Raw genomic sequence first — 56991 nt, 5'->3', positions numbered from 1 at the left:
AAGGGATTGCCCCCGGTCTTCTCGAGCACCTCGGCCGAGAGGGGCGCGACGATGTCCTCCTCCGCTCCCGGCAGCGCGTCGGCCACGAGCTGCTGGAGCTGCCCGCGGCTCAACGGCTCGAGCCGGAGCTCCGTGACGGGCGCACCCGTCTTGCGCAGCTCGCCCAGCATCAGCATCAGCGGATGGGACGGGCTGACCTCGTTGTCGCGGTAGGCCCCCACCCACAGCACGGGCGGCACCTCCGGGCCCGTCACCTCAGGACCCGTCACCTCCGGGCCCGTGAGCAGGTGCTGGATGAGCCTCAGGCTCGCCAGGTCCGCCCACTGCAGGTCATCCAGGAACACGACGAGCGGGTGTCCCGCGCTGGAGAAGGCACCGAGGAACCGCTGGAAGACCCGGTTGAAGCGGTGCTGTGCCTCGGCGGGCGGCAGCTCCGCGACAGCCGGCTGCTTGCCCACGACGAGCTCCAGCTGCGGCACCAGGTCCACCAGCACCTGGCCCTGGCCTTCCCACGCCGCGAGCAGCCGCTCGCGCCACTCCGCCAGCTCCGCGTCGGTCCCCGCCAGCAACTGCTGCACCAGCCCACGGACGGTCTGCGCCAGCATGGCGTAGGGGATGTCCCGCTGGAATTGATCGAACTTGCCCCGCAGGAAGAAGCCGCGCCGCTCCACCACCGGCCGGTGCAGCTCATGGACGACCGCCGACTTGCCAATGCCCGAGTAGCCGCTGACGAGCACCAGCTCCGGCCGCCCTCCCCGCGCCGTCCGGGCGAAGCGCTCGAAAAGGGTGGCCACGGCGGCCTCGCGCCCGTAGAGCCGCTGGGGCATCTGGAAGTGGTGCGGGAAGTCGTGCTCGCCCAGCGGGAAGGCGTCCCGCTCGCCGCGCAGCAGCCGCTCCCGGCAGCGCTCCAGGTCCGCCTTCAACCCATCGGCGCCCTGGTAGCGCTCCTCGGCCACCTTCGCCAGCAGCTTCATCACGATGGCCGACAACGACGGCGGCACGGACTCCAGCAGCTCGTGCGGCGGCCTCGCACGCAGGGCCAGGTGCGCATGGCACCACCCGAGCGCGTCCTGTGCCTGGAAGGGCAGCGCGCCGGTGAGCAATTCGTAGAAGGTGACGCCCAGCGAGTAGAAGTCCGTGCGGTAGTCCACCGCCCGGTTCATCCGCCCCGTCTGCTCCGGGGACATGTACGCCAGCGTCCCCTCGATGGCGTGGGGCAGCCCCGAGTCCACGTGCTCCACCCGCTGCAACGTGGCCGAGCCGAAATCGATGATGCGCCCCTCTCCCTCCGGCGTGAGGATGAGGTTGGAGGGCTTCAGATCCTTGTGGATGACGCCCCGCCGGTGGATTTCCCCCAGCGTCGACGCCAGGGAGATGGCCAGCGACAGGAAGCGGGTGATCTCCAGCCGTTGGCCCACGCGCCTGGACAGGGGCTCGCCCTCCACCTCCTCCAGCAGCAGCAGGGGGCGATCCTGGACGAACTCGCACGTATGGACACGGGGTACACCTCCCACGTCCCGGAGCCGCTGGAGGATGCCGTGCTCACGGCGGTAGCGCTCCCACTCGCGCGGGCCGGGCAAGGGCTGCAGGGGCGTCTTGATGATGACGCGCCGCTCGTCCGTCCCACAGACGGCGTGGAAGAGGAGGTTGGCGCTCGTCGCCCGCAGTGGCTCGAGCAACGTATGGCCCGGGATGTTCATCATGGTATGGCCTCAAACCGACTCGGTTTTTTCGGCCACGATCGGCATCTCCCCCCTATCCACTGCTCCCCGCATCCCTGGCAGGGAGCAACGCCCGTTCGATGAGCGCCTTCGTGGCATGCTTCGCTATGACAACCAGCACTGATGGCATGAACCACGAGTGTTCCGCAACGAACACCTCATCGGGAGGGCTGAGATACGCTCGAGGCCTTGGTGAGGAGGGCCATGAAGCACGACGAGCACATCCGGGAACACGCGCGTATCACCCAGAGCCTGGACGCTGAGCGGGAGAGCCTGTTCGAACAGGTGCCGTTCGCCCGGGAGTTGGAGCGCGGCGCGGTGGACCTGAAGCGCATCTCCCGGCCGGTGGTGGCCGTGGCCGGCACCGCGCGGGTGGGCAAGAGCACGCTGCGCGGGGCCTTGGGCCCGGACGTGCCCTGGAAGTGGTTGGAGGTGGAGTCCGGCGGCTCGGAAGGCGGAGGCCTGAGCGTGGGCGAACTGGCCGAGCACTGCCTGATGGTGCTCGCGCCGGGAGCGGCTCCGTCCCCGGAGGTACTGGCCTGGCTCCAACAGCTCACCGAGGCGTTCCCCGAGGGCTCGCTCCAGGCCGTGCTCACGCGCTGCGATGAACTGCCCGAGGGGGTGTCGGCCGGCACCGCGCGCGAACGGCTCGAGCAGGTGCTGCGGGAGGCGGTGCCCCAGCGGAGGGTGCCTGTCTTCACCGTCTCCGGCACCACGGGCGAGGGGCTGGAGGCCCTGCGCGAGGAGCTGGCGGAGGGGCTGGCGCAGCGGCAGCGGGTGCTGCTCGAGGAGGCGCTGAAGGACTGGAGCGGCGTGCTCGCGGACGTGCACGCGCTGCTCGGAATGAAGGACCTGGCCGGGCTGCGGCCGGAGACGCTCGCGCGCCTGCGGCTGTGCCTGGACGAGTTGCTGCGGGAGGAGAGCCAACGGCTGGAGGGCGAGCTGCCCCGGCTCGTGGAGGAGAGCGTGCGCGAGTTGGAGTCGCGGCTGCCCGAGGCCCAGCGCTCGCTGACGCGGGCCTTCCGGGAGAAGCTGAGCGCGCGGGTGGAGCCACGGTCGCACGCGCTGCGCCAGCGGCTCGACGAGGTGCTGGAGCGCGAGCTGGCGCGGGAGGTGGAGGGCGAGGCCCGGCTGGAGTTGGAGGACCGCTTCGGCCGGCTGGTGGAGCCGCGCTCGCTCTTCTTCGACTGGGGCTTCGCGCGGACGGGCGGAATGGCGGGCGTGGGCGCGGCGATGATGACGGGCGTGGCGCGCAGGCATGGAGGGTGGGCGGTGCTGGGGGCGGCGCTCGTCGGAGGCGTGCTCGCGGGCCTGCTGGGCAGGGGAACGAAGGTGAACACCGCCGAGGAGCTGAAGCGCGTGGTGGCCGAGCCCCTGCTGGAGGACTCGCTGCGGCGGCTGAAGGAGGCCACCGAGAGCTCGCGTGCGGATGTGGCGCGGATGTGCGGGCTGCTGCGAAAGGTGGCGGAGATCTTCTCGCCCGAGCAGGCACGGGCCTACGACGTCGGACAACTGGGACGGGCCGTCACCGAGGCGGAGGGCCGGCGGGAGCAACTCGGCCGGGAGCTGACGGAGCTGCAGTGGAAGGACGCGCGCGCGTAGGGCCTCGAGCGGAGGGTCTCGAAAGGAGATGGCTCCCGCGAGGAGAGCGGCATGATGAAATCCTCCCTCATGGCTCTCCACCGTCCACCCAAGTCCGAGTCCACCGAGCGAAACGCCCCGTCCGTCGAGGCGGCCTTCCAGGCGTCACCGGAGGAGATGGTGGCGCAGATTCTGGACGGAGAGCTGCACCTCAGCCCTCACCCGGCCCGCCCGCATGTCAACGTGGCGTCGAACCTCCTTGGCCTTATCGGAGGTCCCTTCGTGTTTGGCAGGGAGGGACCAGGCGGGTGGAGCATCCTCTTCAAACCAGAGATCCATCTCGGCCCGGGCCCGGACAAGCTCGTACCAGACCTTGCGGGGTGGAGACGCGAGCGCCTGAGGCGCGCCGAGGGAGGAGTCGAGCTCCCGGCGCACTACGACCTCGCACCGGACTGGGCGTGCGACATCCTCTCCGAGCGCACGCGGCGCAGGGACAAGGGCCAGAAGATGCGCATCTACGCCCGGGAAGGCGTGCGGCACGTGTGGCACGTGGATCCGCTGGCCCAGACGCTCGATGTGTTCCGGCTCATCGAGAGGGAATGGCTGCTCGTCCATTCCTTCGCCGGAGACGAGCGGGTGCGCGCCGAGCCCTTCGAGGCCATCGAGCTCAATCTGGCGCTCGTCTGGTCCGAATAGCTTGCGCCCGGAGGCTCCGCCTACTCCGGCTGACCTTCCACGCTCATGCCGGGAGTATGTCGCGGGGAAGCAGGACGCGGAAGGACGTACCCGCCTCCACCGTGGAGCGCACCTCGAGCTCACTTCCCGGGAGGAAACTCCGTCCCAGGACAGAGACTGGAATCAAAGGCCACACGGGCGGCAGGACAGGAGCCCTTCTTTCCGTGAGGCACACACACCTGGACGCTTCCCGTGCAGTGGCCCCCGGTGTCCGTCCGGGCGGTGAACCGGAGCTGGTACAGACGGCCGGGACCCGAGCCGCTTCGCTCGGCGCGCAGCTCCACCGTCGAGCCACCGAGTCCTCGGACATCCGGGCACGCGCCCTCTCCCGGTGCCTCGCTCTGGAGCACCCGGTCGATGGTGATGCGCACCGGACTTCCATCGGAGCTCGCCACCCCCTCCACGCCCACCGGGACGAAGCCATGATTCGGTGGCCACAAGGTCGCGACACCGGGCCGGGCTCCACCACAGTCCACCGTGACCTCCGGGCCCGGCACGCTCGTCACCACCGCGAAGTTGCGCGCCCCCGCCGGAGCGGTGCCCTCCACCATCGCGAGCAGCGTGTCGCTCGTGCCCGGAGCCACGTCCTCTGGCACCTCGAGTTGGACGGTGAGGGCCCGGCGCTCTCCACTGCCGAGCGTGAAGGAGCCTGGAGAAACACCGGTGACGAAACCCCGGTCATCCCGCGCGGTGAAACGGAAGGTCGCCGGAGCGCCGGAGTTCTCCACCTGGAAGGTATAGGAGGTCCTCCCCGGAACGAGCCTCTGGGATGACGGTGCGAAGAGACGCACGGTCTGGGATTGGAACCGCCGGCTCAGCACCCGCTGCCAGGGTTCTCCGCCAGGCAGGGTGCCGAGGGCGTAGACGGTGAACGGACGCGAGGGAAGCGCCACCGTCCCCGTGAGCTCCAACGGAGGGCCACCCGGCTCGGGCGTCAGCTCCAGCGGCTGGAGGAGCGCTCCCGCGGTGTCTCTCAGCTCGAAGCGCGCGGAGGCGATGCCGCCGGAGAGCCCTGCCACCACCGTGGAAGGACTGGCGAGCACCGGAAGGCCCTCCAGCGCGAAGTATCCCTGGTGCCCCGGACGTCCGGCGGTCTCGACGAGCGCGAAGCGATCGAAGCCCACCGGACTCTCGCCGAGCACGTGGAGGGAGTATCCACCCGCCGGGTCGAGGGTCGCGGTCCACACGCCGGGCGCCGGATCGAGCACCGTCACCAACACGCCCGTGGAGAGCTGGAGACGCCGCACTCCCGGCTCCACGCCCAGCACCGGTGAGCCATCGGGCCGGGTGAGGCGCAGGGACGGGCTTCCGCTCAGGGAGAAGGTCACTCGCGACAGCGTGGAGTCGACGGGCACGGGGAAGACGGCCCGGGTCCCCCCGCGCTCGTCCGCCACGGAGAGGAGCTCCACGGTGTTGGCCCGGACGGTGGCATCGATGAGGTGGGTGAGGGGCGCGGCCTCGAGCGGCTGGAGCAGGAAGACCTGTCCGCCCGTCTCCGACGCGAGCCGCTGGTACTCGGGGGAAGCATCGGCGAGGCCTCCACACGCGCCGGACAGGAAGGCATGGATCCGCGTCCCCTGGTGCCAGGCGAGGCTGCTGACCTGGGACGCCAGGTGGCCATCCCGGGAGGCCGCCCGCGGGGTGAAGAGGAAGAGCTCCCCGCCCCCGCCCGAAGCACCGAGCGCCTGGAGCGCCGCCGCCATGGACGGTCCGGAGCAGCCACCCCCCGCCGTGGCCACCAGCGTGCCAAGGAGGCGTTTGAGCTCGAGCGGATCATGGGTAACGGTGAGCGGACCGGTGGACGCCTCCGTGAAGGACACCAGGACGTAGCGCAAGGGCTCCTGGTCGGTGCCGATCCGGGAGTCGACGAGCTGGGAGAGCTGGGCCTGGAACAGCGCGAGAAGGGGACCGAGCCTCCCCGTGGGGCCGATGGCCAGGGTCAAGGTGGGGCCCACGCCGAACAGGAGCTCGAGCTCGCTCCGGGTCAGCCGGGCCTGGAGATCCTGGATGAATTGCCTGCTCGCCTCCACGGCCGAGTCCGCCGCCTCCGTGTGCAGACGGAAATGCGGTGACAGGAGTTGATGGAAGGTGTCCTTGTTGATGCCACCGGAGGGTCCGGGTCCGGTATCGAAGGGCCCACCATGGCGGCACTTGGAAGCGGTGGCGGGGACCTCGTTCTCACCGCCGTAGTAGCCACTGGTCAGCAGGGGCGTGAGGAGATTGCCGCCGCAGTCGAGGAAGAGGCTCCCGTCCGAGAGGAGGACGGGCTCGCAATCCTCACACGTGGGAGTCTCCGCCCCGGCGGAAGCGGGCAGCGGCTCGCCGGAGCGCCACAGACTGGGAAGCGCGCCCGCGTGACCCGCTTCGAGCCAGTTCGAATGGGAATGGAAATCCTGGAGCGTGTGGAGGGCCTGGCCGAGCTGGCTCCGGGCGCCCCGAGCATCCCCGGCCCGAAGGGAGAGGACCACCCCGTCGAAGAGCGCGACGAGCCGCTGCTTGCCCGGAACGAAGCTCTCGCCGTCGAAGTGCTTGAAGCCATTCGTCTGGTCCTGGTCGACCTCGGCGTTGGCCTGGACGATCTCCCCGATGGCGCTCCGCATCGCGCGGGTCTGGTGCGATGTCCCGAAGAACTCGGCACCGAGCTCCGTCATCACCCGCTTCGTCATGTCCTCGTGGGTGACTCCGGTTCCGCCAAGGCCACACTTGAGCCCATTGGTGGGACAGAAGGCTCGGGCGGAGGAACCGGGGAGCACGAGCAGGACAACGACGAGGAGGGGCCAGGAGGGCGGGAGAATGGCGCGGACCACATGTCGGGATGTCATTTCCCGGCATGGGTAGACCCTCTCACCGGCCCGTGCAGGAAGTGCCTCGAATGACACACCGGGATGCGTTCATGGCCAGACGCCGGCACGCCCCTCGCGTCGGCTGGTACACGAGGCTGGAGGAACGTCACGTCCCGCTGGCTTCGCCCCGGAGCCTCCGGGCAGCGAGCTTGATGGCCGCGCGGATCCGCACATACGTCCCGCACCGGCACACGTTGTCACTCATGGCCGCGTCGATGTCCGCGTCGGAGGGGTCCAGGTTGTGCCGCAGCAACGCCACCGCGGCCATGATCTGCCCGGGCTGGCAGAAGCCGCACTGCGCGACGTCCTCGTCGATCCACGCCTGCTGCACGGGGTGGAGCCCCTCGCCTCCGAGTCCCTCGATGGTGGTCACCTGGCGGCCCGCCACGCCGCCCACGGGCTGGATGCAGGGACGGAAGGCATTGCCCTCGAGGTGGCTGGTGCACGCGCCGCACACCCCCACCCCGCAGCCGTACTTGAGCCCCGTCACTCCGAGTGCATCCCTCAACACCCAGAGCAGGGGCGTGTCTTCCGGCGCCTCCACCGAGACCGTGTCGCCATTGAGCGTGAAGTGGTGGACCGGCATGTTCAGGCTCCTGCCTCGAGGATGGGAAAGCGCGTGGGCAACGTGCCCGTCCCCCGGGCGAGCGCATTGCCCAGGGCGGCGGCCGCAGTGGGGTAACCGAGCTCGCCCACCCCGCCGACCCGGTCATCCGAGCGGACGAGGTGCACGTCGATGGTGGCGGGCGTGTGCTTCATCCGCAGCCAGCGGTAGTCGGCGAAACTGCCCTCGCGCACGGCACCCGCGTCGATGTGGAGGCCCGCGCTCAAGGTCGTCGACAGGGCGTCGATGGTGGCGCCCTGCAACTGGGCCTCGATGCCGCGAGGGTTGATGGGCAGGCCCACATCCGCGGCGATGACGACCCGCAGCACCTTGGGCTCCGCACCGCTCACGTCCACCTCGACGAGGTGGGCGATGGCACTGTCCCACTCCTCGTGGACGGCCACGCCCTGCGCGACCCCGGACGGGAGCGCCCTGCCCCACTGCCCCTCGCGCACCACGGTGTCCAGCACGGCCTCGAGCCGCTTCGACGAGAGGTGCGCGCGCCTCAGCTCGACCGCGTCACGGCCCAGCTCCCGGGCCACCTGGTCCACGAAGAGCTCGTTGGCCACCGTCACCTGGCTGCTGTACACGGAGCGGAACGAGGCGGTGGGGATGGGAATCGGCACCTCGCGCAGCTGCTGCGTCACCAGCCCGAAGCGGTACGGGACCTTCTGGGACAGCGCGAAGAACGTCTGGCTCGTCACCCCGGGCAGGACCGTGCCCACCAGCGAGGTGAGGAGATCTCCGAACCCGTGGGGGAACTCCACGGTGGGGATGACGGAGCGGTGGTGCCAGCCGAGGATGGAGCCGCCCGAGCCCAGATAGGCGAGGAGCCGGTGATGACTGGCCGGGCGGTAGCGGCCCTGACGCATGTCGTCGTTGCGGGTCCACATCAACTTCACGGGCCTCCCGAGCGCCCGGGACACGAGCGCGGCCTCCACGGCGGGCTCGTTGAAGAACCTCCGGCCGAAGCCACCGCCCGCGCGCGTGGTGTGCACCGTGACGCGCTGTGGGGTGAGTGCCCAACCGAGCGCCTCGGCGACCTCGCGCTGGGCGAACTTCGGATCCTGCGCGCCCAGCCAGAGCTCGGCGTGGTCCGAGGTGACGCGGGCGACGCAGCTCTGCGTCTCCATGGGGGCGTGGGCGAGATAGGGAAAGTCGAAGCGGGCCTCGAGGGTGCGCGCGGTGAACAGGGGCGGGAGGGGACGAGAGCCCATCCCATCGCGCAGGCGGGCCTCGATGTCCGCGTCGGAGAGGTGGCTGGCGGGACCGGGAGCCCAGGTGATGCGCAGGGCATCACGGGCCGCGAGCGCCTGGGCGAAGCTCTGGGCGGAGACGGCCACGCCCGTGAGCAGGGAAACCACGCCCACCACACCGGGCATGGCGAGCGCCGCCGACGCGTCATGACTGACCACGGAGCCGCGCAGCGTGGGAGGCCTGGCCACCACGGTGGGCAGCGCACCGGGAATGGACAGGTCGAGGGCGTAACGCGCCTTGCCGGTGACGATGTCCCGGGCATCAATGCGTCCGGTGGGCTGACCGACGAGCGTGTACGAGGCCACGTCCTTGGGCAGCGGGGAGACCTCGGGCAGCAGCACGCTCGCCGCGTCCCGGGCCAGCTCGCCGTAGCTGGCGCGGCGGCCATCGGGAGCAAGGACTTCACCCCTGGAGGTAGTGAGGCGGGAGGCGAGGAGTTGCCAGCGGTGCGCGGCGGCGGTGACGAGGCGGGCGCGGGCACTCGCGGCGGCGGCGCGCACGGGGCCGGCGAGGTAGCGCATGGTCGAGGACAGACCGGTGAGTTGGATGAGCCAGCGAGGATCCGCGTCGGCGGTGCGCACCTCCACGGAGTCGAGGAGGGTGTCGAGTTCCTCGGCGACGAGCATGGCCACGGCGGTGGTGATGCCCTGGCCGATCTCGGTGCGAGGCAGGGTCGCCACGACGCGCCCATCGGCCTGGATGGAGATGTAGAGGTTGAACGAGGCCGGTTCCGTCTCTGCGGGGCCAGTCTGCGCGAAGCTGGAGTCCAACCGCACCGCGACCATCAACGCGGGCGAGGCCACCACCCAGGTCAGGAACCGGCGGCGATCGATCACCACCGGGACTGCCGTGTCAGGCTTTAGCGGGTCCGCCATGCGAGGAGTGTGACACACCCCTCGCGTACGTCTCAACGACCTGCCTCCAGCTCGACCCACGAGCATCGCACGGGATCAACCTGGGAGTCGTGGCACCCTCACCCCGTCCCTCTCCCGGAGGGCGAGGGGATATTGGGCGATGATTGGTAGGAATTGGGCCTCCTTTTTGGTAAAGACTTTCAGAGGTCTCCCCTCGGGGTCGTCGCCTCGCACAGGTGCTCGATGAAGTCCGGCAGCAGTTGCGCCGAGAGAATCCAGATACGCCCCTCTCCCAGGTCCACCAGCTTCGCCTTCTCCGTGTACCCCGTGTGCTCCGTCTCCACGTAGTGCACGAACACGCTCAGCCCTCTCGCCCGGTACCACTCCGCAGCTCCCGCCAACAACGCCAGCAACGCCTCCTGACCCTCCGCTGATGCCTCATCCACCAGCGAAATGACCCGCAGCCCGTCCAGCACGTGGAACAGGTTCAACCCCGCGTGCGCCGTCTCCAGGATGCCCACCGCCAGCGCGCGCCCGTCCTTCCGCGCCACCAGCACGTCCCGCTCACGCTTCAGTCCGGCCTCGGCCCACTTGCGCTTCAGCCCTTCCAGACCGAACCGCTCCGGCACCAGGTCCAGCGCCTCCCGGTACGCCTCCGGCCTCGTCTCCTTCAGCCGCTCGAAGAGCGCCGCCTTCTCCTCCTCCGTCGGCGCCCCCAGGCTGAAGCCCTCCGGCATCTCCCACTCCCGCTTCGCGTCCGCCTCCATGAAGCGGAACGGCACCACGCACGCCTGCCCCGTGTGCTGGTACCACTCCGCGAAGTCGAGCGCCGTGAAGCGCACCCACCTCACGTTCGCCTCGCAGTACGCCAGGAACCACTTCACCTCCGGGTCCGTCTGCGCCGGCTCGAAGCCTCTCAAATACACGTCCCGCAACGCCTCGCGCGCCGTGCTCCTCAGCTTCTCGTTGCGCGGCTGGTGTCTCGCCAACTGGTGCGCCAGCCAGCTCCCCGAGTATGGCTTCAGCCACGACAGGCTCGCCTCCACCGTCTCCCCGCTCGGCATCGGCCTCACCACCCGGTACCCCAGCCTCCGGTTCCCCTCCAGCTTCTCGTGCGCCTCCCGGTACTCCGCCTGCATCCGCTCGAAGTCCCCCGGACTCTTCCCCGACAGCCGGAAGTACCCCGAGCGCTCGAACAAATCCCACGTCCCCCGGTTCCAATCCCCCGACACCCGCGTGTTCGGATGGCTCTGCTCCTCCACCAGCCGCTGCCAGCGCGCCAGCTCCCGCTCCCCCAGCGGCTCCACCTTCATCCCGCACCGCCTCCCCAGCGCCGTGCCCGTGATGTTGCGCACCTCCGCACGCATCCTCACCGGCTCCTCCCCCGGCTGCCCCACCTCCAGCTCCGGCAGCACCAGCCCCGGGTACAGCAGGTCCTCCCCCGGCTGCGTCGCGAATGACAAACCCTCGTAGGAGATATCCGTCAGCTCCCGCTCCACCCGCACCTGCGGCCACAGCGGATGCCCGAAACGCGCCACGCACCCGTCCCCCGCAGGCGCCCTCCTCAGCTTGCGGTGCCGGTAGCGCATCAGCTCCCGCGGCAGCGGCACGCCCCACAGCCCATCCTCGTACACCGCCTGCTCCACCCGGAAGTGCAGCACCGAGCTGAAGCCAAACACCTCCAGCGTGAATGGCACCGGCGGCAGCGCGCCCATCACCTCCCACGACACCCGCCCGTCGTACTTGTCGTAGAGCGCCGCCACCAACTCCACATCCCCCGCCTCGCACCTCGCCATGCCCCGGCACCGTCTCGCCGTCAGCGCCTCGAAGATGCGGCCAATCCTGTCCACCCGTGTAATCCGCTCCCGCCAGATGGGCAGCGTGCTCGGCGCCTCGAGCTGGCCTTGATCCCTCCAGCCCTCCAGCATCGTCACGATGTGACGGCCCTGGTCCAACGCCGGCGCCACGAAACGCAGGCTCAGCTCCGGCTGCTCCTCCGGGCCGGGCTCATAGACATTCATCACCTCGGCCCTCAGCATCCGGGCCTCTCCTCCCAACCCCAACAGCACGTTCGTCCGCTGACCCGGCCTCAGTCCCGTGGGCCTCGTCAGGCTCAACGTCAGATGCTCCGGTGACAGCTGCACCAACCTCCCCGCCGAGTGCAGCTCCCCTTCCACCTTCGCCACCGCCGCCAGCCCCGGTCCCATTCGGTACCCCAGGCCGCTTTCCCGCGTTCGCACGCGCTCCGCCTTCTCCGTCGCCATGGGAGCTCCGTTTGTCGTGGAGAGCCGATTTACGTGAACACTGAAAGTTTTTTGCCCCACCGTCGTACCGGTCACCTGGATGGAATTTCGGTTCCGCCAATGTGGACACACGCCAAAGCCCTTGCAGCGGCACCCCGGGGCCGGATCTCCGGAAGCGTTGCTGCCCAACCCCACCCCCGTGTCGCGCCAGACAGTGAACAGCTCCCTCGTACCGCCGGTAGGGATTGCCCTCTCCTCCCGTCGCACCCAGGGCATGGGCATTCCGTGCACCCTGGAGTTTTCTTTTGGTTCTTGAGAATGGACCTCCGGACACTTCACCCCTCCAGCTCCGAGCGGTGCCGGATTCAGCGGCTCGGGAGTGCTCGGATGTGGGTGGAATCCGTTGTCATTGCGCTCTCACGCGAAAATCACGGTGGAGATTTCCGCGCTGGGACTGCCGGTTCTACGAGCGGGATTTTCGCGAATGGCCGGTTCGAGGTGTCCCCTGGCGCCGGCATGGGGATGCGCGCCGGGGCATGGCCACTACGAGGCGCTCTGCTGCTTGGAGTCGCCGGCTTCGTCAGAAGCGCGGCCCAGGAGAAGGGCCACGGCCTCGCGCATCTCCGGGTGCAGCGCGCTGAGCGCTCTGTCCACCGAGGGAGCATTCTGGACAGCAAGGGCATCGGAATAGGGGGGGATGTCCTCCGTGAGGATGCCTCGCTCACGCAGGCGCCGGTAGCACTCCAGGACGTGGGGACGAAGGCGGGGAACGCGCGCCAGCCGGGGCATGTGGGCACGGAAGGCCTGGGCGAGTGCCTCTCTCGCGATCAGTTGAGGGTCATCAGTACCCGAGGAGGAGTCCAGCTGCCATACCCTCAAGGCATCATGCTCATCAGGGAACGCCTCCGAGAGATGATCGAGCGTCTTCAGTAGATCCTGGCAACGACCGGGACTTTCACTGCCAGGCTCTTCCCAATCCCATCCATACCAACGCTGGAAGAACTCCGTCAGCAATAGCAGCCGCTGCCGGACGGGTTCGCCCTCGCGCATCTGCATCCAGATCCGGAAGAGGCGGTCCGTCAGTTCGTAGTAGCGGCTGCGCTGATCCTCGGGCCGTCCTCCTGGACGGACGAACCGCTCGTCACCGAGTCTGGTGATGTTCGCGGTCACCTGCGGGGTGGTGAGCCGCGTCCTGCGCCCGATCTCCGCCGGGGTCAACGGGCCTTCAGCCAATGCCATCTCGGTCAAGACGCGGACCATCTGCGGTGAGACATTGGTGAGGCGCGCCTGGTAGTACGGAGTCACCTCGTCGAGCAACTCGAGGAGCTGGGTATGCAGATCCTCCGTGACGCCATGCCGCAGGACTCCATACAGCGCCAGCACGAGTCTTGGATTACCTCCGCTGAAGTGGAAGATGGCCTCGAGGCGGAGCTTGACCTGTTCCATCCTCCCGAGCAGGTTCTCATCCTGGTCCCATTGCGCACGCGCTTGAACCAGCCCGATGACCTCTTCCCTGGACAGCTCATCGAGCATGCTGATCTGGAAGAAGTCATAGAAGGGAGCGCTGTGCTCGACCGTGGCCTCGACGTAGCTGGTCGCCGTGGCGAGCAGGATGAAAGGAGGCTCCTGCATCAGGACCTCCCTCAAGCGGCTCTGGTCCCGGCGTGCCGTCAGCTTCCGATCCAGGAACTGGCCCAGGTTCTCCAGAACGACGAGGCAGGGCTTCCCATGTTTCTGCCTCCACGCCCTCAGCCGATCGATCGCGAGCTCCTCCACCCTGCGCGGGTCTCGCTCCTGCGCGAAGGGAGAGACCTTCAACCCCTCCAGGCGGATGAGGATCTGCTCGAGCAGCTCCGCCACACTGGCGATCTGGTAGTGCTCCTCCGGCAGGCGGGCGACGCCCCAACCATGGTTCTGCCGCAGCCTCCGGCTGAGCAGCTCGGTGAAGTGGCTCTTGCCCGAGCCACGAGGCCCTATCAGCAGCCAGTGCCGCGTGCTCGGACCGGCTCCATCCGCGAGCAGGTCACGCTCGAACGCCTCCAACTGCGGCCACCGCCCGACGAAGGTCTTCTCCAATTCCTCGAAAGAAGCCCGGGAGGGATTGAACAGCAGGGGCCCGCGCTGGCTCATGGCTTCCTCCGGATTCCCGGAGCGTTTCGCAGCCACCAGTCCTTCAGGAAGTTGCTGTGGAAGCGCACCTCACCACCGCTGCGCGTCACGTAGTAGTCGGACTCGAGCCGCGCCACCAGGTCATCGAGCTCGACCTTGTCCAGACCATGCCGTAACAGCACCATGCGCAGTTCATCCACGTTGCTGACGGGCGCACGGGCCAGCTCCGCGAGCAACAGCCGGGCCGGCTCCTCCAACGCTCCGTAATTGCTCTTGAGCCGCGAGTGGTAGTGGCTGAAGCGTGCGCGGTTGGGCGGACCCAGGACGCGGGATTCGTAGGCCGGCTGGATGTGCTCCACCAGCAGCCGGGGCCAACGCTGCTGCCTCATCTCCGACATGCACTCGTTGATGAGCACCTGGAGGAAAAAGTGCACACCCGTGCCCGCGGTCTCGACGATCTTCCGGGGCGTGCCCTCCTCGAAGGGCACGCTCTCGCCCTTGAGCACCTCGGTCACGAACTCGATGGCCCTGTCGAGCGGCAGGGGCTGGAGCTGGAAGCGCTCCAGATCGTTGAGGACCGCTTCCTGGGCGAGCCGCTCCAGACGCGGCTCGATGTTGACCGAGCCACCCAGGAGGAAGCGCAGCATCAGACCCTGCTGGGGCCTGCGCTGGGCGCGGACCCACCGCAGAAAGCGCAGACAGCCCTCCTGGTCCTTGTCGAGGAAGGTGTCCACCATCATGGGAAACTCGTCGATGACGATGAGCAGCGAGCCCTCCAGCCGCTGGAGCTGACCCAGCAGTTGCTCGGCCAGCTCGGGCCATTGCTCATCCCGGAGCGAATCGCGCAGCTTGAGCTTGAGATCGCCCAGCGCCCCCACTTCGACCTCCGAGAGCGCCCCGGACACCCAGCGCACCAGCGAGGTGGGAAGCTCCCGGGTCTTCTTGAACACTCCCAGGACCGGATCGAGCTGCAGCAGATTGGCCGCCAGCTCGGTGAGGAACTGGGCGGGCGTCTCGACATACTCCACATCCAGCTGCCGCACGCTCCAGGCGGGCCAGGGCTGATCATGCAGCGCGTACATCAGTGACGACTTGCCCCAGCGCCTCGGCGCCGTGAGCAGCACGCTCCCCCGCTCCAGGAGCTTCCAGACCGCTTCGACGTCTCTCTCCCTCCCCCAGAAGTCCGGTCCCCTCGCTGGTGCCCCTGCGATGTTCCTCGGTGGCATGTCGGCCCCCTTTCAGCTGCTCGAGTCGTGCAACGAGGATATTGCGCAACGAATCCATTGCGCAATCGACCCATTCGCATGTCCTCCCTCAACGAGATCGAGTGATTTCAAAGGATTACGATGAAAATCACGGCGGTGGCTTTCACCTTGGGGCGCTGAGTCCTATAAGCTTGGTTTTCTCGAATGGCTGGGTCGAAGCTCCCCTTCGCGCCGGGTGATGTGCGCGGCCGGCAGATGGGCAACTACGAGGTGCTCTGCCGTCTGAGCACCGGTGGCATGGCGGAAATCTTCCTCGCCACCAAGCGGGGCCTGGCCGGCTTCCACAAACCCGTGGTGCTCAAGAAGATCCTCCCGGACATCCAGGGCCAGGAGGAGTTCGTCCAGATGTTCCTGGACGAGGCCAAGGTCACCGCCGCCTTCAACCACCCCCACATCGCCCAGGTGTTCGACCTGGACGTGGATGATGACGAGCTGTTCCTCGCCATGGAGTTCGTCCCGGGCGCCACGCTGCTGGAGATGGCCCGCGCCTGCCGCGCCGCCAACGAGCCCATGCCTCCGGGCTTCGGGCTCGCGGCCGTGAGGGACACCGCGCTCGCGCTGCACTACGCGCACACCTTCACGGATGCGCTCGGCCAGCCCTCGCCCGTCATCCACCGCGACGTGGCCGAGAAGAACATCATGGTGACGTACGAGGGCGTCACCAAGCTGCTGGACTTCGGCATCGCCAAGAGCCTGTCCGCCGTCAGCCGCACCGCCGTCGGCATGGTGAAGGGCACCAGCGGCTACATGTCGCCGGAGCAGATCCTCGGCGAGCCGCTGGATGCGCGCAGTGACTTGTTCAGCCTGGGCGTGGTGCTGCACGAGTGCCTCACCGGCATGCGGCTCTTCCCGGGCAAGGCGCCCATGGCGGTGATCAACGCGGTGCTCAAGGGCCCCATCCCCGAGCCCTCGCGCATCAACAAGGCCATTCCCCCCGAGCTGGACGCCATCGTGCTCAAGGCGCTCGCGCGCAAGCGGGCGGACCGGTACGCCACCACGCTCGAGTTCGCCCGCGCCCTGGAGCGCGCGGTGGGCCCCCTCATCTGGTTGCCCGAGCAGAGCAGTGAGTTGCTCAAGCGCCTCTTCGCCGAGCGCCTGGAGCAGACGCGGCAGCTGCTGGCCAGCAGCGGCCGGGCCGGCGTGGACAGCACGGGCGTGGTGAAGCTCGCCCAGCTCTTCCCCGACAAGGACGGCCCCACCCCTCCGCCTCCCGCCGCGCCGCCCCCGCGCACCCCCACCCCCAGCGCGCCGCGCCTCCCCACCATCTCCGCGCCCCAGCTCTCGCCACCCGCCCCCGCACGGCCGGATCAGACGGAGCTCGTCCCCTACCCCGTGGTCGCGAAGCCTCCCGCCTCGTCCCCGGGGGACAAGCGCACGGCCTCCTCCTCCCAGTTCCCCGCCACGCCGCCTCCTCCTCCCGAGGAGACCGGGGTCCTCCATCCGCCGGCTCCCTCCTCCACCTCCCGCGCCCGCCCGGCTCGCGCCCAGGTGGATCCCTCGACGCTGCCCTCCCTCCCCGTCCTCACCGAGCCTCCCAGGCCCCCGCAGTCCACGCCGGCCCGCGCCCAGGTGGATCCTTCGACGCTGCCCTCCCTGCCCGTCCTCACCGAGCCTCCCCGCCCGGTGCGCTCCCCCACGCCCGTGGAGCAGGGCCGGACCGCGTCACCGGAGCAGACCCGGGCCGAGCCGCGGCGCGGCCTGGGCCGCTCGGACGCCGCGCCCTCCCTCCCGGAGACGCGCGAGCCCGGGCTGAAGACCGCCATCATCCGGCCGCAGCGCGCCACGCCCACCGGCGAGCAGCCCGCCGCCTCGGACCCGGACGCCACCCAGCCCCGGTACGACTCCACCCGCACGGGCCGCCGTCCCTCGCTGGCGCACCTGGACGCCGTCACCCTGCCCACCGGCTCGCCCACGTTCCCTCCCGGGCCCTCCACTCCCCCGCTCCCCTCCGAGAGCCCCACCGTGCCCGCCCGGCGCGCGCCGCTGGCCCGGACGCCGGCACCCGAGGACGATGAGCCGGAGCCGCGCACCATGCCCGTCCTGCCGGCGCTGGCCCCGCCCTCCCGGCTGCCCGCGGTGCCACCCGAGGACGACGAGGGGCCCGAGTTCCTCACCACTCCGTATCTCCGGCCGCCGTCCACCGCCTCCCGGCCCATGGAGCCCGAGGATGACGACAACGAGCCGGAGCCGCGCACCGTGCCCTTCCTGTCGCCACCGGCCCCGGCCTCCCGGCCCCTCCCCGGGCCCCGGGACGAGGTGACGGACGAGGAAGACCTCACGCCCGCGCATCCCCAGCCCATCTCCCGCCGACACACCCCGGTGAAGCGCGGAGGCGACCCCTCGGAAGAGGCCACCGTGGCCAACGAGGCCTCGGAGGCACCTTCACGCCGGAGGGTGCCGTGGGCCGCGCTCCTCGTCCTGCTCCTCATGGGAGGGTTCGCCGCCCTCGTCGCGCTGAGGCTGGATGGAGGGCTCGTGTCCTCGCGGCTCTTCCCGCCCCCACCCGCGGCCAGCGAGCCTCCCGCCACGAAGTCCCCACCCGAGGCCCAGGCAGCACCCGCCAACCCGGTTGATTCGACCCCGGCTCCCGAGGCTCCCGGGTCAGCCGCCGCGAGCGCCACGCCGGAGACAGCCGCCCCCGAGCCCACCGCCACGCCGGAAGCCGGTGCCACGCCGGAAGCCGGTGCCGCACCGGAAGGCAGCGCCCCACCGGAAACCACGGCCCCCACCGACGCCCTGGCGGCGGCACCCACGGAGGCGGACACCGGCACCGCTCCGGGCTCGCCCGAGGCGAAGGCCGAGGCCCCCGCCGCGAGTGGGGAACCGGCGGAGGCGTCCCCGAAGGACGAGGCACCCCAGGCCGAGGCCCCGGAGGCGACGCAGGCGGCGAAGCGCGGCAAGGTGACACCCTCGCGCCGGACGGCCCCACGCACCGCGTCCAACGTGGAGACATCGCCCGAGCAGGTGACGACCGCCGACGAGGCGGACCGGGCCTGGCAGGCCCTGGAGCGCGAGCGCACGGGCGCGGCCGAGCCCTCGGGTGACAAGGGCTTCCTGACGCTCGCCACGGAGCCCTACGCCAAGGTGTACCTGGGCAACCGCGCGCTGGGCGAGACGCCGCTCTTCCGGGTGCCCTTCGCGCCAGGCAAGCACACCCTGCGGCTGGTGGCGCCGCACTTCAAACCCCTGAAGCTCCAGGTGGAAATCCAGGCGGGCGAGGTCACCTCCATCCGCGCGCCCCTCGAGAAGCTCGGCCGGGAGTGAGCGGCCGGGCGGCCCGCGTGCAATCGCTCGCGGCCGGGTGCGTACCGTGAAGGACACGAGGCCCCGCGCCTCTCCCTTCTCCGAGGTACCCACCATGCAGCTGCGCTCCCTGCTCCTCCCCGTTGCCCTCCTGGCCTCCACGTCCGCCTTCGCGCAGGACGCCGCCAGGGCGGGGCAGATCGAGGTCCCCGACTTCCGCGGCGTGGCGGTGAGCCACGGCATCCACGCCGAGGTGAAGCCGGGCCCCAAGTCGGTGCGCCTGGAGGGCAACAAGGACGACCTGGCCCGCGTGAAGCTCGAGGTGAAGGACGGCGTGCTGACGACGCAGGTGGAGAAGGGCTCGTCCTTCTTCAACAAGGGTCTCAAGAACGTACGCCTGTACGTCACCAGCCCGCGCGTGGAGAGCGTGGCGGCCAGCGGCGGTGCCGAAGTGGACGCCGAGGCCACCCGCGTGGACTCCTTCGTGGTGGCCGCCAGCGGTGGCTCCGAGGTGGAGCTCACCCAGGTGGACTCGAAGAACGTCCAGGCGGCGGCCAGCGGCGGCTCGGAGCTGTCGCTCGAGGGAAGCACGGGGGAGCTGAAAATTGCCGGTAGCGGCGGATCCGTCATCGAGGCCGGCAAGCTGCGGCTCGAGTCGCTCCACGTGACGGCCAGCGGCGGCACGCGCGTCGAGGCCTCCCCCGAGCGCAGCATCCAGGGCAACCTGTCCGGTGGCTCGACGGTGAAGGCCGGGAAGAAGCCCGCGAGCGTACAGGTGAACAGCTCCGGCGGTTCTCAGGTGCAGTACGAGTAGCTCTTGAAGTAGGACTCGCGGGCGATCACGAGGTACCGGGGTGGAGACACGGGGCTGGGGGGCTCCATGTCTCCACCCTTCTCGTTTCCAGGGGCTCCCTCCGTCGAGCCGGAAGATGCCCGAGGCCGCCATCGCCGCCTCCAACTGCATGCGCCGGTGCGCCAGCATGCCGTCGAGCTGCAGCGACAGGCCCGCGAACAGGTTGCCCAGCGTGTCCTGCATCGCGAGACCGAGCACCACCGAGACGATGGCCGAGGTGGCCAGCAGGCTCGTCAAGTCGATGGCCAGCTCGGCGCGCAGGATGGGGACCACGGCGATCACGTAGAGGGAGATCTCCACCACGTCCCGGAGGATCTTCGGCGGCGGGGTGCGGATGCTCAGGCGCGTCACCGTCAGGATGGCCAGCGACATGCCCGCGCGGATACTGCCGAAGGCGAAGGTGAGCATCCACGCCACGTGCAACAGCGGGAGGACTCGGGGATGCAGCGAGTCGCCGAACTGCCCGTCCACCACGCGCAGCACCAGGAACGTCATCAGTGAGGGTATGGTCCCATGACGACCCTCACCCCCCGCCCTCTCCCAGGGGGAGAGGGAGCATGCGCAACCCATGAAACAGCACGCCCCCTCCGCCGAACGCAACCGCGAGCCCCTCCTCTCCGTCCTCCGCGACTTGTTGCCCTCGCGCGGCACCGTGCTCGAGATCGCCAGTGGCACCGGGCAGCATGCCGTCTTCTTCGCTCGCGCCTTTCCGGAGCTCGTGTGGCAGCCCACGGATGCGGATTCCATCGCCCGCTCGAGCATCGAAGCCTGGCGCCGGGAGGAGGGTCTGCCCAATGTGCGCGAGCCGCTCGCGCTGGATGCCCGTGCTTCCACCTGGCCCGTGGAGTCCGCCGACGCCATCGTGTGCATCAACATGGTCCACATCTCCCCCTGGGAAGCATGTCAGGGATTGATGCGAGGCGCCGCCCGGGTGCTGCCATCCGGAGGCCCGCTCATCCTCTACGGGGCGTACTTCATCGAGGGCCGGCCCACCGCGCCGAGCAACCTCGCCTTCGATGCCTCGCTGCGCGAGCGGAACCCGGCCTGGGGCGTGCGCGAGCTGGGCGCCGTCACCGCGGAGGCACGGGCCCATGGGCTGGAGCTCGACCAGGTCATCGACATGCCTGGCAACAACTTCACCGTCGTGTTCCGCAAGCGCGAAGGGTGAGGCTCACTTCGGCCGGAAGTCGAGCGCCACCGAGTTCATGCAGTAGCGCAGGCCCGTGGGCTCCGGGCCATCGTCGAACACGTGCCCGAGGTGCGAGCCGCAACGGCCGCACACCACCTCGGTGCGCACCATGAGCCAGCTCCTGTCCTCGTGGGAGTCCACGGCGCCGGGCAGGGCCTGCCAGAAGCTCGGCCAGCCCGTGCCCGAGTCGAACTTCGTCTCCGAGCTGAACAGCGGCTGGCCACACGCCGCGCAGTGGTAGGTGCCCGCGGCCTTCAGGTCCCAGTATTTCCCCGTGAAGGCCCGCTCGGTGCCCTGCTTGCGCAATACCTTGTACTGCTCGGGCGTGAGCTGCTGCTTCCACTCCGCATCGGTCTTCTGGACGGCGTACACCTTCGTGCCCTCCTCGTGTGAATGCCCGGGCTCCGGTTCCCCGGCCGCCAGCCCCCCGAGCACCAGCAGCGGCAGCAACACCCGCACCCCGCGTCGGCTTCGTCTCTCCTGGCTCATATCTTGTGGATAAGTCGCTCGGCCCCTTCCGGTTACAGGAAGGCACCGGCTCCGTCCCCAAGTTCTCCACAATCCGGCCGTCCACTCTCCCACGGTGCCGGTGCACGAGCCTCCCCGTGGCCGCCCGCTTCAGGTAGGCAGAAGGCCATGCCACGAACCCTCGGGGCCTCCGGGCCCACCGTGTCTCCCCTGGGCCTCGGACTCGCCGCGCTCGGCCGCCCCGGGTACATCACCCTCGGCCATGCGAAGGACTTCGGCGGAGCTCGCTCCGTCGAGGCCATGGAGCGCCAGGCCCATGAGGTGCTGGACGCGGCGTACCACGCGGGCCTCCGCTACTTCGATGCCGCCCGCTCCTATGGCCGTGCCGAGGCCTTCCTCGCCTCGTGGTTGAAGGCTCGCGGCCTGCGCCCGGAGGACGTCGTGGCCGGCTCCAAGTGGGGCTACACCTATACCGCCGATTGGCGCGTGGATGCCGATCGCCACGAGGTGAAGGACCACTCGCTGCCCACCCTGCGCCGGCAGTGGAGTGAAAGCCAGACACTGCTCGGACCCTGGCTGCGGCTGTATCAAATCCACTCGGCCACCTTCGAGAGCGGCGTGCTGGAGGACACGGGAGTCCGGGAGGAGCTCGGGCGGCTGAGGGACTCGGGGGTGCGCGTGGGGCTGTCGCTCAGTGGGCCCCGGCAGGCCGAGGTGTTGCGGCGTGCCCTCGAGGTCCAGGCCGGCGGTGCACCCCTGTTCTCCTGCGTGCAGGCCACGTGGAACCTGCTGGAGCCGTCCGCGGGCCCGGTGCTCGCCGAGGCCCATGCGGCGGGTTGGGGCGTCATCATCAAGGAGGCCGTGGCCAACGGACGGCTCACGGCGCGCGACGAGGATCCAGCGCTGCGTCCCCTGCGCGAAGTGGCTGGAGAGCTGGGCGCCACGGTGGACGCGGTGGCCATCGCCGCGGTGCTCGCGCAGCCGTGGGTGTCCGTGGTGCTGAGCGGGGCCACCACCGTGGAGCAACTCCAGAGCAACCTGCGTGCGCTGGAGGTGAAGCTCGGAGACGAAGCCCAGGACAAGCTGCGCCGCCTCATCGAGCCACCGGAGACCTACTGGGCGAAACGCTCCGCCCTGCCGTGGAACTAATCAAGTACCCTGGCGATTGGCATGCGCAATGACCTCATGCCAGGGGACCGGCTCCCAATCTGGCAGGACCACGGACAGCGCCCATTCGAGCGCCGCAGCGGGTTTGAGCGCGGGAAGTGGAACCCGGACCTCGGGCATCGCCTTGAAAGAAGGGCCCACGTGACAATGGAACAAAGCGTGGCCGCAAGCTCCCGAACCCATATGGCGGTCATCCAAGTGGGCGGCCACGATGAAGGGCTTCCGCGTAACGCTCCTGCTAAAGGGCTTCCGCGTAACGCTCCTGCCCTCAAGCATGACAGTGAGCTGGCCAAGCCGTTCGTTGGCTGAGTCGGTGAGCGCGAGGACGGTCAGGCTCGCTTCCGCCAGGTTCGGGGCGAGCTTCTTCAATGGCTCGGACCAATCTTTTCTATCCTTGCCACGGGGCGCCGCAATGCGCCACTCGCGAAGGCCGGTGTGCGGGTTCTTCGAGTACGTAAAGCGGTTGAAGAGCGATGATTCAGCGTGCCCGCTTTCAATGAGCCTCCGCAGCACCCGGCGGATATCACTCAGTGATGAGCCGCCCGTCGCCCTCAGGGCACGATGTGCGTCATGAAGCTCGAACCAGTCGTTCATCGTCTCTCCAGCAGCGACGCGCGATAGCTAAGAACGACGTTGCTCGCATCCATCGGAATCTCTTTCGCACGCCAGCGCGCGAGCCACTCCTCTGGAGAGGCGCCGGCTCCCGCCTCGAAAGCGCGGCGCTCCGCCTCGACATCGACTTCGGCAAGCAGTTCGGGATCCGGATCACTGCCACGAACCCAGCTCGCGAGACTCGGAGCCTCGCGGAGCGCCCGGGCCCCATCCCCATCCCGCAGCAGGAACAACACGACAGGGTACGCACGCTTCGGTTCGAGGAATTGATCGCGAGCACCGTCGAGCTCCTCGACTGCGGCGCGCTCGTTGGCGGGGAGCAACAGCACGAGGGAGTCCATGTGGGTACGGGCATCCTTCACGGAATCCGTACGCACAGAGGTCTCGACGGCTGCAATCGACTCCACCTCGCTGACGAGCCAGTCGCGCACCCCGAGATCTGGGTAGTACACCACGACAATCCCGTCTCCACCGTCGCGCTGAATCGCGTTCGCGATGCTCGCTACTGGATCTGGCATTGGTGGCCTCAGAGCAGGGACTTGACGATGGGGTGAGGCCGCATGACGGGTTGGCCCTTCTCGTGCCGTTCGAGCAATACGCCGTGAGCGAGCAGCCGGAGTTTCTGCTCGAGCGCCATGTTGCGTCCGTCCTTGCCATCGACGCTCCGAAGTGCGTCGTCGTCGCCTGGAGTCAGAAGCCGACGGAAACTCTCACGTTGATCAGCGACTGCTTGCGCGACATGTACGGGCTCTGGCCAGTCCTTGCCATCCAGAATACGCGCGTAGGAGACAGCATCCGCGAGGAGCTGAAGGAACGAGCGGGGAATTCCTCCGCTGAGCCGCGCGCACGTATCGAGCACGCCTCCCGGCGCGCCGAAGGTGTCCGGCGCCTGTGCGATCGTTGCCTCGTCGAGTCGCAATCGGCGCGCTGCCACATTCCGGAAAAACTCGACTCCGGCAGTTCCTGCCTGGCCTTCGACTTCAACGGGAGGTACGACAACCAACTTTTCGCCCGGAACGATCACCGTCTCGGCGCCCGGCCCATACGCGGCATGCCAGGGTACTACCACGACGATCTCGACTTCAGAGTGCAGCCCCTCCAATGCGTCAAAAACAAGCCGGGCAGGCTCGGGCGGCGTCTTCTCAAGACCATCAATGAGCAGCGTGACTCGGCCCTGGGTGCTCTTGCGCGCAATCTCGCGTATGACGAGAATCGCCAGATCCCCAACGTCCCGTTCGCTCCGCACCGGAAACATGCCTGTGACTTTTGGTGCAACTCCGCCCGCCAGAACTCCATACATATCGAGTTCGTCGAGAAGTGCCGGAGTGATCGGCAAATGAAGAGCCCTCACCGCAACGTAGGCAAGTCGTCCCGCGACTCGCAGCAGTGCCTGCTCAGCCGTCAGTGTCCGCATGTTTTCAAAGCGGTCGAGAGGGACGAGGCAGGCGATGCGGCTGTCTTTGAGTGCCTGGGCCGCGAACGCCAGTTCCGTGCTCTTTCCGACGCCAACGGGGCCTACCACGAGGAGTGGCGAGCGGCCGGTGAGAATCCAGTCGGGAATTCGAGGCGCGTCCATTGGCCGCGGGACGTACGCCACATCGCCGGGATCAAGTGGTCGGTTTGGTGCGAGTCGAGACCAGTCAGGGAGCAAAGGGGACTCCTGCCTTCATCAATAGCCCAACAACAGGATCGTTCAATGATACCTCGGCCACATACCGGAGACCGTGCATTCCTTCACCGGGGCAGCGGGGCCGTCAGCGTGGAGAACATCAGCTTCAGCGCCGCGTCCTGGCCCACCAACAGCTTCGTCGAGGCCACCACCCACTTCACCGTGCGCCGCGACACCTTCACGGCCCGCCGCTCCAGCACCGCCGCGTTGCCATACAGCTTGCGCAGCGTCATCACCGCGAGGAACAGCGGCCACAGGCAGAACAGCCGGATGCCCCGCTCCTGTCCCGGCAATGCCATCACATACTCGAAGGCCTTGCGCAGCTCCCGGTGCGCCACCGCCACCATCTGCCCGTGAGCCTTCATCGCCTCGCCCCGGTTGCCGGGCTCCAGCAGTGCCTCGGGCGTCAGGCCGTGCTGGGCCAACAGTGTCCTCGGCAGCCAGCAGCTACCCCGCTCCAGGTCCTCGCGCACGTCCTTGAGGATGTTGGTGAGCTGCAGCGCGTTGCCGAAGGCCACCGCCCGTGGCTCCAGCGCCGCCGCGCGCTCGGCGATGGCCGGCGAGTACCACTGGAAGAGCCGCGTCAGCATCTCCCCCACCGTCCCCGCCACGTAGTAGCAGTACTCCAGCGTCTCCTCGAGGCTCGCCAGCCCCAGGCCTCCTCCCGAGGCGCGCCCCTTGTCCCCCATCTTCCCCATGCCCTTCGTCATGGTCGCCACGCAGGCCGCCACGTGCTCGCGCACCGGGGCCGCGTGCAGCGCCAGCGCCTCCAGCACCCGCGCCGTCCCATCCACCAGCCGCACCTCCGCCTCCGGCGCCTGCGCCCGCAGCACCCGCGCCCCCTCCTCCGAGAAGCGCCGCGCCTCCGCCTCCCACCCCGCCGGCAGCGTGCTCAGCCGCGCCAGCTCCGCCAGCAACACCTCGCTCGCCGGGCCGTGGGCCTCGTCCTCCAGCGTGTCGGCGATCCGGCACAGCAGGTAGGCCACCATCACCGCCGTGTCCAACGGGCGCGGCAGCACGGGAATGTTCAACGCGAAGGTGCGCGACACCGCCGGCAGCACCTCCCGACAGAAGGAGATCGCGACGGGTTCGGTCTGCATCGGTTTCCGGGTCGACGCGGGAGGCTGTGACGGCTCGTCCCTGGACATGAGGACGTACGGACGGTCTTCCATCGCTCTCCCACTCGGCACGAGGCTCGGGATTACCCCAGACCGGCGCCGCGTGCACGCACTCCGTTCTTCTCCCTCACCGTTCCCCTGGCTGCTTCGCCGCCGGCACCTGCCCCGCTGGCTCCAGGGCGTTCACCACATAACCGTCCCCCTCGAGCGTGAAGCGCGCCCGCACCTCCTGTCCGGGCTGGAGCGCCTGGCTCCGGTCCGGAGCGAAGCGCGTCTCCTCCGTCAGCTCGAGCGGGAAGACGGCCCCGCCATGCCGCAGCCACAGTTGCTCCCCCCGCACGCTGACCACCTCGCCGTAGAGCTCGCCCGCCCGGGCTTCGTCGCCGGTACCGGCCGTCCCCGAGCCGCCCACGCCCGCCTCTTCGTCGGTGACGGGAGTGTCATCCGGGGTGACGGGGGTGTCATCCGTGAGCGGCGTCTGGCGGAACTCGTCCATGTTGTCGGGGAGATCTCCGCCCCACTGCTCCTGCGCGCCCGCCGGGGCCACCAGCCCGAGCACGGCGAGCCATGCCAACGCCTTGCGTGCCATGGGAGCCTCCTGTGTCTGGGTTCTCCTCTATGGAGATGGGGTGCCCGCGCCGCCCACGCCCGGTGTCCGTCCCCGGGGAGGGAGCGGGAGGGAGGGCCTCGTCCGAGAGCAGGAGGGCCAGGAGGGCGCCTTCCTCCGCGAGGCCGAGCGGGACGATGTTCTCGGGAATCCGCAGCGTCACGGGAGCGGGCGGGCCGCGGGTGGCGTCGCACGTGCGCCAGCCCGTGTAGCGGTTGCCGGCCAGGGGCAGCGAGTAGGCACAGCCGCCCATGCTGCCGGAGATGCCCGTGGGTGTCAGCGTCAGCTCGGCCGGGTCCGCGCCGAACCAACCGCGCAGGACGAGCCCGGGCTGGGGGGTGCGGCGGACGGCGTCGAGCTGTACGGACGCTCCGGCCACTTGGCCGCTGATGGAACCGTCCCCGCGCCACTTCAGCTCCACGGGCTGGCCCTTCAACGTGCCGCGCAGGCCTCCCTGGGCACGGTGCAGCTCGAGCCCGCCGCCGGAGATGGATTGGGGGCCCACCTGGAGCTGGAAGCGGCGCTCGCCCACCTGGAGCAGGAGGGGCTCCTGGGCGGAGACGGTGACCTGGGCCGTGGCGGACGGTCCCAGACACAGCACCAGCACCGCCGCCAGGGGAGCGAGGAGGCCGCACCGCGGAAACGGGGGCTGTGTCACGGTGTCACCGCCTTTCGTCGATACCCTCAAGCTAGGGGCGGGAACGCGAGGCAGGAACGGGTGCTCCCCCGGATGCTCCTCGGGCGTCCCTCCATCGAAACGCGTCTGGCGGAATGCGGAGAATGCCTCCGGATTCACGGCAACACCTGCTCCAGGGTCGCAAGCAGCCCCTCGAGTTCGGATTCGCGCTCCGGCTCGAGGCGGATCTGTACTCCAAATCGCAGGGTGACCTGGCCGAAGATGAAGCGAGCCGGGTTGCTTCGCTCGGAGACATCCTGGCGGAACAGCTTCAAGGCCTCGAGGAGTACAGACCGGGGAGTTCCATCTGGAGCGAGCACGTCCAGATAGGAGTGAACGGTATTGCGCCCAGGCGGAACGGAGATGGATTGACGATCCGTGGGTGTTCCAGGCTCCGTCTCCGGGAGCGAGGAGGCATCCTCGGGCCAGGGAAAGTCCCGGCCATGCAGGTACAAGAAGGCGTTGACGCCCGTCTGGCCGTTCCGGGACACCCGATGCGCTGTGGCGTACATCAATTCAACTCGTAGTGACGAAGGGGACGGTGCTGGCCGGGCACATCATCGAGCAACCGCCTGCCCGAGGGAAATCGATCCAGGGCCTCCTGGGCCCTTCTCCGCTCCATGTCAACGAACCCCCGCAGCACGCCGGTCAGTTCCGCGCCGCGTCCATGCCTCGACAGCAACGTGGCCAGCGACTCGGGCGGCTCACCTGGAAACATCCCCCGAACGTATTGAACGTATTCCTGTTGAACCCTCGCCACCTCCTCCTTCAAGGAGGGGCTCAGGGTGAGCAGGCGGAACTCCAGCAACTGCAGGAGCTGCAACTCGACGCTCTCGTCCGAGCCCCACATCTCAGGCACCCGGAGGAGCGATTCGAGCCGCTCGTCAATGAATTCGAGCAGGGTCCGTTGCAACAGGCTCATTGCTTCACCGCCACTTCCTTCTCGTCCCAGTCCCGCCAGGCCAGGCGGTCGGGGTACAGGTAGTGCTGGTCAAGATAGGACTGCTCGGGAGTGCCATGGGCCCCGGTCAGTGCATCGACGACATGCTGTTGCACGTGCACGGCGACATGCTCCCACCAACGTACCCCCCGCTTGGGAACCAGGAAGCGACCTTCAACAGGAACCAGCTTGTGTGCTCGCGCCGCCACCTCGAGCTGACGAGCAATGGGGAGGAGCTCCCTTGCAGCCGACTCACAGCGATTGCTCTCCGCAGGGTACCTGTCGAGCACTTCGGACACAGCTTCGAGCTGAGCGGGTAGCCAGGAGATGGTCATCCCCTGGAACGTTAGACGCCGCGCGGCGGGAATGCACCCTTTTCGTGACCTGAGAGGTGATGTTCCGGAATCCCTCCTCTCCGGTTCATGCGACAAGATTCATGGGCCGTCTCACGGCGCCGCGCGCACTGGATCCTCGTGGTGATCATGTCCCGGCCCGCCGAACGTCCCCGGCCAGGGCGCCTCGGCCGGCTCCAGCCCCGGCAGCGTGAAGCGCTGGAATCGCGCCCGGCTCTCCGAGAAGGGCGGATCGCACTCCCCGCAGCTCGTCGCCCCGTCCATCATCGTCAGCGACCCCGGCCCCAGCTCGAAGAGCTGCGGAATCGTCCGCGGTGTGTAGCCCAGCTCGCACCGGAAGGCCTCGCTCCCATCCCCCGCCCTCACGCCCACCAGCACCGGCTGCCGTCCCTCCGTCGCGAAACCCAGCACCATCGTCCGCTTCACCCCTCCCTCCGGCCACGCCCCCAGCCGCAGCTCCTTCGATACGAAGCTCGCCCCCGCCGGCAACTGGTACGTCCACTCCCGCTCCAACCCCGGCACCGCGTACCCCTCCAACCGCGGAGACTCCAGCGGCACCACGTCCGGGTTCACCGTCGCTCCCGCGGGGCTCGGCACCAGCACCTCGCGCGTCGCCACCGCCCTCCCCAGCTTCAACGGCAGCGTCCCCACCGGCTCTCCATCCGACGTGCGCAACGGCTGCGTCCCGCCCTCCGGCATCAGCAGCCCCCGCACCAGCCCCAGCTCTCCTCCCGGAAAGGGCAGCGTCCTCCTCCAGCGCGGCACCCCATCCGACGAGAACGCCATCACCAGCGTCGGTGCCCCCGCCCTCAACGGCGCCCCCGGGTTCACCGTCGGGCTGAACGTCACGTACAGGTCCCCGGCGGGATCCGACGCCAGCCCGAACGGGTGCGGGTGGTTGCACTCGGACAGCAGCGGATCCTCCAGCAGCTGCGCCGACACCAGCCCTCCCGCCGCGTCCAGCACCACCAGGTAGTACAGCCGGCACTGCGTCCTCGAGTCCTGCCCCGCCGGGTACGCCTCGAAGAGCGCCGCCAGCCGGTCCGGCGCCATCACCGCCAGCCGCGCCATGAAGAGCGTCGAGGACTGCCGCGCGATGTCCGGCCTCGCCCTCCCCAGATCGAAGCTCCACCGCGGCGCCGCCGTCGCCCGCTCCATCAGCGACACCGTCCCCTGCTGCGGCAGGTCCATGCACAGCAGCCGCTCGTTCCACAACATGCACCGCCGCCCCGTCACCTGCGCCTGCACTGGCGCGTCCCCCGCCGCGTCCAGCACCGGCTTCTCGAAGAAGCCCGCCAGCGTCACGTCCCCCTCGGGGCCCACCAGCAGATCGTGCAGCTTCCGCTCCTGGGCCGCCGCGTCGTACGTCCAGTCCGGCACCAGCGGCCTCGCCGGCGGCCGCTCGCACACCGAGCCCCGGCACCGCCCCTCTCCCTGGCACGGCGACGCCGGCGCGCACACGAAGTTGTCCGGAGGATCCCTCTTCACGCACGCCCCCTCCACGCACACGTCCGCCAGGTCGCACCCCCGGGCCTCGCCACAGAAGGTGCCGTTGCGAGCGGGCCTCGACTGGCAGCCCCGCGCCGGATCGCACCACCCCTCCTGGCACGCCCCATCCCCCGGGCACGGCGGCGCGGGCACCGACTGGCACCCATCCAGCGGGCCGCACACGTCCGTGGTGCACGCGTTGCCGTCGTCACACACGCGCTCGCGCCCCTTGCAGCGGCCCTGCTGGCACACCGCGTCCAGCACGCACGCGTTGCCCGGATCGCACCCCGTGCCGTCCTCCAGCACCTCCTCCACGCACTCCTCGCGCCCGGTGTCGAACCGGAAGCGGTGGCAGGCCGAGGGCATGGGACAGGGGGGCGCCAGCCGGGCCTCCCCCGACAGCGCCAGCGTCACCGTGCGGCCCGCCTCGTCCGTGCCCACCAGCGTGGCCGAGAACGCCCCCTCGGCGCTGGGGGCGAAGCGCACCTTCACCGTGGCTTCCTCCGAGGGCCTCACCTCCGGGGGCAGCCCCTCCGCCGAGAAGGGCCCCTGCACCCCGTTCCACACCACCCCCACCCCGGAGCGGCCCGCGCTCACCACCCGGACCGAGGCCTCCCGCGAGGCACCCACGTACGTGGCCGGAAAGGCCAGCGCCTCCTGCGAGAAGCGCACCTGGCTGGAGGAGCCCACCAGGGGCGGTTGCTCCTCACGGCAGGCCCCCAGCAGCCCGCACAACAGCATCGCCGCCAGCACCCGTCCCCAGCCGTCCACTGTCGTTCCGCGCGCCATGCGTGAGCCCCCGCTCTCACGCCTATAGCCCTCGCCCCCCCGAGCGACGAGGGGGCCCGCCCCACCTCCACCTCCCTCCCGTTCACCAGCCCACCCTCGCGCGCACTGGCGTTTCTACGGTCCACCCCCGGGCGAGCCCCGCCAAACCCCCGGAATCACGGGCTCCACCCCCGGTATGCTTCTGGCAGGTTCCCAGGTCATGGCTTCCATCGAATCCGCCATTTCCGAGCAATTGGCGCAGGCCTTCACGGTCTGCATCCCGTACGAGCTCCAGCCCGGAATGGACCAGCTGCCTTCCGACACCCGGCACACCCTGCTGGGAGAGCTCTTCCGGCTCGCCGTCCAGGCCTGGCAGGAGCGATGCCTGCTGCCCCGCCACGGCCCCGTCACCCTGGAGTTCCTCCTGGCCGGCTGCGACGTGGGGATCGAGCTGGACGCACCCCGCGCCCGCCTCACCCTCGTCTCGCTCATCCGCGGCCGGCACTGAGGGCTCGGGCAGGGACGTCCGGCGGGGGCCGTTCTCCACAGTTCCACTTGTCCCCAGGGCCCTCTGTTTCTGTACTGAGTGAATAGGTATTTATATTGATCAGGGGTAACAGCAGGGGCTGTGGGCTTGTGGAGAAGTCAGTAAGCTCGCGGAACCACTGAGGAATCCCGAACCTGCTACATGTGGGGAAGTTGGCGCTTATCCCCGGGCTTCCACAGGGTGTGGATCATCCCCTGGGTTATCCACAGCGCCGGCCCCCGCCATCCACAGGCCGTCCACAGGGTGTGTGGGCTATGGTGCGGCCATGCATTCCGCCATTCCCGATCCGCACCAGGGCGAGCGAATCGGAAGATATCAGGTGCTCACCCAACTGTCGGTGGGTGGCATGGCCGAGCTCTTCCTGGGCTACACGTCGGGGCCGGGCGGGTTCCGCAAGTATGTAGCACTCAAACGGGTGCTGCCGGACGCACGCGGGGATGATCAGTTCGAGAAGATGTTCCTGGATGAAGCGCGCATCACCGCGGCGCTCAACCACCCGAACATCGGCCAGGTATTCGAGCTGGGGCAGGACGGCGAGGGCTTCTTCCTGGCGATGGAGTTCATCGCGGGGCAGAACCTGAACCAGGTGGCGCACGTGTGCCGGCGCCGGGGCAAGGTGCTGCCGGCGGGCTTCAGCCTGGCGGTGGTGCGGGACGTGTGCCTGGCGCTGCACTACGCGCATGCCTTCACCACGCCCGGGGGCAAGCCCTCGCCCGTCATCCACCGGGACGTGGCCCAGAAGAACGTGATGGTGACGTACGACGGGGGGGTGAAGCTGCTGGACTTCGGCATCGCCAAGGCGCGCGACGGGGTGGTGCGCACCCAGGTGGGCATGGTGAAGGGCACCACCGGGTACATGTCCCCCGAGCAGGTGCGGGGCGAGCCGCTGGATGGGCGCAGTGACTTGTTCGCCGCCGGCGTGATGCTGCACGAGCTGCTCACGGGTGAGCGCCTCTTCTCGGGGGAGAACGAGCGCCAGGAGATGGAGATGATCCTGGACGCGCCCATTCCGGTGCCGGGGGAGAAGGTGCCCACGCTGCCGCCGGAGGTGTCCACGGTGGTGCTCAAGGCCCTGGCGCGCGAACGGGAGGAGCGCTACGCGAGCGGCCGGGAGATGGCGAGGGCCATCGAAGCCGCGGCGGGCGGGCTGCTGATGGACGCGGAGCAGCGCGCGGCCTTCATGCTCGAGCACTTCGGGGACCGGATGCAGGCGACGCGCCGGCTGTTGGAGAGCGTCGAGTCGGCGAAGGAGCCGGTGGACTCGGAGACGGCGCGGATGTTGGGGGGCCGGGAGGATCCGGGGATGGCCTCCACGGCGCCGGACTCTCCACGGCCGGGTACGCGTGCGGAGAAGCCGGAGGAGACGCGGCGGGCGGATCCGAAGGAGACGATGCTCGCGCGGGGCCAGAGGGCGAGGAGGGCGGAGACGGGGGAGGCGCCGGCGACGGGGGTACACACCACGGGGAGGCGGGTGACGCGGGAGGCGCCCCTGGCGGAGAGGGACACGCGGACGACGGAGCAGCCCGCGCGGAAGGGAACGGGGATGTTCTGGGCGGCGCTGATCGCGCTGCTGGTGGTGGGAGGGAGCGCGGGCTACGGGGCGGTGAGGCTGTTCTCGGCGATGAAGGCCCAGGAGGCGGACGGGACGCCCATTCCCATGCCGCTGGCGGACATGTCACCGATGACGCCCATCGAGCCTCCCGGGGGGCAGAAGAAGGCGGAGCCGGAGCCCACCGCACCGGCGGCCGAGCAGGCGCGGGCTTCGGAGCAGAAGCAGGAGCCCGCGGAGGAGCCGGCGAAGAAGGACGGTGACGACGAGCCGGTGCGCGGCGTGAAGCAGGGCACGCTGACGCTGGTGGTCCTGCCGGAGGCCGAGGTGTTCCTGAACGGGCGCTCGTTGGGGAAGACGCCGCTCATCAAGAAGCCGGTGCCGGTGGGCAGACACCTGCTGCGGATCAAGGGCGCGGATGGAAAGCGGCGGCAACTGTCGGTTCCCATCCGGGCGGGCAAGACGACGCAGTTCAAGCTCAAGCTGGCGGACATCCCCGAGCGCTGAGCCGGGGTGTTGTCACGAGCGGGTGCCCTACCCGATGAAGATTTCAGCGACCTGCTGGCTGTCCACGCCCTGAAGACGCTCGAGGACGAAATCCAGACGTTCCACCATCGCCGGCCTGCTCCGATCCTCCGAGAGCACGTCGCGCAGACGCTGGAACTCGCCCATGACCGTGGGCAGATCCTCGACATTCACGCTGGTTCCCGTCTGGAACAAGGGTAGCCAACCGAGCCCGAGTTGCTTCGCCAGTGGCACCCACTCACTGCTGTAGGCCCCCTCGGGTGCCAGCGGAATGTAGAGCTCGTCCCGTTTCGGGTCCTTGAACTCGATCAAGATGGCCACGGACATGCTCTGCCTCCTGCCTCAGGGGGTCCCGGGATTGATAATCCGGGCTGGCCCACGTGCCGCGCGCAACGGCTTCGTTTCCTCCAGCATGTTGGCCCTCCTCACTCATTCCGGAACCACTCCGCGGGGATGCCCAGCGCCTCGAGGATCCGCTCGGGAGAGCGCTCGCCCTTGATTTCGCTGACAACTGGCATGAATGAGTCCTCCCGAGGCGGCTGCGCGAACTGCCCGATGCACTCGCCTCCTTCAAGTCTGTTGACAATAAAGACGTCCAAGCCTGGGGAGGCGATCACTCCATAGACGATCGCATTGGGGAGGCGCTCCGACAGGTTGACATCAGCGAATCCTATGTCGCCCGTTTCGCTGGAGACCCGCACGCCTCGTGGTGTGTCCTCCAGGTGGTAGCGCCCCGGAGAGAGGGGTCCTCCGTATTCTTCCTCCAGCGCGCGATGTGCCTCGGAGGCCCGAACGCCTTCAACCCATGCGACATGCCGCAACAGCGTTTTCGCGACGTGGCTCAGTGGTTCCTCGCGGCGTGGCAGCGGACAACCCAGGGACGTCGCCAGGGCCTCTGGATCCTCCTCCAGGACATCCGGAGTGCCCTTCCTCCATGACATGACGGTCCACGGGTCGTTGGCGCGATCAATCGAGAACACAGGCTCGTCACATTCGAGTGAAAGTTCCTTGGCGATTTGAATCTCGGCGCCTACGTCAATGGGGTTTGTTCCCACGAGGGCGTGGTAGCGGCCACTCCCAAGGCTCATCTCGAAGGGCGGCCCTTCTTTGTCCTCCTCGCCTTTCTCCAGATACAACGCATCGTAGGCGCGGCTCTCCAGCCGTGTTGGCTCACCTGACGCCAGGACTGCCCACAGGGGCCGTCGGCTCATGGTGCCCCTCTGGTCAAATCCTCAGGCAACTTGATGGCGGCGCGCAACTGCCTTGTCTCTTCCAGGGTGTGCGGAGCCGAGCGATGGCCATGGGGCGCAAGTCCCCGCGAGAGCTCGAAACTGAAGATGACGTGGAGGTGGAGATCGCGGTCCACGCTCCGAACCGTGCGAGTGCGCGGCGGGTCATTGCCGAGATTACCCGAGCCGTGACGGGAGATGACCCCGAGGAGGCAAACGCCGGAGGCAGGATCATCTTCTCCGAGGGACCGGGGCTTCCGAATCGGGCGCAGTCGAAATCGGAAGAGTCCGAGGGCTGAAGTAGAGCCGGGCCGGGGCTTGAAGTGATGCAACTCCCCCGCGTCGAGACAAGCGGGCGGGGCCCTCTTCAAAGCCCCGGTCCCACAGTCAAAGCCGGGAAGGTCACGTTCCCGATGACGAAGGTTCGTTGGCCGTCAGCTTCCCAAAGCTTCAGGGTGAAGGGGCCCTCTGTCCTTGCGTCCGGTGCCATCACCTCGATCCAGACGCGGCGCCACTCCCCTGGGGGGATCGGCTCGGCTGGCCAGAAGGATGCCTCCAGTTGCTCCCCCTTGGGTCCGACCAATACCGCGCCTTGCAGTGTCCACGACTTCGCCGCATCCGGGTTCTCCAGCCACAACCCGATGGCGACCCGACCAGGAGCGCGGAAGGCCGTTACCGTCGTCTTCGCGAGGGAGTTGCTCTCGCGTGTCGTAATGCGCTTGGTGATGTCCTGAGAAGGGATGCCCTTCTCGTCCACCATGCCCGAGGCGAACAGCCCGAGCAGTCCAGCAGGCCGGTCATGTTCCGCACGAATCCGTGCGTTCTCGGCGCGCAATTCCGAGTTCTCCTCGCGCGTCTTCCTCAACTCGGCCTGGACCGAGTCCACCGAGCGTGCATGGCGGAAGATCGTCACCTGCCGCTCGGCAATCGCCGGATGAACGACCAATCGGAATGTCGCACACTCGGGAGAAGCAACATCAGTGAAGCACACCGTCGCTTGGCTGGGCTTCTCTCCGCGTATCTTCTCCGAAGGGACGAGCGTAAGAGTGCGCTTCCCAGGGTCAGCTACTTCGAAGCGCTCGCGACTCTCCAGCGTCAGCTCGTCCGCTCGTAAGTCCGAGTCGAAAACGAAGGTGGTTGTCTGTCCCGGGCTGATCTGCACTTCGGCAACTTCATCCGTACCATCCGCCGCCAGCTCGATGCAGCGGCCTTCGCTCTCTCCGGGAGGAGGGCACGTCTGCGAGGCGACGGGAGTAGCCGCGAGAAGCAGCACCAGGAACGTAGTAGGCGACGAAGCAAACACGGGAAGAAGACTCCGAAGAACGATGGTGCTGACCGCTCGACTGGCCCTTATTCGAAGCTGCTGACGGCATTCACCACCACCGTGGAGAAGATCCGTGCGCTCTCCGGGCCTCCATCCGGCTCCCGAATGGCTCCTCGCCCTCCCTCCACGTCCCTCATTTCCAGGCAGACCTTGAACGTGTCTCCGCCCGGCACTTTGGCTTCGGTGATTCTCCCGAATACGCGCCCGTCGCCGAAGATCAGCCGCCCGGACAAGAGCGTTTTGTTCGGCAACTTCCCCCATTCCCCAACAAGCCTGAGGGTGGTGTCCCCCTCCTTCACGGTGACGTTCGTTGCGTCCCTAATGGTGAGGTGAAAGGTGGCGGGATGTTGGCCTTCGACGCCGAGCGTCTTCATCGTTTCGACCGCACCTGCCGGACACGGAGCAGGTTCCGGAGTCGGCCGCACGTGTTGGGGGGTCGGACATCCCGCCAGCGCATTGCAAACCAAGCCCGTACCGATGACCTTGGCAGCGCGTCCGAGAACCTTCGTCTTCTTCTGTTGGGGCTTCTCGCTGCTGTCGTCCATGCGAAGCATCGTGATCATCACAGGCGCAGAAATGGAGCCCATCGCGGGCTCGGCGCCTTCTCCGCTTGGAGGATCCAGCGGCTTCGCGGATTGTGCCACTTCACGACCGGACTCGGCTTGTCGAGTGGGAGTGGCCTCGGACGACGCATCGAGTGGCATCGCCCCAGGGGGAGAGCGCAACGAAGTAGCGAACAGGAGCGCGCTGAGCACCACAGCCGCGCCTCCCGCTGCTGCGGCGAAACGAGAGCGACGACGCGACACCGGAGGGGTCGGAGCTGCTGCCGCTCGTGGCGCTTCGAAAGGGGCCGGGGCTTGGGATGCAGGAGGCGCAACCGGCTCCGGGACAGGGCCAGCAGCAACAACGGGCGCCTTCTCTTCCGGGATGGCGGCGAGCACTTCGGCCACGGGAGCAGGAGCCTTCTTCGGTGGCTTCCGGCCTCTCCGGTGCTCTTTCTTCAGCCAACGTCGGAGCCAGCGCTTCGAGTCGGCCACATCCACCAGCGCGGGATCTTCCTCGGTCGTCCTGGTGTGAGGCGTGTCCGGCTCGAACAGCGGGAGGTCCCAGCTTGCATCGGCCTCGGCGTTGGCCATGGCCGCATCGAGCGCCGCGCAGAACTCGACTACGCTCCCGTAGCGCGCCGCCGGGTCCTTCTCCAACATCCGCATGCAGATGTCGGAGAGCGTTCGCGGCACGCGGGGATTGAGAACGTGCGGCGCCACGGGTGTCTGATGGAGGATGCGCTCTGCGAGCCCGCCCTCTTCTTCGTCCTCCCGGTCTCCGAACGGAAGGATGTCCGTCAGCAGCCAATAGAACGACACCCCGAGGGCCCAAAGCTCGTCCGCTGGGCTGTAGTCGTAGCTCCCGGAATCGTTCTCTCTGCTGAAGCGCCACGCCTCCGGCGCGCGGAACTCGATGGTTCCCGGCGGAAGGCGCGAGCTGGTCGGGGCTGGGAGCCCCGTGAGCGTGCTCACCCCGAAGTCGATCAGCAGCGGCCTCGCGTTCCCATCCCGGATGATGACGTTGTCCGGCTTGAGGTCCCTGTGCATGACGCCTTGCCGGAGGACTTCCCCGAGCGTCAGGCCGATATCCAAGATGATGCGCGCGGACCTAAGAGCCGAGGGATTCTCCTCCGACACATACGTCTCCAGTGTCCGGCCCCCGGCGAACTCCATGACGATGAAGGGGTGGCCGGTGTCGGGGTCCGGCCAGTAGCCGCATCCAAAGAAGCGGACGACATCGGGATGATTCAGGTGGTTCAGGATGCCGATCTCGCGCCTGGCCCGGTCATTCAACAAGCGGCCCTGGAGGATCTTGACGGCGTAGAAGCATCCGGCCTGCTCGGCCTTGTAGACGTGGCCGTAGCTGCCTCTGCCGAGCTTCTCGACGATGAGGTAGCCCCCGACCAGCTCTTTGGTTTCCGGCAGCCTGTAGACCAATCCCACGACGCACCTCCGAGAACACGGAGCCTAGCAATTCCGAGGATGACGAGCTGCACGCCGCAAGCCCCGGCCCCCCGTCCATCGTGGTAGACGGCCACCATGGACGAAGAACTTCAGCGCTCCCTCGGAGAAGTAGCTCGCGCTGCTCGGGAACGCCTCGGACTCACTCAAGCCCAAGTTGCCCAGAAGGTGGGGCTCGTTCCAGGAGTCTACGGACGTATCGAGCGTGGCGACATGATGCCGTCCGTCCCGAGCCTGCGGAGGATCAGCATCGTTTTGGGTATCTCGTCCGACGCGCTGATGGGAGTGAGCCCTTCTCAGGTTGCGGCCACAGTCGATGAAGCTCCCCCAGAGGGCAACCTCTCGCCGGAGCTGCGACGCATCCTCCACCAGCTCCGGACGTGGTCGCCGAAGCGCTTGAAGGTGCTCAGCAAGGTTCTGACCGTACTTGCTTCGTCCTTCGAGGATTGAACCAGGTAGAGCCATCGCCTACTCGGCCTGATCATCTGGCTGTTGCGCTGTGTGTTTCACCAGCGCATTGGCGGTGCTGAGCATGACGGATACCTGCGCAGCGTCCATGCGGCGAATCGTTCTCACCAGTCGGCGCAGCTCGGGCGGATCATCTGCCTCGGGTTCAGGCTCCTTCAGCCACGAAGGAGCCTTCTCGATATCGAGTGCCAGGACGACGTTCGCATCGAGGCGAAGCACACGGCACAACCTGCGAAAGGTCGCAACGCTCGGGAGTAGGTATCCTCGCTCAATCCGACCGAACACTTCGGTGACGATGCCAACGCGGTCCGCGACATCCGCCTGGGTCAGCTCAGTCTTCTTGCGAGCTTCACGCACGACCGCTGCCAGATGGGTCATCAACTTCTTCTTCTCGCTCTTCCTGCTCGTTCTGCTCGGTCCAGGGGTTACTGGACGCTCAGCGCCTTCGGCCACGGGAGGACTCCAATCTCGACAGGGTGCGCTGCTTTCCGCTTGAGGGCGGATGCTTTCTCGAGGATGTCGGCCAGCTCCGCCGCTGCCTCCGTGGCGCCGAAGGGCTGGCGGAGACTGCGTAGATACGCGCGGAGGTCATCACGCATCTCAGCAGCCGATTGGTAACGCTCGGAAGGGTCACTCCGAAGAGCCCGGTGAGCGATCTGCTTCAGAGGGGCCGGGGCTTGCCGGGCGATGCGCTCCACATCATCGGGACCGAAGCGGAGGAGACGATCCGCGAGTACCTCGATTGAGGCCCAGGCGGAGTGCTCGGCCTTCACGCCCGAGACGAGCCGAAGCGCGCGCCTGGACACCTCAGATGGCAGGACGTCTTGGGGGTCGAGCGGATGACTCCCCGCGATGATCTCCAGCAGCACGAGCCCGAGCGAGAAGATGTCCGCCCTGCTGTCTATGCCCTTGGGAGAGAGGAGACCGGCTCTGCCCTTCTGGGAGATAGAGCGAATGATCTCCGGAGCCGCGTAGGCGAAGTTTCCTCGGAGCACTCGCGGCGGAGTTGGAGCCCGCCCGAGTAGCTCGGAGAACGCGGCACCGAAATTCGTGAGCTTCACGCGACCGTTCCGTCCAAGGCGGATGGTCATGGGACTTACGGCACGGTGAATGATGTGAAGCGGGTGGCCTCGGTCATCCTCGCAGTGGTGGGCGTAGTCGAGGGCGTTGGCCACCTCGGCGGCGATGCAGGCGGCGAGGGCAGGCGAGAGCTTGCGGCCCAGCAACAGTGCGGAGCCGATGACAGTGGCCAGGAAGGCTCCTGGCGTGTGCTCCATCACCACGAATGGGACGCCCTGATGCTCCGCGAGTCTGAAGACGCGAGCGATCTTTGGATAATGAAGGTGCTCGGCGAGCTGAACTTCCTCGATGGCTCGGGTCCGCCCCTTGAGGCCCTCCGGGACTTCTACCTGCTTCAGGACAACGAGCCTCCGGCGTGCCTTCTCCTTCAGGGGCCTGCACCACGAGAGAAACAGGGTGTCGTAATCCACGTGTTCGAGGAGGGAGCGGAAGACCTCGTACCGGAAGCCTCCTGACTCGAAGGTGAAGCGGCCTGTCTCCGTGGGCGGGTTGCCGGTCCCGGTCATGTGGTCTCCTGTGCGCTGCGGCGCGCGTAAGAGGAAGCAGAGGTCCCCATTGGTCACTTCAAACTTGCTCCATCACGTACCATGGAAGGGCGGAGAAATGGAAGCAGTCCCACTAGGTAGGTCATCACCTCCGGGCATCCGGCAGGAGTAGGACGGAGTCTTGGGACGGACAACCAGGTGCGATGCACCTACGGAACGGGGATGCGGCCGACTCAAGCCCCGGCCTCTCGTGGAACTGCGCCGCACAGGGCTGCCCGTCGCGAAAACGACAGGTGCGACGCTGGTTCCTGGCCGGAAATTGGCGGTGTCGGAGGGCGGTGATACCTCGCGCTACAGGAAGACCAAGGAGGAGAAAATGGCACGTGGCGAGGCAACGGACCCACCCCGCGAAGACAGCCCCAAGTCTTCGGACTCCAAGAAGGCCATTGAGCGAGTGCGACTCGCCATCAGCGGCGCGGCGGCACTCGCGAAGGGGGCTGCGACAACGGATCCTGCTACAGCGGTTGCTTCCGCTCTCCTCTCCTTCATTCCTTCGGCCTTGAGTTTCGCAGTGCCCCAAGTTTTCGAGCGCAAGAAGGCCCGTGCGCTGGCGTGGTGGGACGAAGTGGTGTTCGCCAACGCGTCCGACGAAGGTGCTGCTGCCGAGATCAAGGCCCGGTTAGACAACGATCCCAATGCCCAAGACGCCATCATGGCTGGTCTACGGGATGCGCTGGACGCCACAGCAATTGAAGTCCTGCCAGCACTCGCGCTTTTGACGCGCGAGTATGCCCGTGCAGGTCAGAAGCCTGATCGATTTTTCCGAGGCCTGAGCCGGGTACTAGTCGATCTCGTTGCTGAAGAGTACGAGCCGCTTCGTCTGTTAATGCAGCACACTGCGACTGCTCCTCACTCCGATGAAAGAGCGCAGGTTGAACTGCAACTCAAGCCTGCCGATGAGCGCGCGCCCACTATGGAGACGACGGAAGTCGCTTGTTGGAGCCAAATTGCAGGCTTCGCTTGGCTTCCAACCCCAATCCCCCATGCTGCTCGCTTGTTTCAGCAACTCAAGGTCAATGGGCTTGCCTCCGACATTCATGCCGACCGTTGGGGCGCCCCGGCCCGTCCCTTTTCCATGTCGAGTCGTGCGCCGCCCAGGGCACCCGCTCCACCCTCACTCCATGCTCCCGGCAGCGCACCCGGCGCGGAGCGTACCGCAGCCAGAAGATGGTTTCTCCCAGCGCCAGGTGACGCCACAGGCGCCCAGGTTTCGTGTCGTAGCCTGGGGCGGGCCGGCCGCACACTCCACAGCGCGCCTTGCGCTGGCGCGGGCGCACCTGCACCACCACTCCCTCGGGCCCCAGCTGCACCCCGCGCACGCTCATCCCCTGGATGCGCAGCACGCGCCCTATCACCTCCTCCACGCTCGGCCCCGCCACTGCCCACCTCCCCGCCAGCACTCGCAGGGGCGGCACGCACTGCAACTCCGCGACCAGGGCTCTTGCCAGAGTGACAGCCGCCTCTTCCGACTGCCCTTCTTCCGTCTCTCACCGGAGACCCTCCGTCCACCGAGGCGCGCCCACCTCAGCTACAGAAGATCCCCGAGCTCATGGCGCACCAACCGGGGCAGCGGTGCGGGCGGGTGGCCCCGGCGCGGCTCCACCCACAGCCGCGTGCCCTCCCCCCAGTTCAGCTCGCCCGCGGCGACCACCTCATCGCCTGCCTCCACCACGAGGGTGCCGGGGTCCATCACCCGCAGGGAGAGCACGCCGCCTTTCCAGTCCTCGAGACGGGGACGGAGGGCCTGGGCCCGTGCGTGCACCTCGCCCGAGAGCGTCACCCGCACGCGTCCCGACTCCTCGCCGGCCGCGCTCATGCTGGTGAGAAGGTAGCTCGTCACCAGGAGAGCCCGGAGGGTCTTCGAACAGGGGGAGACGGGGCCCAGGCAGCCCTCCCCCGCCCCAGCACTTCGGTCCTCATCCGCCACGGCGCCGGCCTTTCCTCACAGGAGAAACGACCCAGGAGGATAGGATTCGGGACGCCCAACAAGACAGGGAGGAAGGCGCCCCCGCCGGGACGCGCGGTCAAACCAGGCTGGAACCACTCAAGGCTGGGCGTCCAACCGCTCCAACAGCCGGACCAGCTCCGCCACCGAGTCCACCGCCAGCTTCTCCATGACGCGGGAGCGCTGAAGGCGCACCGTCTGCTCGGCCGTGCCCAGCTCGGCGGCGATCTGCTTGTTGAGCATTCCCCGGGCCACCAGCCGGCACACCTGCCACTCCCGGGGAGAGAGCGTGGAGAAGCGGGAGCGCAGCGCCTCGTGCTCCTGCTCGGCGCGGCTCGCCGCCCGATCCCGCTCCAGCGCCCGCTCCACGGCCGCCAGCAGCTCCTCGGTGCTGAAGGGCTTGGCGAGGAAGTCCACCGCTCCGGCCTTCATCGCCTTCACCGCCGCCGGTATATCCCCATGCCCGCTGATGAAGACGAGGGGCTGCTTCCAGCCCGCCCGGCCCAGCTCCGCCTGCAGCTCCAGCCCGTTGAGCTCCGGCATGCGCAGGTCCATCACCACGCACCCCGGACGTGGCCCGGGTCCCCGCTCCAGCATCTGCCGCGGGTGCGAGAAACCCTCCACCTCATACCCCTCCACCTGGAACATGCGCGTGAGGCCACGCAGCACGGAGGGATCATCATCCATCACGAACACCGAACCCCGCGTGGAAGGTGGAGGCATCTGCACGGCGAGTCCCCTGTACGCTGGCCCGCTGTACCCCCGGCGGCGCGCTCCCAGCTTACACGCCAGGACTCCGGGTGCGTACCCCGAGGACCCGGTCTACACTCCCGGCCCCTGTATGCGCCTCCTGGTCCTGTTGCTCCTGGGGTTGATCACTCTTCCCGCCGGGGCCTCCGAGCAGGTGAAGACGGTGCTGTTCTTCGTGCCGGAGGACGCCACGGTGCCGGCCATCGCGGACCTCACCCAGGGGTTCCAGCGCACGATGACGAACGAGGGGCGGGGGTCCGTCGTCGTCAACATCGAATACCTGGACATGGGCTGGTTCGAGAGCACCGCGTACGAGCGGGCGCTGCGCGACTTCTTCCTGGTCAAATACCGTGAGCGGCGGCCCGAGGTCATCGTCGTCTACGCGGACGCCACCCCGTTCGTGCTCAAGCTGCAACAGGAGTTGTGGCCCCGGGTGCCACTCTTCTCCATCTACAACGATGCGTTCCTGGTCGACACGCTGCCCCGGAGCCCCTCCGTGAAGGGCAACTGGGCGGACCTGGATATACCGGGCACCGTGCGGGCGGCCCTGGAGCTGCTGCCGGACACGCGCCATGTCGCCCTCGTCCTCGGCTCGAGTCTCCGCGAGGTGGCCGCCTGGGATTACGTGGCGCGGGAGGTCCGCGCCGCCGCGCCGGGCCGTGAGCTCATCGCCCTCACGGGGCTGACGTTGGAGGAGCTGCGGCAGCGGGTGCGGACGCTGCCCGAGGACACCGTCGTCATCGTCGTGGGCTTCATGCAGGACGCGGCGGGGCAGAGCCTCGTCACCCGCGACGTGACGCGCCTGCTGCACGCCGACGGGAGCCCGCCCCTCTTCAGCGTCCACGGGACGATGCTGGGCAGTGGCATCGTCGGGGGGATGCTGATGGACTACGGACTGCTGGGCGAGGACGTGGCGCGGCGAGCCCTGCGGGTCCTCCGCGGCGAGCCCCTCTCCTCCCTGCCGTCCGGGGCCCTGGAGTCCAACCAGCTCGCCTTCGATGACAGGGAATTGGCGCGCCTGGGCATTCCCACCCGCCGGCTACCGCCCGGCAGCGTGGTGCGCTTTCACGAGCCCGGCCTCTGGGAGCGCTACCGCTGGCAGGTGACGGCCTTCGCGGCCGCGGGCCTGTTGATGCTGGCGCTCATCGTCGTGCTGTTGCTGGAGCGGCGGCGGCGCATGGGGGCCCAGCGGCTGAACGGGGTGGTGCTGGATTCGCTCCCGGGCTCCGTGGCCATCCTCGACAGCGGTGGGGGGGTGTTGCGCGCCAACCCGGCCCCGAGCCGGATCGAGGGCCCGGATGGACTGCCCGCCAGCAAGCACTGGGTGACGGGAGGCGCCTGGCTGGAGCCCTTCCGCGAGGCGGTGCGCGCGGGCCATGGAGGGCTGAAGGGCGTGGTGGAGCTGGTCGAGGACGTGCTCACCAGGCGCTCCCATGAAGGCGTGGTGGAGTTCCGGGGCCTCACGCCGGGCACCTGGTTCGAGCTGCGCGCCCGGCGATTGGAGCGCTCCGAGGGGGGGGCCGTCGTCTCCCTGGTGGATGTCACCCCCCGCAAGCGCGCCGAGGAGGAGGCGCGTCAGGCCCGGGACGAGCGGGCCCACCTGGAGCGCGTGGCCGCCGTGGGGGAGCTGGGCATCTCCATCGCCCACGAGCTCAACCAGCCCCTGGCCGCCATCCGCACCAACGCCGAGACCGCCCAGCGCCTCCTGCAACGCACGCCCATCGACACGGTCCTGCTGCGCGAGGTGCTCCAGGACATCATCGCCGACGATCAGCGGGCCGGCGAGGTCATCCGCCACATGCGGGCGCTGCTCAAGAAGGGTCAGTCGCAATACGCCCCTCATGACTTCAACGAGCTGGTGAGTGGGGTGGTGCGTCTGGTGGGCACGGACGCTCAGCTGCGCGGGGCGAAGCTCACGCTCCACTTGTTCGACGCTCCCCTTCCCGTCTGGGGAGACAACGTGCAGCTCCAGCAGGTGGTGCTCAACCTGATCATCAACGCCCTGGATGCGGTGGGTGACGTCCCCGGGGATCGGCAGGTGTGGGTGAGCACCTTCCGGCAGGAGGGCCAGGTGGAGCTGGTGGTGGAGGACACCGGCGTGGGGCTGAGCGAGGAGCTCTTGAAGCGCATCTTCGAGCCCTTCTTCACCACCAAGCAGGAAGGGCTGGGCATGGGCCTGTCCATCAGCCGCTCCATCCTCGAGGTGCATCGCGGCCGGCTCCAGGCCGAGCACCGCCACGCGGGCCGCGGTGCCCTCTTCCGCTGCACCCTCCCGTCCGCCTGAGGACAGGCACATCGTCCCACGTTTGTCAATTCAACATAAAGCTCAATGGCCTGCTCCTGGTGGGCTGGCCTATAGCTCCGACCCGTCTTCGCGAGGTCCTCTCGCGCATGAAAGGGGTATCGGATGCTGTCTGGTTTGTTGCCACCCATTGGTTTGGAAATCCCGGTCAGTGGCTACGCGGTCAACGTTCCGTTCCAGGTGAATGTCCTCGGACTCCTCCATCTGGACTTCAAGGGAGGTATCAGATACCGGGTGGAGGCCAACCTTGGGAGCGGTCTCGGTGGCGTGAAGCTGAAGGTGCTCGGCTTCGAGCAGTCGGCCGACAGCCCCGTGCTGGGCAGGGTCACCCTGAGCATGGCCGATACCGACGTGACGCCGCTCAGCCTGCTCGAGCTCATCCATCATCTCCCGCCGACCTTCCGGCAGACGACGTTCCTGGATCTCCAGGTGACGATCGAGAAGCCACCCGGCGGCGGTCCGCCCCTGGCGCTGGCGAGCAGGAATACGTTCACGCTGCTCAACGACAGACTCACGGTGTTTCCGCCGCAGGGGGCCGTCTACCAGCTCCAGAAGCCCGTGGAGCTCACGCCCGTGGGGGCGCCGGACCAGGTCGTCGCCCAGATTCTCCAGTTCCCCATCACGATGTCCCACAACCCGTAGCGCTACCGCTCACCGGCGGGTGCTTGCTGGATATCCGCTGCAACGGATTCCCCCTCTTTGCGTGAAGGCGAACATGAGCGATCAATCCATTCACGTGTCGGAGGACAACTTCGATGCGGCCGTGCTGAAGGGCGAGCGCCCGGTCCTGGTCGAGTTCTGGGCAGAGTGGTGCGGCCCCTGCTTCAGGCTTGCTCCGGTGCTGGAGGAGATCGCCGGTGAGTACGCGGGCAGGCTGACGGTGGCCAGGCTGAACATCGACGAGAACCGCGCCCTCGCACAGCAATACGGTATCCAGCGCATTCCCACCCTCCTGCTGTTCAAGGAGGGGCAGGTGACCGCTACCCGGGAGGGGGTGCCGTCCAGGTCTCAACTGGGCGGCTTCCTCGACGCCCACCTGTAGAGCGCTCGACTCCCCATTATCTGTCAATTCAGCACAACACCACCCCAGGAGACACCATGGCTGATCGCAAACTCTTTTCATTCATGCAGCGGCCGGACCAGGAGTTCATCTTCGAGTTGACCGATCCCGCGAAGATCCAGGAGGCCCAGGACATCCTCTCCGGCAAGGAGACGATGAAGGTCCACGTCATGGGCAGGATCGTGAAGTCGCGCAAGGACTACAACCCCCACTGGGAGTACCACCTCGATCCCGCGACCATCAATTTCTTCTCCGTGGCCATCGAGGTATGCGATGCCGACATGAGGTACGTCCAGGACCACCTGGACGAGGTCGGCGGCGCCTTCCTCCCGGGCTTCATCTGGTGCCCGTGGAACTCGAGGCTGCACCGGGAAGTCCCCGCTTGAAAGCGTGACCGGCGCGCTTCCTCCTCTTCCCCACCCACGCGAGGCCAACCATGACCACCTCCGCCACAGTCAAACCGCCGCGGGCCCCCAAGGGCCTGGAGGCCTATCGTCCGCCCGCCTCCATGCTGAAGGGCACGCATGGGGACGTGATCTGGTACCGCGATCTCGACAGCAACAGCCCGGCCTGCCTCGCCAATGCCCGGAGCAACGAGCTCGTGGTGTATCTCTCGGAGAGCGTTCACGGTGAGCCCATCGCCGTCTCGGGCATCATCGCCCTGCCGAAGAAGGCGCCCATCGACGGCGCCTATCCGGTCATCAGCTGGGCGCATGGCACCGTGGGTTGCGCCGACCACTGCGCGCCGTCCCGTGACACCGTGGACGGGGAGGCGCACCGCTTCAACGTCTTCCCGCATCCCCTGCTCAACAAGTTCCTGGACCGGGGTTGGGCCGTGGTCATGACGGACTACGAGGGCCTCGGCACCGAGGGCCCTCATCCCTACCTGCTCGGCAAGTCCGAGGCCCGCGGCATCCTCGACATCGTGCGGGCCGCGCGCCAGCTCCACCCGGAGCTCTCCGATCAGTTCGCCATCGTCGGCCACTCGCAGGGAGGTCAGGCGGCGCTGTTCGGCGCGCATCACGCGCCGGAGTGGACACCGGAGCTCACCTTGCGCGGCGTGGCGGCGCTGGCCCCCGCTTCCGCGATCGGATCGCTCGTCGAGCTCGCCTGCGCGGGGGATGCGGCCAATGAGGGCCATGCCTTCATCGCCTTGTTCATCACCGGGGCCCTCGCCGGGGATCCGAGCATCAAGCGGGAGGAGGTGCTGACGCCGGAGGCCCTCGAGGTGTACCACCATGTCGAGGAGCGGGGCCGGATAAGGCTGGGCTACGGTGACTCCTGGGGGAGGTTGACGGGGAAGCAGCTCCTTCGCCCGGAGGAGAGCGCGAGCAGGACGGCGCTGTTCGAGCAGTTCAGGGCCATGCACCCGAACCTCTCCATCCAGGCGCCGATCCGGATCTCCCAGGCCCTCGCCGACCAGCGCGTGAACGCGGCCCTCACCTTCATTCTCCAGGGGCAGCTCAAGAACACGAACGGGGACGACCGCGTCACATACAGGCCGTACCAGGAGGTCGCGCCGGTCGATGATCCCGAGCTCGGGCCCCACTTCGGGCTGATCAACACGGACTCGGACGCGGTGACGGACTGGCTCGCCGGCCTGCTCCCGAAGGTGGAATAGCGCTTCGTGGCCCTGGCCCCGGCGGATGGTCTCCGCCAGCCAGGGTCACGCAGGCATTCGCTCCCCTCAGGAATCCGTGGGCGTGTCGTCGGTCGCTGGCACGGTTCTCGCGGCGAGTTGCAGCAGCTCGTCATCGGAGAGCTGCTCGGTCGCCATCGAGGAGGGCTCGGCCTTGACGCGATCCACCTTTCCATCGCGCGCGAAGTGGAACTCGCCGATGGACTGGCCGGGAATCTTCGCCGCGTCCACCCGGGCCTCGTTGAGCATGGGCTTCATCTTGTCCAGCGAGACCTTCTCCTTCACGCGGCCGATGAACCAGGAGCGGATGGTGTCCCGGCACTTGTAGTCGAAGTCGCCGGGGCTCTGGGTCGCCAGCATCAGCCCCAACCCCGCCGAGCGCGCGCGCTTGAGCAGGTTTTCCATCGGCTGCTTGGTGGACGGCTGGCGCATCGCGGGCAGGTACAGGTCCGCCTCGTCGAACATGAGCACGGCCTGCAGGGTCGTGGCCGGGTTGCGGTTGAGCCAGCGCGTCGTCTCGATGAGCAGTTGCGATACCCAGAAGAGGACGCTGTTGGTGTCTCCCAGGAACTTGGTGCTGATGATGCTCAGCCGCGTCCTGCCGGGCCTGGCATGCACGCCCCGGCCGAGCAGCAGCTCCAGATCGAGCTTCTCGGCCTCGCTGCTCATGAGGTGCCTGGCGTCGATGCGCAGCCGGTCCAGGTCATCGGCGAGCTTGTCGAAGAGCTTCGTGTCCAGCCGGCCCGCGGCGTTCACCAGGTGGACATCCTTGTCGCCGATGAACTTCACCAGCGTCTCCAGCGTCACTCCCTCCGGCACGAGCTGGACGAGCTGATCGATCGCCTGGGACAGCAAGGTCCTGCAGGACTTGTCCCGGGGGTTCTGCCGGTAGTCCAGCATGCCGGCCAGGGCCTCGGCGGCGTGGCGCGTGGCCTGCTGCCGCTCGTAGTCCGAGAGCGTGGCGAGCCCCTCCGGGACGATGGGGATGCCCAGGGGACGGCCGTGGGGATGACCCGGGGTGAAGAAGGCCACGTCGAGCCGCTCGTGAAGCAGGGCCCGGCGCTCGGCGCGGCGCGCGTCGTCGATGGGGCGCGTCCAGAAGGACTCGGAGGCGTAGCCGGCCAGGTCTCCCTTGCGATCCACGAGGATGACGGGAATGCCTTGCAGCAGCAGTTGCTCCACCAGGTTGAGCGCCAGGGTCGTCTTGCCGCTGCCCGAGCCTCCCAGGAACGCGGCATGCCGGGTCAGCTCCTCGGGGGAGATGAGCACGGGCTCGCGCAGCAGGCTGTCCGTCTCACCGATGCGGACGGGCTCCCGCTTGTGCGTGGGCGGCGGTGTCACGCTCTTCTCCGTGGAAGGCGCCCGCGGACCCGTGGCTGGCTTGGAGGCCGGGGGCTCGCTCCGGGTGGCCTGGGGCGCGGAGGCTCCGGGCGTGGAGGTCACCGCCTGTGTCCCGAAGGGGGGCGTCTCGGCGGGGGTGGACCGGGAGCCGGGCGACGGCGGGGAGCGCAACTGCTCCAGGCCGAGGATGTCCCGCACCGGCTTGAGCTGGGTGATGGGCTGGTTGGTGCGCAGCCAATAGGCGAAGTCGGGACGCGACTCGTGCTGCTGGCGGAACTCGCGCAGTGCGAGCAGGGTGCGGCTGTCGCTGTCCTCGAGCACCGCGCGGCGGCCTCCCCTGCTGATGAGCTTGCCGAGCTGTTCGGCGGTGGCGCCCCTGGCACTGCTCGGGAAGTCGCTGGTGCGGACGACGACGGGAGTGCGTGCCTTGCCCGCGTCCTTGCGCACCTGTTCGATCTGGTTGGCGAGCGCCCCGCGCTGGGTGCCCCGGTTGCACAGGGCCACGTGCAGCTTCCCGTCTCCCGGCGAGACGTCCACCTGGATGACGTCGTCGGCCAGACGCGCCTCGAAGCGGTGCCCCGTGTCCATCTCGTCCGCGCACGCCCGGAGCGCCCAGACGAGCAGCTTCGCCAGCTCCGGATCCTCCTCGGGCGGTGACGTGTTGTACGCGGAGCGGAAGTCGTTCCACGCCTGGTCCAATGCCAGCGTCTTGTGGGGCTCGGGCTGGGGATCCACCAGGACCTGGTTGCTCTCCAGCGGGAAGCGGTCCGGCAGTGCGCCGTCGCGGATGGCCTGATCGCGCCAGCGGCGGCACGCGTCCAGCACGTCACGCGTGCTCTTGCCCGAGAGTTGCTCGAAACCCTCGTGGGGGAAGGGGTACGTGGGCTCCGCCGGATCGAAGAACGCGTCCTCCATCGCGTAGAGGTGCTCCAGCCGGCGCTCGATGATCAGCCGCGCCTCCTCGGCCGTGCGCTTGTTCTCCAGCTTGATGAGATCCGGATCGCGCACGATGCGATCCAGGATGGACTTGTTGAGGTGGCCGCTCAGGCCATTCCAGAAGTTGTGCAGGCAGCTGATGACGACGATCGACGAGGGCGCGCGCTCGGCGAAGTCACAGAGCATGTGCATGGCCCGTCGGAAGGCCTGGGTGTTCGCGGTGTCGACGTCGAAGCCCTCGAGCTGATCCACGCACAGCACCAGCGAGTGGTTGAGCGCGGCCGCGAGCCGTCCCAGGTGCTCCACCATCTCCTGTGGATGGTTGTCGTAGATGCGCGGCACCAGCCCGCCCAGCACCTTGCGATCGCTCTCGGACAGGTCCTCGCAGCGCAGGTACTTGAGCACCCGGCTGCGGATGCGCGTGTCATCCCGCTGGAGGAAGAGCAGCGCGCGCAGCAGATCCAGATCCAGCTTCTTGAAGCGCGGCTGTTTCTGGAGATCGTCCGCGGCGAACTCCACCAGGTTGGGAATCTCCTCGGGATCCGCCTCGGCGTCCGCCAGCATGGCGGCCACCTGACCACACTCGGAGAGCAGCGCGTCGGAGAGCTTCTGCAACCCGGAGCGGGCCTCGGCGGGGTCGAGGTAGGGCTGGTCGAGCGAGTCGATGAGGTTGGAGAGGACGTAGCGCCCGTAGTTGGACGTGGACGTCGTCATCTGCATGTAGCCCACGAAGCCGAGAGAGCGCTCATGGGCCATGGCGCGGAAGGCGCGCAGCAGGTGCGTCTTGCCGCAGCCCGAGTCTCCGAGCAGCAACAGGATGCGTCCCGAGTCCACTCCGGGCGGCGTGGTGGCACGCAGCAGCAGGCGCTCGAAGGTGGCGCGTGCTTCCTGGTGCACCGTCTCCACGTCGAACGGATCGTCCCGCCAGATTTCGTGCCGGTGCTGGATGGAGTGGAAGACCTCGGTGCGATCGGAGAGGAAGGAAGCGAGGCGGAGATCGGTCTGGGTCATCGGCAGTCCCCCGGGAGCCGTACAGAGGTGGAGTTCTACAGGGCGATGAAATGGAAGGTGGAACCGAGGTGGTGGATCTCCGAGGCCCGGACATCCGCCGGATCCATCAGCTCCACCATGTCGGCGCGGCTCAAGGACAGCAGGCGCTTCTGGTTGGCCTCGACGAGCCGGTTCTTGAAGGACTGCTCGTCCAGGCCGTGGTCGCGCATGGCGCGCCAGACGTGGGAAATGAAGACGCGATCATCCCCGAAGCGCCCGGTCGCCGACGTGCGGGCGGTGTGCAGCACGCGCTCGGCGAAGGCGGGCAGGGCGTCCTCCACGGGGCGGGGCCTGGGCGCGGGAGCCTCGGGGACGCGAGCCGGGGCCGGGGTTGGGGCCGAGGCCTCGGGAGTGGGGATGAGCCAGGACTGGAGGGCCGCCACGCGGAGGCTCTCCGTGTCCGTGCGCCGGGCCCCCACGCCGCGCGCGGCGAGCTGCTGCATGGCCTGCGAGGGTTTCACCTCGCGCGAGGCCTGGAGCACCTTGCCGAGCAGGAAGGACTGCACGTTGGCCATGTTGAAGGGCTTGTCCGTCTCCACGCCGAGCTGCTTCCAGCACAGCTCGTCCCGCACGGCGTTGAGCGTCCGGGTGCCGACTCCTTCCAGGCCGAGCTGCTTCTCCACGAGCACGGCGCGCAGGTTGTCCGCCTTGCCCAGCCTGCCCGCGTTGGAAGCGGGCAACCCCAGTGAGATCGCCGCGAGGTGGGTGATCCGGAGCTTCTTCCAGTTGAGACCCTTGGAACTCTTCAGGCCGAGGAAGTCCAGCGCCCGCTCGCGACCCTGCTTCGTGAGGGACACGCCCTTGCGCGCCGTAGGCTCGAGGAGCCCGTCCGATTCGAGCGCCGCCAGTGACTCGTCGAGTCGGGTGCTCCACTCCCCACTGCTCCACCGGTGCGAGGCGAAGGGCGCGAGCGCACCGGACAGCGCGCCGCGAGTGCCCTTGCCCTCGGCACGCGTCAGCAACCACACGAGCACCAGCTCGCCCAAGCGAGACACCTCATGCCCCTCCATCTGCATCCTCCCTGTGACGCCGGAATGAGACTACTTCCAAGATAGTGTCGCGGATTTCCTCCAGCCGTGCCACTACATCCGAGGCGAGGAAGCGGAGCACCAGGTACCCGTGCCGCTGGAGGGCCAGGTCCTTGCGCCGATCGCGCCGGTAGGCCTCCTCGTCCTGGAAGTGGTAGTAGCCGTCCACCTCGATGGCCACCTTCAACCGATGCGAGAGGAAGTCCACCTCGACGGGCCGGTTGTTGAGGCGGAAGCCGGTCCGTTCGTTGAGCTCGAAGAGGCCCTGGGTGGCGGGGAGCGCGTCGAGAAACGAGCGGAGGAAGCTCTCGGCGCTGCTGCGTGCCTGGTCCGCCGCGGCGGGCTCTTGCCGGGAGGCCTCCAGCTCACGGGCCGCCTCGCCGTAGCGGGCCAGCACCTCCTCCGTGACACCATCCGCGGCCAGCCGGGCCAGGGAATTGGAGAGCGCCTCCGGGGCCCGGACACCGAGCTTCGCCAACCGCCGTTTCAATTCCTCGGGGGAAGGCGCCTCCAGCTCCAGCAGTCCCTCGCGAACCAGGGCCAGGGACTGGCTCTCGCCGCCGCGCAGGTACGTGTCGAGCGCGGGCCGCTCCGCGTGGAGCGCCACGACGAGGGAAGGCACGGCGTCACACAACCGGGTGGCTACCCGGGCCGCGCTCGCGAGCCACCCGGGACCGGAACCGGAGAGCAGGAGGGACGGAACGGTGCCCACGGGGACGAGCGCGTGCAGCGCGGTGAGGGCCCGCAGGGGCTCCCGCTCGAAGGCCTCGAGCACCGCGTCGAGTGGTTCGCCGGACTTGTGGGGAACTTGTGGAGGTTGGAGCAGGCACCTGCACGCGGCGGAGATGTCCCCGGTGGTGAGGGCGGGGAACAGTTCCTGGAGGAGGACATCGCGTTCGTGCGGGGTGCTTCCGGTCAGGCGTGCGCGGAGCTCACCCGGGGCGAGGCCCGCGGTGGCACCGAGGAAGTCGGCCGCATCGGCCTCGAGGTTCCGGGTGCGGCGGAGCGTCTCCATCCAATCGCGGATCACCCCGACCTCCCCCGCGGCGAGTGAGACACAGGAGGTCTGGCGGCGGGAGCCGAGCCATTGGCGCCAGAGGGAGGCCGCGGTGCCGGGAGGACCGGCGAGCACGGTGAGCGTGGGGATGCCCTGCTCACGCCGACGCTGATGCCGCTCCAGCGCTTGGAGGACGAAGGCATCACTCCGGTTGTCTGGCCTGGGGAGGGGCACGGGTGAGAAGCGTCCTAGAAGTCGGGGCATGGCAGCAAGAGCCCCTCCCCCATGGCTGTGTCTGGCAGTGGTCACCTCTCACGCATGATGCCCGGCCCCTACCGGATTCCCTCTACCACTCGGGTGGTATTGTTTCCGGGGGGCTTTCATGTCTCGACGCGCGATGCTCGCTGTCGTGGTGGGGTTGTTGGTCCTGGGGACCGGTTGCCCGGATGTCTACGGGAGGGGTGGCAAGCTCGATCAGGCCATGGCCAAGGACATCAAGGACATGCAAGAGGAGCGAAGGCGTGAGTTGATGGAAAGGCGGGAGGACATGGATGACGATGAGGGGTCACACTGTCCCGAGGGCAAGGTGGAGGTTCGCGACTGCACCTCGTATCCGTGCAAGGTGGAATGCCAGTGAGGTGGAGCACCCTCCTCGGTGGCATCGCCGGGTTGTTGTTGCCGGTGCCCTTGATGCTTCTCGCCGGCGAGATTCGGCGGGAGCAGCGGGCCGAGATGTCCCCTGCGAGGGAGCAGGTGTCTCCTGTCCTTCCACTGAGTGAGCAGAAGGCACTCCAGACCTTCGGGCTCGATTGTTCTGGAAGTGAGGAGTGTGAGTCTCCTCTCGGCTGCTTGTACTTCGCAGGTGAGCGCCAGGGGTTTTGTGGTGGCAGCACGTGTCGGGAGGACTTCCAGTGCGGTGAGGACTGGATGTGCCGGACGGTCCATACGCTGGGGAGTGAAGCTCTGGTACGCACCTGTATCCCTCCTGGGTTGAGGAAGGAGGGTGAATCATGCGTGCAGTCCCTGGGAATGAAAGAGGAGACGTGCGCGATGGGGTTCCGCTGCACTGCGGGCTGGTGCGGCCGCTCCTGCCAGCCGGATGAGCCCACGAGTTGTCCACAGGGTTTCTTCTGCCGCGAGGGGCTCGACGGTCCCTCCTGCCTTCCCACCTGCGAGACGACGGGCTGTTCTCATGGTCAGGAGTGCGTCTCCCTGGGAGAGGGCATCTCGGTCTGCGCGGTGGTGCGCGGGGAGAACTGCCAGAAGGTGCCCTGCTCCGAGGGTGGCCTCTGCTCCGTCTGGCCTCCGCGCTACGAGGACTCCCGCCTGGAGCTGAAGATGGCTTGTTCCCGGGTCTCCTGCTCGGACGGTGGGCCCGCGTGCCCCCCGGGCACTTCCTGTGTCCAGGGGCTCTGCCGCCACCCGAGTGAATCCGGCCCCCCAGACGCCGGACCCCCGGTGTCCCCACCGCGTCACCCGTAGTCCCCCTCCCCCGCTCCGCGTGCTTTTTCTGTCGCGCTCGCGCCTCCGTGCGTCTACTCACCGGGTATCATCCTCGCACCCCCCCAGGAGGCTCCCGTCCCCATGGCCGCGCTCACCTTCGGCTTCCTCATGGATCCCCTCGAGACGGTCCGGGTGGACCATGACTCCACCTTCACCCTCATGCTCGAGGCCCAACGCCGCGGTCACCAGGTGCGCTACTTCGAGCAGCCCTGGCTCCGCTTCAGCGGCTCCTGCGCGGAAGCCCGCATGCGCACCGTCACCGTGCGCCGCGAGCCCGGCCGCCACTTCGACATCCTCGACGAGCAGGTCCGCCCCCTCTCCAGCCTCGACGTCCTCTTCCTGCGCAAGGACCCTCCCGTCGACGCCGACTTCCTCCAGGCCACCCAGCTCGTCGAGCTGTGCAACGGCCGCGAGCCCGTCTTCCTCAACAACCCCACCGGCATCCGCGACGCCAACGAGAAGCTCTTCGGCCTGCGCTTCCCCGACCTCATGCCGGAGACGCTCATCACCCGCGACCTCACGGCCATCAACGAGTTCGTCGCCCGCCACCCCCAGGGCACCATCCTCAAGCCCGTCGAGGGTTTCGGCGGCCAGGGCATCGTCTTCCTCCAGCCCGGTGACCGCAACACCCGCTCCCTCCTGGAGATCATCACCCTCGGCGGCAGGAAGGCCATCGTCGTCCAGGCCTACCTCCCCGAGAGCCGCCAGGGCGACAAGCGCATCATCCTCGTCGATGGCGAGCCCTGTGGCGCCGTCCTCCGCGTCCCCGCCCACGATGACCACCGCGGCAACATGGCCGCCGGCGGCACTCCCGTGAAAACCTCGCTCACCCCCCGTGAGCTGGAGATCTGCGCCCGTCTCAAGCCCTCGCTCCAGGAGCGCGGCCTGTACCTCGTGGGCATCGACGTCATCGGCGACTGGCTCACCGAGGTCAACGTCACCAGCCCCACCGGCATCGCGGAGATCGACAAGCTGGACAACACCAGCGTCGAGGCCAAGGTGATCGACACCGCCGAGCGGCTCGTGGGCCAGCGGCGGCGCTGATGCGCCGGGTCAGTACCGCATCGTCAGATCCATGCCCAGGAACCACCGCTCGAGTCGATCCTCCAGCGGTACCGAGAGCGAAATCCCGGGCTGGAATCCCGGCTGGCCGGTGGCGCGCCGCAACGAGAATCCGACGGAGTGATGGAGCTCGCTCCTCGAGGAGGGGCTCTCCGTGTACCGGGCGCCCGCGATCTCGAGCAGGGTGACGAGGGATTGATAGCGATAGGCGAACCCCGCTCCCCAGCGAGGGGAGAATTGAAAGGCATCGTAGAAGGCGGAATACCCATCCCAGCTCCTCCAGCTCGAGCCCCGTGGTGGCGGCCCACTGCCTGAGCAGGGGTGACTCCATCTCCCGGATGAAGGCGTACTTGTATCCGGCGGCAATCGCCCCGGCCGCCTCCCGGCCGAGCTCCTGTTCGAAGAGATACCCCACCGCGCAGATGCGTCCCCGCGAGTCGATGAAGGTGGGGCGCCGCGCATCGGGGTGGCCGTCGTTCCGGGGGAACTCGCCTCGCCGGACATAGGCCTCCAGCCGCTCGAGACTCCGGGCCCTGGCCTCGCGCGCGGCCGGGGAGAGCTCCGCCGTGGAGCGCCGCCGCAGCCGCTCCAGCACGTATTCCAGGTGGACCCGGATCCGGAGATCCTCATCATCCTCCACCGTGGGAGGCCGCCCGAAGCGCTCCTGGAAGCTCTCATCCCCGAGGATGAGGTTGACGGTGTCCGTGTGGAGCCGCGCGGGTGCCGGTGGCGCTCCACACGCGAGGAAGCCCGCCATCAGGAGAATGGCGGAGACAGCCAGATGCCGGGATGGGGTCATGGGAGCACCCTGACGCATCGCCGGGATCCGGGCCGCACCCGGGGCTCATGGCTCCATCATGATTTCATCATCTCAGCGGGACAGACGCCGCTGTGTGCCCTGCTCGCTCAGCTTGCGCGCCAGATCCCGGGCGACCTCGAGGTCGAATGGCTTGCGCAGCCACTGCAGGTCCGCCCGGCCGATGCGCTTGGCCACCTCCTCCCGGGAGATGTCCGAGAAGGCGCTGCAGATGGCCACCTCCAGCCGGGGATCCTTCTCCAGCATGTGGATGATGGTCTCCAGCCCGTCCCACCCTGGCGGCATGCGCATGTCCACGAGGGCGAACGTGTAGGGACGCGACTCCTCCAGGGCGGCGATGACCTTCTGGTATCCCTCCATCCCCTGTGAGGCCGTGTCGATCATGAAGCCCGAGTCCGCGGACGCGGCGGGTGGAGCGGTCGAGGCCGTGGCCGGCGGAGCGCCTCCGAAGAGCTTCTTCTCGAGGTTGTCCAACGACGAGGGGCGCGATCTCTGCCCCAGCACCCGGCGCCACACGTTCAGGATGGCCGGGTCATCGTCGACGACCAGGATGCGCCTCGGACCCTGTGCCTCCGGCCTGAGTCCACCCGGCGACGCCTGGCGTATACCCTGTCCCTGAGCCCCATCGAGGGAGCCAGCCATCCAGGGAAGGTGCGGCTGCCACGGGAGTTGCGCCGGCTCGATGCTGCTGTTCGCCATGGGGTTTGTCCTCCAGGGCAGTCTACTCCGGCTCCTCCAGAGCGGACCATTCAATGAACGAACGAGGCGAACGAAGGGTTGCTCGCCTACACGCCCTGTTTGTCAGGTGGCCAATGGTGGCCCCGAGGGGTCCCAGGCCCTCGGGTGGGGCTCACGGAGGGGAAGCCGGGGTGCCAGATACCCTCACCCCGTCCCTCTCCCGGGGGGAGAGGGGAGGTCGCTCGGG

The 56991-nt window shown here is 68.2% G+C and carries 48 protein-coding genes (1 of these 48 only partly in view); 17 read left to right on the top strand and 31 right to left on the bottom strand.

All coding sequences use genetic code 11. From position 1 onward, the window contains the following. A protein-coding gene (locus tag Q664_RS26160; RefSeq protein ID WP_043401349.1) for a trifunctional serine/threonine-protein kinase/ATP-binding protein/sensor histidine kinase crosses the window boundary here: on the bottom strand, window positions 1–1703 show its beginning. The gene continues 3616 nt to the left of window position 1, outside the view; only the first 1703 of its 5319 coding nucleotides appear in the window; its start codon is at window positions 1701–1703; its stop codon lies beyond the left edge, outside the window. A 222-nt stretch (window positions 1704–1925) separates the two neighbouring features. Here Q664_RS26160 and Q664_RS26155 point away from each other — a divergent pair, with 222 nt between their 5' ends. Both Q664_RS26155 and Q664_RS26150 read left to right on the top strand, forming a co-directional pair. Beyond that, on the top strand, window positions 1926–3323 hold the full coding sequence (locus Q664_RS26155; protein ID WP_043401348.1) for a hypothetical protein: 1398 nt from the start codon (window positions 1926–1928) through the stop codon (window positions 3321–3323). A gap of 51 nt (window positions 3324–3374) precedes the next feature. Then, window positions 3375–3998, top strand: coding sequence for a Uma2 family endonuclease (locus Q664_RS26150; RefSeq protein ID WP_235216878.1), 624 nt, complete (start codon window positions 3375–3377; stop codon window positions 3996–3998). 119 nt (window positions 3999–4117) lie between these two features. Here the strand turns inward: Q664_RS26150 and Q664_RS26145 are convergent, their stop codons facing one another. The 6 genes from Q664_RS26145 to Q664_RS26120 form a co-directional block, all read right to left on the bottom strand. Beyond that, window positions 4118–6703 (bottom strand): COG1361 family protein, encoded by a 2586-nt coding sequence (locus Q664_RS26145; protein ID WP_152622343.1) that lies wholly within the window; start codon window positions 6701–6703, stop codon window positions 4118–4120. Window positions 6704–6986: 283 nt separating this feature from the next. Next, a complete protein-coding gene (locus tag Q664_RS26140) occupies window positions 6987–7466 on the bottom strand; it encodes a (2Fe-2S)-binding protein (protein WP_043401344.1) in 480 nt (159 codons plus the stop codon). A 2-nt stretch (window positions 7467–7468) separates the two neighbouring features. Next, window positions 7469–9616 carry a xanthine dehydrogenase family protein molybdopterin-binding subunit gene (locus Q664_RS26135; RefSeq protein WP_043401341.1) on the bottom strand — a complete coding sequence of 716 codons (2148 nt, stop codon included), beginning with the start codon at window positions 9614–9616 and terminating at the stop codon, window positions 7469–7471. Window positions 9617–9795: 179 nt separating this feature from the next. Continuing rightward, entirely contained in the window at window positions 9796–11859 is a 2064-nt protein-coding gene (locus Q664_RS26130) for a hypothetical protein (RefSeq protein WP_052518685.1), read from the bottom strand. Between the two features lie 522 nt (window positions 11860–12381). Continuing rightward, window positions 12382–13968 carry an AAA family ATPase gene (locus Q664_RS26125; protein WP_043401338.1) on the bottom strand — a complete coding sequence of 529 codons (1587 nt, stop codon included), beginning with the start codon at window positions 13966–13968 and terminating at the stop codon, window positions 12382–12384. Then, window positions 13965–15071, bottom strand: a complete 1107-nt coding sequence (locus tag Q664_RS26120) for a hypothetical protein (RefSeq protein WP_043401335.1) — start codon at window positions 15069–15071, stop codon at window positions 13965–13967. The genes Q664_RS26125 and Q664_RS26120 overlap by 4 nt, the downstream gene beginning before the upstream one ends. Window positions 15072–15356: 285 nt before the next feature. Between Q664_RS26120 and Q664_RS62260 the strand changes: the two genes are divergently transcribed. From Q664_RS62260 to Q664_RS26095, 4 genes are all read left to right on the top strand, one after another. Continuing rightward, window positions 15357–18476 carry a serine/threonine-protein kinase gene (locus tag Q664_RS62260; protein WP_043401333.1) on the top strand — a complete coding sequence of 1040 codons (3120 nt, stop codon included), beginning with the start codon at window positions 15357–15359 and terminating at the stop codon, window positions 18474–18476. A 94-nt stretch (window positions 18477–18570) separates the two neighbouring features. Continuing rightward, complete coding sequence (locus Q664_RS26110) at window positions 18571–19269, top strand: head GIN domain-containing protein (RefSeq protein ID WP_043401331.1); 699 nt, start codon at window positions 18571–18573, stop codon at window positions 19267–19269. A gap of 115 nt (window positions 19270–19384) precedes the next feature. Beyond that, on the top strand, window positions 19385–19594 hold the full coding sequence (locus tag Q664_RS62705; RefSeq protein ID WP_043401328.1) for a hypothetical protein: 210 nt from the start codon (window positions 19385–19387) through the stop codon (window positions 19592–19594). Window positions 19595–19876: 282 nt separating this feature from the next. Further along, the gene (locus Q664_RS26095; RefSeq protein WP_043401322.1) at window positions 19877–20476 is read left to right on the top strand and encodes a DUF938 domain-containing protein; all 600 of its coding nucleotides are present in this window, start codon (window positions 19877–19879) and stop codon (window positions 20474–20476) included. Between the two features lie 3 nt (window positions 20477–20479). Here the strand turns inward: Q664_RS26095 and msrB are convergent, their stop codons facing one another. Beyond that, a complete protein-coding gene (gene msrB / locus Q664_RS26090) occupies window positions 20480–20986 on the bottom strand; it encodes a peptide-methionine (R)-S-oxide reductase MsrB (RefSeq protein ID WP_084610385.1) in 507 nt (168 codons plus the stop codon). A 147-nt stretch (window positions 20987–21133) separates the two neighbouring features. On the opposite strand from msrB, the gene Q664_RS26085 reads away from it, so the two are divergent. Further along, window positions 21134–22114 (top strand): aldo/keto reductase, encoded by a 981-nt coding sequence (locus tag Q664_RS26085; protein ID WP_043401320.1) that lies wholly within the window; start codon window positions 21134–21136, stop codon window positions 22112–22114. On the opposite strand, the gene Q664_RS26080 is transcribed toward Q664_RS26085, so the two are convergent. The 10 genes from Q664_RS26080 to Q664_RS26035 all read right to left on the bottom strand — a co-directional run bounded on the left by Q664_RS26080 (window position 22115) and on the right by Q664_RS26035 (window position 30384). Further along, on the bottom strand, window positions 22115–22726 hold the full coding sequence (locus tag Q664_RS26080; RefSeq protein WP_043401318.1) for a hypothetical protein: 612 nt from the start codon (window positions 22724–22726) through the stop codon (window positions 22115–22117). It lies immediately after the preceding gene. After that, on the bottom strand, window positions 22723–23262 hold the full coding sequence (locus Q664_RS26075; RefSeq protein WP_152622342.1) for a hypothetical protein: 540 nt from the start codon (window positions 23260–23262) through the stop codon (window positions 22723–22725). The genes Q664_RS26080 and Q664_RS26075 overlap by 4 nt, the downstream gene beginning before the upstream one ends. 8 nt (window positions 23263–23270) lie before the next feature. Then, window positions 23271–24320, bottom strand: a complete 1050-nt coding sequence (locus Q664_RS26070) for a P-loop NTPase family protein (protein ID WP_152622341.1) — start codon at window positions 24318–24320, stop codon at window positions 23271–23273. Window positions 24321–24478: 158 nt separating this feature from the next. Further along, window positions 24479–25513: a phytoene/squalene synthase family protein gene (locus tag Q664_RS26065; protein ID WP_043401312.1), complete on the bottom strand. Its 1035-nt coding sequence runs from the start codon at window positions 25511–25513 to the stop codon at window positions 24479–24481. A gap of 145 nt (window positions 25514–25658) precedes the next feature. Next, window positions 25659–26027, bottom strand: a complete 369-nt coding sequence (locus tag Q664_RS26060; RefSeq protein ID WP_043401310.1) for a hypothetical protein — start codon at window positions 26025–26027, stop codon at window positions 25659–25661. Then, window positions 25993–26796 (bottom strand): hypothetical protein, encoded by an 804-nt coding sequence (locus Q664_RS26055; protein ID WP_052518684.1) that lies wholly within the window; start codon window positions 26794–26796, stop codon window positions 25993–25995. Before Q664_RS26055 ends, Q664_RS26060 begins: the two co-directional genes overlap by 35 nt. 134 nt (window positions 26797–26930) lie before the next feature. Further along, window positions 26931–27326: a hypothetical protein gene (locus Q664_RS26050; RefSeq protein WP_043401308.1), complete on the bottom strand. Its 396-nt coding sequence runs from the start codon at window positions 27324–27326 to the stop codon at window positions 26931–26933. Then, complete coding sequence (locus Q664_RS26045; RefSeq protein WP_043401305.1) at window positions 27326–27736, bottom strand: hypothetical protein; 411 nt, start codon at window positions 27734–27736, stop codon at window positions 27326–27328. Before Q664_RS26045 ends, Q664_RS26050 begins: the two co-directional genes overlap by 1 nt. Beyond that, entirely contained in the window at window positions 27733–28089 is a 357-nt protein-coding gene (locus Q664_RS59320) for a hypothetical protein (RefSeq protein ID WP_160174501.1), read from the bottom strand. The genes Q664_RS26045 and Q664_RS59320 overlap by 4 nt, the downstream gene beginning before the upstream one ends. A gap of 111 nt (window positions 28090–28200) precedes the next feature. Continuing rightward, entirely contained in the window at window positions 28201–30384 is a 2184-nt protein-coding gene (locus tag Q664_RS26035; RefSeq protein ID WP_043401301.1) for a hypothetical protein, read from the bottom strand. Between the two features lie 199 nt (window positions 30385–30583). Between Q664_RS26035 and Q664_RS26030 the strand changes: the two genes are divergently transcribed. Further along, a complete protein-coding gene (locus tag Q664_RS26030; protein WP_043401385.1) occupies window positions 30584–30871 on the top strand; it encodes a hypothetical protein in 288 nt (95 codons plus the stop codon). 304 nt (window positions 30872–31175) lie between these two features. After that, window positions 31176–32966, top strand: a complete 1791-nt coding sequence (locus Q664_RS26025; RefSeq protein ID WP_043401297.1) for a protein kinase domain-containing protein — start codon at window positions 31176–31178, stop codon at window positions 32964–32966. A gap of 27 nt (window positions 32967–32993) precedes the next feature. Here the strand turns inward: Q664_RS26025 and Q664_RS26020 are convergent, their stop codons facing one another. From Q664_RS26020 to Q664_RS26000, 4 genes are all read right to left on the bottom strand, one after another. Further along, the gene (locus tag Q664_RS26020; protein ID WP_043401294.1) at window positions 32994–33311 is read right to left on the bottom strand and encodes a hypothetical protein; all 318 of its coding nucleotides are present in this window, start codon (window positions 33309–33311) and stop codon (window positions 32994–32996) included. Between the two features lie 98 nt (window positions 33312–33409). Continuing rightward, entirely contained in the window at window positions 33410–34195 is a 786-nt protein-coding gene (locus tag Q664_RS26015; protein WP_152622340.1) for a hypothetical protein, read from the bottom strand. Window positions 34196–34580: 385 nt separating this feature from the next. Next, window positions 34581–35516 (bottom strand): DUF2381 family protein, encoded by a 936-nt coding sequence (locus Q664_RS26005; protein WP_043401284.1) that lies wholly within the window; start codon window positions 35514–35516, stop codon window positions 34581–34583. A 47-nt stretch (window positions 35517–35563) separates the two neighbouring features. Next, window positions 35564–37525, bottom strand: coding sequence for a serine/threonine protein kinase (locus Q664_RS26000; protein ID WP_043401281.1), 1962 nt, complete (start codon window positions 37523–37525; stop codon window positions 35564–35566). 96 nt (window positions 37526–37621) lie between these two features. Here Q664_RS26000 and Q664_RS25995 point away from each other — a divergent pair, with 96 nt between their 5' ends. Further along, window positions 37622–37993 carry a helix-turn-helix domain-containing protein gene (locus tag Q664_RS25995; protein ID WP_043401278.1) on the top strand — a complete coding sequence of 124 codons (372 nt, stop codon included), beginning with the start codon at window positions 37622–37624 and terminating at the stop codon, window positions 37991–37993. Window positions 37994–38011: 18 nt separating this feature from the next. Here Q664_RS25995 and Q664_RS25990 read toward each other — a convergent pair whose 3' ends face one another. The 5 genes from Q664_RS25990 to Q664_RS25970 form a co-directional block, all read right to left on the bottom strand. Next, entirely contained in the window at window positions 38012–38389 is a 378-nt protein-coding gene (locus tag Q664_RS25990; RefSeq protein WP_063934759.1) for a helix-turn-helix domain-containing protein, read from the bottom strand. Window positions 38390–38436: 47 nt separating this feature from the next. Further along, window positions 38437–39597, bottom strand: coding sequence for a serine/threonine-protein kinase (locus tag Q664_RS25985; RefSeq protein ID WP_052518681.1), 1161 nt, complete (start codon window positions 39595–39597; stop codon window positions 38437–38439). A gap of 1052 nt (window positions 39598–40649) precedes the next feature. Continuing rightward, window positions 40650–41051 carry a transposase family protein gene (locus Q664_RS25980; protein ID WP_152622339.1) on the bottom strand — a complete coding sequence of 134 codons (402 nt, stop codon included), beginning with the start codon at window positions 41049–41051 and terminating at the stop codon, window positions 40650–40652. Between the two features lie 113 nt (window positions 41052–41164). Beyond that, on the bottom strand, window positions 41165–41476 hold the full coding sequence (locus Q664_RS25975; protein ID WP_152622338.1) for a hypothetical protein: 312 nt from the start codon (window positions 41474–41476) through the stop codon (window positions 41165–41167). 204 nt (window positions 41477–41680) lie between these two features. Then, entirely contained in the window at window positions 41681–42304 is a 624-nt protein-coding gene (locus Q664_RS25970) for a response regulator transcription factor (protein ID WP_043401377.1), read from the bottom strand. Between the two features lie 118 nt (window positions 42305–42422). Here Q664_RS25970 and Q664_RS52660 point away from each other — a divergent pair, with 118 nt between their 5' ends. From Q664_RS52660 to Q664_RS25940, 5 genes are all read left to right on the top strand, one after another. Continuing rightward, complete coding sequence (locus tag Q664_RS52660; RefSeq protein WP_052518680.1) at window positions 42423–44615, top strand: sensor histidine kinase; 2193 nt, start codon at window positions 42423–42425, stop codon at window positions 44613–44615. A 153-nt stretch (window positions 44616–44768) separates the two neighbouring features. After that, window positions 44769–45275: a hypothetical protein gene (locus tag Q664_RS25955; RefSeq protein ID WP_043401268.1), complete on the top strand. Its 507-nt coding sequence runs from the start codon at window positions 44769–44771 to the stop codon at window positions 45273–45275. A 73-nt stretch (window positions 45276–45348) separates the two neighbouring features. Next, on the top strand, window positions 45349–45675 hold the full coding sequence (gene trxA / locus Q664_RS25950) for a thioredoxin TrxA (protein WP_043401368.1): 327 nt from the start codon (window positions 45349–45351) through the stop codon (window positions 45673–45675). Between the two features lie 56 nt (window positions 45676–45731). Beyond that, window positions 45732–46079: a BP74-related protein gene (locus Q664_RS25945; RefSeq protein WP_043401265.1), complete on the top strand. Its 348-nt coding sequence runs from the start codon at window positions 45732–45734 to the stop codon at window positions 46077–46079. A gap of 50 nt (window positions 46080–46129) precedes the next feature. Continuing rightward, window positions 46130–47314 carry a lipase family protein gene (locus tag Q664_RS25940; protein ID WP_043401262.1) on the top strand — a complete coding sequence of 395 codons (1185 nt, stop codon included), beginning with the start codon at window positions 46130–46132 and terminating at the stop codon, window positions 47312–47314. Between the two features lie 66 nt (window positions 47315–47380). On the opposite strand, the gene Q664_RS25935 is transcribed toward Q664_RS25940, so the two are convergent. Genes Q664_RS25935 through Q664_RS25925 form a run of 3 tightly spaced genes read right to left on the bottom strand, consistent with a single transcriptional unit; the run spans window position 47381 to window position 52948 of the window. Further along, on the bottom strand, window positions 47381–50620 hold the full coding sequence (locus Q664_RS25935; RefSeq protein ID WP_043401259.1) for a helicase HerA-like domain-containing protein: 3240 nt from the start codon (window positions 50618–50620) through the stop codon (window positions 47381–47383). A 35-nt stretch (window positions 50621–50655) separates the two neighbouring features. Beyond that, entirely contained in the window at window positions 50656–51654 is a 999-nt protein-coding gene (locus tag Q664_RS25930) for a helix-turn-helix domain-containing protein (protein ID WP_235216877.1), read from the bottom strand. 1 nt (window position 51655) lies between these two features. Then, a complete protein-coding gene (locus tag Q664_RS25925) occupies window positions 51656–52948 on the bottom strand; it encodes a DUF559 domain-containing protein (protein WP_063934758.1) in 1293 nt (430 codons plus the stop codon). Window positions 52949–53066: 118 nt separating this feature from the next. Here Q664_RS25925 and Q664_RS25920 point away from each other — a divergent pair, with 118 nt between their 5' ends. Next, window positions 53067–53321: a hypothetical protein gene (locus Q664_RS25920; protein ID WP_152622337.1), complete on the top strand. Its 255-nt coding sequence runs from the start codon at window positions 53067–53069 to the stop codon at window positions 53319–53321. Window positions 53322–54268: 947 nt separating this feature from the next. After that, window positions 54269–55231 carry a glutathione synthase gene (gene gshB, locus Q664_RS25910; protein ID WP_043401244.1) on the top strand — a complete coding sequence of 321 codons (963 nt, stop codon included), beginning with the start codon at window positions 54269–54271 and terminating at the stop codon, window positions 55229–55231. 889 nt (window positions 55232–56120) lie between these two features. Here gshB and Q664_RS25905 read toward each other — a convergent pair. Beyond that, window positions 56121–56765, bottom strand: coding sequence for a DNA-binding transcriptional response regulator (locus Q664_RS25905; RefSeq protein WP_052518679.1), 645 nt, complete (start codon window positions 56763–56765; stop codon window positions 56121–56123). Between the last annotated feature and the right edge of the window lie 226 nt (window positions 56766–56991).

Origin of the sequence: Archangium violaceum Cb vi76 (genome assembly GCF_000733295.1) — a bacterium.
In the GTDB taxonomy this organism is placed as follows: Bacteria; Myxococcota; Myxococcia; order Myxococcales; family Myxococcaceae; genus Archangium; species Archangium violaceum.
This window is presented reverse-complemented; position numbering and strand designations above follow the sequence as displayed.

Excerpts from the sequence above, each read along its gene's own strand:
- Q664_RS25925 (WP_063934758.1), bottom strand. The coding sequence starts at position 52,948 with ATGCCCCGACTTCTAGGACGCTTCTCACCCGTGCCCCTCCCCAGGCCA.
- Q664_RS25945 (WP_043401265.1), top strand. The coding sequence starts at position 45,732 with ATGGCTGATCGCAAACTCTTTTCATTCATGCAGCGGCCGGACCAGGAG.
- Q664_RS26130 (WP_052518685.1), bottom strand. The coding sequence starts at position 11,859 with ATGGCGACGGAGAAGGCGGAGCGCGTGCGAACGCGGGAAAGCGGCCTG.
- Q664_RS26025 (WP_043401297.1), top strand. The coding sequence starts at position 31,176 with ATGCATTCCGCCATTCCCGATCCGCACCAGGGCGAGCGAATCGGAAGA.
- Q664_RS26135 (WP_043401341.1), bottom strand. The coding sequence starts at position 9,616 with ATGGCGGACCCGCTAAAGCCTGACACGGCAGTCCCGGTGGTGATCGAT.
- Q664_RS26110 (WP_043401331.1), top strand. The coding sequence starts at position 18,571 with ATGCAGCTGCGCTCCCTGCTCCTCCCCGTTGCCCTCCTGGCCTCCACG.
- Q664_RS59320 (WP_160174501.1), bottom strand. The coding sequence starts at position 28,089 with ATGACCATCTCCTGGCTACCCGCTCAGCTCGAAGCTGTGTCCGAAGTG.
- Q664_RS26155 (WP_043401348.1), top strand. The coding sequence starts at position 1,926 with ATGAAGCACGACGAGCACATCCGGGAACACGCGCGTATCACCCAGAGC.
- Q664_RS26070 (WP_152622341.1), bottom strand. The coding sequence starts at position 24,320 with ATGGACGCGCCTCGAATTCCCGACTGGATTCTCACCGGCCGCTCGCCA.
- gshB (WP_043401244.1), top strand. The coding sequence starts at position 54,269 with ATGGCCGCGCTCACCTTCGGCTTCCTCATGGATCCCCTCGAGACGGTC.
- Q664_RS26065 (WP_043401312.1), bottom strand. The coding sequence starts at position 25,513 with ATGCAGACCGAACCCGTCGCGATCTCCTTCTGTCGGGAGGTGCTGCCG.
- Q664_RS25935 (WP_043401259.1), bottom strand. The coding sequence starts at position 50,620 with ATGACCCAGACCGATCTCCGCCTCGCTTCCTTCCTCTCCGATCGCACC.
- Q664_RS26015 (WP_152622340.1), bottom strand. The coding sequence starts at position 34,195 with ATGAGCCGACGGCCCCTGTGGGCAGTCCTGGCGTCAGGTGAGCCAACA.
- Q664_RS25905 (WP_052518679.1), bottom strand. The coding sequence starts at position 56,765 with ATGGCGAACAGCAGCATCGAGCCGGCGCAACTCCCGTGGCAGCCGCAC.
- Q664_RS25995 (WP_043401278.1), top strand. The coding sequence starts at position 37,622 with ATGGACGAAGAACTTCAGCGCTCCCTCGGAGAAGTAGCTCGCGCTGCT.
- Q664_RS25990 (WP_063934759.1), bottom strand. The coding sequence starts at position 38,389 with ATGACCCATCTGGCAGCGGTCGTGCGTGAAGCTCGCAAGAAGACTGAG.
- Q664_RS26035 (WP_043401301.1), bottom strand. The coding sequence starts at position 30,384 with ATGGCGCGCGGAACGACAGTGGACGGCTGGGGACGGGTGCTGGCGGCG.
- msrB (WP_084610385.1), bottom strand. The coding sequence starts at position 20,986 with ATGAGCCAGGAGAGACGAAGCCGACGCGGGGTGCGGGTGTTGCTGCCG.
- Q664_RS52660 (WP_052518680.1), top strand. The coding sequence starts at position 42,423 with ATGCGCCTCCTGGTCCTGTTGCTCCTGGGGTTGATCACTCTTCCCGCC.
- Q664_RS25940 (WP_043401262.1), top strand. The coding sequence starts at position 46,130 with ATGACCACCTCCGCCACAGTCAAACCGCCGCGGGCCCCCAAGGGCCTG.
- Q664_RS26080 (WP_043401318.1), bottom strand. The coding sequence starts at position 22,726 with ATGAACGACTGGTTCGAGCTTCATGACGCACATCGTGCCCTGAGGGCG.
- Q664_RS26125 (WP_043401338.1), bottom strand. The coding sequence starts at position 13,968 with ATGAGCCAGCGCGGGCCCCTGCTGTTCAATCCCTCCCGGGCTTCTTTC.
- Q664_RS25970 (WP_043401377.1), bottom strand. The coding sequence starts at position 42,304 with ATGCCTCCACCTTCCACGCGGGGTTCGGTGTTCGTGATGGATGATGAT.
- Q664_RS26020 (WP_043401294.1), bottom strand. The coding sequence starts at position 33,311 with ATGTCCGTGGCCATCTTGATCGAGTTCAAGGACCCGAAACGGGACGAG.
- Q664_RS26030 (WP_043401385.1), top strand. The coding sequence starts at position 30,584 with ATGGCTTCCATCGAATCCGCCATTTCCGAGCAATTGGCGCAGGCCTTC.
- Q664_RS26150 (WP_235216878.1), top strand. The coding sequence starts at position 3,375 with ATGATGAAATCCTCCCTCATGGCTCTCCACCGTCCACCCAAGTCCGAG.
- Q664_RS62260 (WP_043401333.1), top strand. The coding sequence starts at position 15,357 with ATGGCTGGGTCGAAGCTCCCCTTCGCGCCGGGTGATGTGCGCGGCCGG.
- Q664_RS25920 (WP_152622337.1), top strand. The coding sequence starts at position 53,067 with ATGTCTCGACGCGCGATGCTCGCTGTCGTGGTGGGGTTGTTGGTCCTG.
- Q664_RS26140 (WP_043401344.1), bottom strand. The coding sequence starts at position 7,466 with ATGCCGGTCCACCACTTCACGCTCAATGGCGACACGGTCTCGGTGGAG.
- Q664_RS26050 (WP_043401308.1), bottom strand. The coding sequence starts at position 27,326 with ATGTACGCCACAGCGCATCGGGTGTCCCGGAACGGCCAGACGGGCGTC.
- Q664_RS26145 (WP_152622343.1), bottom strand. The coding sequence starts at position 6,703 with ATGACGAAGCGGGTGATGACGGAGCTCGGTGCCGAGTTCTTCGGGACA.
- trxA (WP_043401368.1), top strand. The coding sequence starts at position 45,349 with ATGAGCGATCAATCCATTCACGTGTCGGAGGACAACTTCGATGCGGCC.
- Q664_RS26085 (WP_043401320.1), top strand. The coding sequence starts at position 21,134 with ATGCCACGAACCCTCGGGGCCTCCGGGCCCACCGTGTCTCCCCTGGGC.
- Q664_RS26060 (WP_043401310.1), bottom strand. The coding sequence starts at position 26,027 with ATGGACGAGTTCCGCCAGACGCCGCTCACGGATGACACCCCCGTCACC.
- Q664_RS26045 (WP_043401305.1), bottom strand. The coding sequence starts at position 27,736 with ATGAGCCTGTTGCAACGGACCCTGCTCGAATTCATTGACGAGCGGCTC.
- Q664_RS26075 (WP_152622342.1), bottom strand. The coding sequence starts at position 23,262 with ATGCCAGATCCAGTAGCGAGCATCGCGAACGCGATTCAGCGCGACGGT.
- Q664_RS62705 (WP_043401328.1), top strand. The coding sequence starts at position 19,385 with ATGCCCGAGGCCGCCATCGCCGCCTCCAACTGCATGCGCCGGTGCGCC.
- Q664_RS25985 (WP_052518681.1), bottom strand. The coding sequence starts at position 39,597 with ATGACCGGGACCGGCAACCCGCCCACGGAGACAGGCCGCTTCACCTTC.
- Q664_RS26095 (WP_043401322.1), top strand. The coding sequence starts at position 19,877 with ATGAAACAGCACGCCCCCTCCGCCGAACGCAACCGCGAGCCCCTCCTC.